This is a genomic window from Azospirillum palustre (genome assembly GCF_002573965.1).
Classification (GTDB): Bacteria; Pseudomonadota; Alphaproteobacteria; order Azospirillales; family Azospirillaceae; genus Azospirillum; species Azospirillum palustre.
The window spans coordinates 56,634-111,656 of record NZ_PDKW01000037.1 but is presented as its reverse complement, the minus strand read 5'-3'; the positions used below and the strand labels follow the sequence as shown (position 1 = coordinate 111,656).

55 protein-coding genes and 1 pseudogene (2 of these 56 running past the window's edge) are annotated in these 55,023 nt (G+C 68.1%); 38 read left to right on the top strand and 18 right to left on the bottom strand.

What is annotated here, in order from left to right; all coding sequences use genetic code 11:
- From CRT60_RS02415 to CRT60_RS02405, 3 genes are all read left to right on the top strand, one after another.
- Positions 1–237, top strand: the 3' end of a protein-coding gene (locus CRT60_RS02415; RefSeq protein WP_098734866.1) for a 2-hydroxyacid dehydrogenase. It extends 690 nt beyond the left edge of the window; 237 of the gene's 927 nt are visible here — the last part of the coding sequence; its start codon lies beyond the left edge, outside the window; the stop codon is at positions 235–237.
- The gene (locus CRT60_RS02410; protein WP_098734865.1) at positions 237–1,499 is read left to right on the top strand and encodes an MFS transporter; all 1,263 of its coding nucleotides are present in this window, start codon (positions 237–239) and stop codon (positions 1,497–1,499) included. Before CRT60_RS02415 ends, CRT60_RS02410 begins: the two co-directional genes overlap by 1 nt.
- 80 nt (positions 1,500–1,579) lie before the next feature.
- Entirely contained in the window at positions 1,580–3,388 is a 1,809-nt protein-coding gene (locus tag CRT60_RS02405) for a helix-turn-helix domain-containing protein (protein ID WP_098734864.1), read from the top strand.
- Positions 3,389–3,419: 31 nt separating this feature from the next.
- On the opposite strand, the gene CRT60_RS02400 is transcribed toward CRT60_RS02405, so the two are convergent.
- The 3 genes from CRT60_RS02400 to CRT60_RS02390 form a co-directional block, all read right to left on the bottom strand.
- Positions 3,420–3,743: a c-type cytochrome gene (locus CRT60_RS02400; protein ID WP_098734863.1), complete on the bottom strand. Its 324-nt coding sequence runs from the start codon at positions 3,741–3,743 to the stop codon at positions 3,420–3,422.
- A 30-nt stretch (positions 3,744–3,773) separates the two neighbouring features.
- Complete coding sequence (locus tag CRT60_RS02395; RefSeq protein WP_098734862.1) at positions 3,774–5,042, bottom strand: PQQ-dependent sugar dehydrogenase; 1,269 nt, start codon at positions 5,040–5,042, stop codon at positions 3,774–3,776.
- Between the two features lie 269 nt (positions 5,043–5,311).
- The gene (locus CRT60_RS02390; protein WP_098734861.1) at positions 5,312–6,115 is read right to left on the bottom strand and encodes an NAD(P)H-dependent oxidoreductase; all 804 of its coding nucleotides are present in this window, start codon (positions 6,113–6,115) and stop codon (positions 5,312–5,314) included.
- A gap of 103 nt (positions 6,116–6,218) precedes the next feature.
- On the opposite strand from CRT60_RS02390, the gene CRT60_RS02385 reads away from it, so the two are divergent.
- The 15 genes and pseudogenes from CRT60_RS02385 to CRT60_RS02315 all read left to right on the top strand — a co-directional run.
- Positions 6,219–7,160, top strand: coding sequence for a LysR family transcriptional regulator (locus tag CRT60_RS02385; RefSeq protein ID WP_425290390.1), 942 nt, complete (start codon positions 6,219–6,221; stop codon positions 7,158–7,160).
- 200 nt (positions 7,161–7,360) lie between these two features.
- Positions 7,361–8,401: a TRAP transporter substrate-binding protein gene (locus CRT60_RS02380; RefSeq protein WP_167421615.1), complete on the top strand. Its 1,041-nt coding sequence runs from the start codon at positions 7,361–7,363 to the stop codon at positions 8,399–8,401.
- 61 nt (positions 8,402–8,462) lie between these two features.
- Positions 8,463–9,233, top strand: coding sequence for a class II aldolase/adducin family protein (locus tag CRT60_RS02375; RefSeq protein WP_098734858.1), 771 nt, complete (start codon positions 8,463–8,465; stop codon positions 9,231–9,233).
- Positions 9,234–9,328: 95 nt separating this feature from the next.
- A complete protein-coding gene (locus CRT60_RS02370) occupies positions 9,329–10,393 on the top strand; it encodes a helix-turn-helix transcriptional regulator (RefSeq protein WP_098734857.1) in 1,065 nt (354 codons plus the stop codon).
- A 26-nt stretch (positions 10,394–10,419) separates the two neighbouring features.
- Positions 10,420–11,412 carry a 2-dehydropantoate 2-reductase gene (locus CRT60_RS02365; protein WP_204561611.1) on the top strand — a complete coding sequence of 331 codons (993 nt, stop codon included), beginning with the start codon at positions 10,420–10,422 and terminating at the stop codon, positions 11,410–11,412.
- Between the two features lie 171 nt (positions 11,413–11,583).
- On the top strand, positions 11,584–12,618 hold the full coding sequence (locus CRT60_RS02360; protein ID WP_098734856.1) for a TRAP transporter substrate-binding protein: 1,035 nt from the start codon (positions 11,584–11,586) through the stop codon (positions 12,616–12,618).
- A 24-nt stretch (positions 12,619–12,642) separates the two neighbouring features.
- Positions 12,643–13,194, top strand: a complete 552-nt coding sequence (locus CRT60_RS02355) for a TRAP transporter small permease (protein ID WP_098734855.1) — start codon at positions 12,643–12,645, stop codon at positions 13,192–13,194.
- A complete protein-coding gene (locus CRT60_RS02350; RefSeq protein ID WP_098734854.1) occupies positions 13,191–14,522 on the top strand; it encodes a TRAP transporter large permease in 1,332 nt (443 codons plus the stop codon). Before CRT60_RS02355 ends, CRT60_RS02350 begins: the two co-directional genes overlap by 4 nt.
- Before the next feature lie 4 nt (positions 14,523–14,526).
- Complete coding sequence (locus CRT60_RS02345; RefSeq protein WP_098734853.1) at positions 14,527–15,189, top strand: fumarylacetoacetate hydrolase family protein; 663 nt, start codon at positions 14,527–14,529, stop codon at positions 15,187–15,189.
- Positions 15,186–15,926 (top strand): fumarylacetoacetate hydrolase family protein, encoded by a 741-nt coding sequence (locus tag CRT60_RS02340; RefSeq protein ID WP_098734852.1) that lies wholly within the window; start codon positions 15,186–15,188, stop codon positions 15,924–15,926. The genes CRT60_RS02345 and CRT60_RS02340 overlap by 4 nt, the downstream gene beginning before the upstream one ends.
- A 59-nt stretch (positions 15,927–15,985) precedes the next feature.
- Positions 15,986–16,834 (top strand): 3,4-dihydroxyphenylacetate 2,3-dioxygenase, encoded by an 849-nt coding sequence (hpaD, locus tag CRT60_RS02335; protein WP_098734851.1) that lies wholly within the window; start codon positions 15,986–15,988, stop codon positions 16,832–16,834.
- Positions 16,835–16,850: 16 nt separating this feature from the next.
- Positions 16,851–17,240, top strand: a complete 390-nt coding sequence (locus CRT60_RS02330) for a 5-carboxymethyl-2-hydroxymuconate Delta-isomerase (protein ID WP_098734850.1) — start codon at positions 16,851–16,853, stop codon at positions 17,238–17,240.
- Between the two features lie 15 nt (positions 17,241–17,255).
- Positions 17,256–18,059 carry a 2-oxo-hept-4-ene-1,7-dioate hydratase gene (gene hpaH / locus CRT60_RS02325; RefSeq protein WP_098734849.1) on the top strand — a complete coding sequence of 268 codons (804 nt, stop codon included), beginning with the start codon at positions 17,256–17,258 and terminating at the stop codon, positions 18,057–18,059.
- A gap of 19 nt (positions 18,060–18,078) precedes the next feature.
- On the top strand, positions 18,079–18,891 hold the full coding sequence (hpaI, locus tag CRT60_RS02320) for a 4-hydroxy-2-oxoheptanedioate aldolase (RefSeq protein ID WP_098734848.1): 813 nt from the start codon (positions 18,079–18,081) through the stop codon (positions 18,889–18,891).
- 45 nt (positions 18,892–18,936) lie between these two features.
- Positions 18,937–19,203: pseudogene (locus CRT60_RS02315) on the top strand (aldehyde dehydrogenase family protein); the annotation flags it as partial.
- Between the two features lie 84 nt (positions 19,204–19,287).
- Here CRT60_RS02315 and hpaR read toward each other — a convergent pair.
- Entirely contained in the window at positions 19,288–19,737 is a 450-nt protein-coding gene (hpaR, locus tag CRT60_RS02310; protein ID WP_098734846.1) for a homoprotocatechuate degradation operon regulator HpaR, read from the bottom strand.
- 307 nt (positions 19,738–20,044) lie between these two features.
- On the opposite strand from hpaR, the gene hpaE reads away from it, so the two are divergent.
- Positions 20,045–21,568, top strand: coding sequence for a 5-carboxymethyl-2-hydroxymuconate semialdehyde dehydrogenase (gene hpaE / locus CRT60_RS02305; RefSeq protein WP_098734845.1), 1,524 nt, complete (start codon positions 20,045–20,047; stop codon positions 21,566–21,568).
- A 75-nt stretch (positions 21,569–21,643) separates the two neighbouring features.
- On the opposite strand, the gene CRT60_RS02300 is transcribed toward hpaE, so the two are convergent.
- Positions 21,644–22,120 carry an Lrp/AsnC family transcriptional regulator gene (locus CRT60_RS02300; RefSeq protein WP_098734844.1) on the bottom strand — a complete coding sequence of 159 codons (477 nt, stop codon included), beginning with the start codon at positions 22,118–22,120 and terminating at the stop codon, positions 21,644–21,646.
- Between the two features lie 239 nt (positions 22,121–22,359).
- Here CRT60_RS02300 and CRT60_RS02295 point away from each other — a divergent pair, with 239 nt between their 5' ends.
- On the top strand, positions 22,360–23,685 hold the full coding sequence (locus CRT60_RS02295; protein WP_098734843.1) for an NAD(P)/FAD-dependent oxidoreductase: 1,326 nt from the start codon (positions 22,360–22,362) through the stop codon (positions 23,683–23,685).
- A gap of 53 nt (positions 23,686–23,738) precedes the next feature.
- Here CRT60_RS02295 and CRT60_RS02290 read toward each other — a convergent pair whose 3' ends face one another.
- From CRT60_RS02290 to CRT60_RS02275, 4 genes are all read right to left on the bottom strand, one after another.
- Positions 23,739–24,635, bottom strand: a complete 897-nt coding sequence (locus CRT60_RS02290; protein ID WP_098734842.1) for a LysR family transcriptional regulator — start codon at positions 24,633–24,635, stop codon at positions 23,739–23,741.
- 40 nt (positions 24,636–24,675) lie between these two features.
- The gene (locus CRT60_RS02285) at positions 24,676–25,662 is read right to left on the bottom strand and encodes a DUF4862 family protein (protein WP_098734841.1); all 987 of its coding nucleotides are present in this window, start codon (positions 25,660–25,662) and stop codon (positions 24,676–24,678) included.
- Between the two features lie 108 nt (positions 25,663–25,770).
- Positions 25,771–27,165 (bottom strand): MFS transporter, encoded by a 1,395-nt coding sequence (locus tag CRT60_RS02280; RefSeq protein WP_098734840.1) that lies wholly within the window; start codon positions 27,163–27,165, stop codon positions 25,771–25,773.
- 196 nt (positions 27,166–27,361) lie between these two features.
- On the bottom strand, positions 27,362–28,402 hold the full coding sequence (locus CRT60_RS02275) for a 2-hydroxyacid dehydrogenase (RefSeq protein WP_204561608.1): 1,041 nt from the start codon (positions 28,400–28,402) through the stop codon (positions 27,362–27,364).
- A gap of 719 nt (positions 28,403–29,121) precedes the next feature.
- Here CRT60_RS02275 and CRT60_RS02270 point away from each other — a divergent pair.
- From CRT60_RS02270 to CRT60_RS02255, 4 genes are all read left to right on the top strand, one after another.
- Entirely contained in the window at positions 29,122–30,159 is a 1,038-nt protein-coding gene (locus tag CRT60_RS02270; RefSeq protein ID WP_098734839.1) for an L-idonate 5-dehydrogenase, read from the top strand.
- 57 nt (positions 30,160–30,216) lie between these two features.
- Positions 30,217–31,416, top strand: a complete 1,200-nt coding sequence (locus tag CRT60_RS02265) for a mandelate racemase/muconate lactonizing enzyme family protein (protein ID WP_098734838.1) — start codon at positions 30,217–30,219, stop codon at positions 31,414–31,416.
- A gap of 17 nt (positions 31,417–31,433) precedes the next feature.
- Complete coding sequence (locus CRT60_RS02260) at positions 31,434–32,198, top strand: SDR family oxidoreductase (RefSeq protein ID WP_098734837.1); 765 nt, start codon at positions 31,434–31,436, stop codon at positions 32,196–32,198.
- Positions 32,199–32,325: 127 nt separating this feature from the next.
- On the top strand, positions 32,326–33,129 hold the full coding sequence (locus CRT60_RS02255; protein WP_098734836.1) for a FadR/GntR family transcriptional regulator: 804 nt from the start codon (positions 32,326–32,328) through the stop codon (positions 33,127–33,129).
- 52 nt (positions 33,130–33,181) lie between these two features.
- On the opposite strand, the gene CRT60_RS02250 is transcribed toward CRT60_RS02255, so the two are convergent.
- From CRT60_RS02250 to CRT60_RS02240, 3 genes are all read right to left on the bottom strand, one after another.
- Entirely contained in the window at positions 33,182–33,412 is a 231-nt protein-coding gene (locus CRT60_RS02250) for a hypothetical protein (protein WP_098735113.1), read from the bottom strand.
- 106 nt (positions 33,413–33,518) lie between these two features.
- Complete coding sequence (locus CRT60_RS02245; protein ID WP_098734835.1) at positions 33,519–34,094, bottom strand: TMEM175 family protein; 576 nt, start codon at positions 34,092–34,094, stop codon at positions 33,519–33,521.
- Between the two features lie 86 nt (positions 34,095–34,180).
- Positions 34,181–34,879, bottom strand: coding sequence for a pirin family protein (locus CRT60_RS02240; protein ID WP_098734834.1), 699 nt, complete (start codon positions 34,877–34,879; stop codon positions 34,181–34,183).
- Between the two features lie 137 nt (positions 34,880–35,016).
- Here CRT60_RS02240 and CRT60_RS02235 point away from each other — a divergent pair, with 137 nt between their 5' ends.
- Entirely contained in the window at positions 35,017–35,946 is a 930-nt protein-coding gene (locus CRT60_RS02235) for a LysR family transcriptional regulator (protein WP_098734833.1), read from the top strand.
- Positions 35,947–36,091: 145 nt separating this feature from the next.
- Here the strand turns inward: CRT60_RS02235 and CRT60_RS02230 are convergent, their stop codons facing one another.
- Positions 36,092–36,796 (bottom strand): YoaK family protein, encoded by a 705-nt coding sequence (locus CRT60_RS02230; RefSeq protein WP_098734832.1) that lies wholly within the window; start codon positions 36,794–36,796, stop codon positions 36,092–36,094.
- Here CRT60_RS02230 and CRT60_RS37705 point away from each other — a divergent pair.
- On the top strand, positions 36,778–37,416 hold the full coding sequence (locus tag CRT60_RS37705; protein WP_425290389.1) for a DUF7079 family protein: 639 nt from the start codon (positions 36,778–36,780) through the stop codon (positions 37,414–37,416). The two genes, CRT60_RS02230 and CRT60_RS37705, sit on opposite strands and share 19 nt — an antisense overlap.
- A gap of 19 nt (positions 37,417–37,435) precedes the next feature.
- Here CRT60_RS37705 and CRT60_RS02220 read toward each other — a convergent pair whose 3' ends face one another.
- On the bottom strand, positions 37,436–38,137 hold the full coding sequence (locus CRT60_RS02220; protein ID WP_098734830.1) for a GntR family transcriptional regulator: 702 nt from the start codon (positions 38,135–38,137) through the stop codon (positions 37,436–37,438).
- Positions 38,138–38,242: 105 nt separating this feature from the next.
- On the opposite strand from CRT60_RS02220, the gene CRT60_RS02215 reads away from it, so the two are divergent.
- Entirely contained in the window at positions 38,243–39,190 is a 948-nt protein-coding gene (locus CRT60_RS02215; protein ID WP_244592222.1) for an urea carboxylase-associated family protein, read from the top strand.
- Between the two features lie 88 nt (positions 39,191–39,278).
- Positions 39,279–39,815 (top strand): peptide deformylase, encoded by a 537-nt coding sequence (gene def / locus CRT60_RS02210; protein WP_161957955.1) that lies wholly within the window; start codon positions 39,279–39,281, stop codon positions 39,813–39,815.
- A 117-nt stretch (positions 39,816–39,932) separates the two neighbouring features.
- Here the strand turns inward: def and CRT60_RS02205 are convergent, their stop codons facing one another.
- Positions 39,933–41,408 (bottom strand): aminotransferase-like domain-containing protein, encoded by a 1,476-nt coding sequence (locus CRT60_RS02205; protein WP_098734827.1) that lies wholly within the window; start codon positions 41,406–41,408, stop codon positions 39,933–39,935.
- Positions 41,409–41,744: 336 nt separating this feature from the next.
- Here CRT60_RS02205 and tauA point away from each other — a divergent pair, with 336 nt between their 5' ends.
- The 6 genes from tauA to CRT60_RS02175 are packed head-to-tail and all read left to right on the top strand — an operon-like array spanning position 41,745 to position 47,505.
- A complete protein-coding gene (tauA, locus tag CRT60_RS02200) occupies positions 41,745–42,752 on the top strand; it encodes a taurine ABC transporter substrate-binding protein (RefSeq protein WP_098734826.1) in 1,008 nt (335 codons plus the stop codon).
- 44 nt (positions 42,753–42,796) lie between these two features.
- The gene (gene tauB / locus CRT60_RS02195; protein ID WP_098734825.1) at positions 42,797–43,600 is read left to right on the top strand and encodes a taurine ABC transporter ATP-binding subunit; all 804 of its coding nucleotides are present in this window, start codon (positions 42,797–42,799) and stop codon (positions 43,598–43,600) included.
- Positions 43,597–44,478, top strand: a complete 882-nt coding sequence (locus CRT60_RS02190) for an ABC transporter permease subunit (RefSeq protein ID WP_098734824.1) — start codon at positions 43,597–43,599, stop codon at positions 44,476–44,478. The genes tauB and CRT60_RS02190 overlap by 4 nt, the downstream gene beginning before the upstream one ends.
- Before the next feature lie 26 nt (positions 44,479–44,504).
- Positions 44,505–45,260 carry a sulfite exporter TauE/SafE family protein gene (locus CRT60_RS02185; protein ID WP_098734823.1) on the top strand — a complete coding sequence of 252 codons (756 nt, stop codon included), beginning with the start codon at positions 44,505–44,507 and terminating at the stop codon, positions 45,258–45,260.
- 14 nt (positions 45,261–45,274) lie between these two features.
- Positions 45,275–46,063, top strand: a complete 789-nt coding sequence (locus tag CRT60_RS02180) for an SDR family NAD(P)-dependent oxidoreductase (protein WP_098734822.1) — start codon at positions 45,275–45,277, stop codon at positions 46,061–46,063.
- 44 nt (positions 46,064–46,107) lie between these two features.
- Positions 46,108–47,505 (top strand): aminotransferase family protein, encoded by a 1,398-nt coding sequence (locus CRT60_RS02175; protein ID WP_098734821.1) that lies wholly within the window; start codon positions 46,108–46,110, stop codon positions 47,503–47,505.
- Positions 47,506–47,604: 99 nt separating this feature from the next.
- Here the strand turns inward: CRT60_RS02175 and CRT60_RS02170 are convergent, their stop codons facing one another.
- Positions 47,605–48,525 carry a LysR family transcriptional regulator gene (locus tag CRT60_RS02170; protein WP_098734820.1) on the bottom strand — a complete coding sequence of 307 codons (921 nt, stop codon included), beginning with the start codon at positions 48,523–48,525 and terminating at the stop codon, positions 47,605–47,607.
- Positions 48,526–48,626: 101 nt separating this feature from the next.
- Between CRT60_RS02170 and speB the strand changes: the two genes are divergently transcribed.
- Genes speB through CRT60_RS02150 form a run of 4 tightly spaced genes read left to right on the top strand, consistent with a single transcriptional unit; the run spans position 48,627 to position 52,263 of the window.
- Complete coding sequence (gene speB / locus CRT60_RS02165) at positions 48,627–49,643, top strand: agmatinase (protein WP_098734819.1); 1,017 nt, start codon at positions 48,627–48,629, stop codon at positions 49,641–49,643.
- A gap of 37 nt (positions 49,644–49,680) precedes the next feature.
- Positions 49,681–50,661: an ABC transporter substrate-binding protein gene (locus CRT60_RS02160; protein ID WP_098734818.1), complete on the top strand. Its 981-nt coding sequence runs from the start codon at positions 49,681–49,683 to the stop codon at positions 50,659–50,661.
- A 17-nt stretch (positions 50,662–50,678) separates the two neighbouring features.
- The gene (locus CRT60_RS02155) at positions 50,679–51,473 is read left to right on the top strand and encodes an ABC transporter permease (RefSeq protein WP_098734817.1); all 795 of its coding nucleotides are present in this window, start codon (positions 50,679–50,681) and stop codon (positions 51,471–51,473) included.
- Positions 51,474–51,483: 10 nt separating this feature from the next.
- Positions 51,484–52,263: an ABC transporter ATP-binding protein gene (locus CRT60_RS02150; RefSeq protein ID WP_098734816.1), complete on the top strand. Its 780-nt coding sequence runs from the start codon at positions 51,484–51,486 to the stop codon at positions 52,261–52,263.
- Positions 52,264–52,319: 56 nt separating this feature from the next.
- Here CRT60_RS02150 and CRT60_RS02145 read toward each other — a convergent pair whose 3' ends face one another.
- Both CRT60_RS02145 and CRT60_RS02140 read right to left on the bottom strand, forming a co-directional pair.
- Positions 52,320–54,194, bottom strand: a complete 1,875-nt coding sequence (locus CRT60_RS02145; RefSeq protein WP_161957954.1) for a methyl-accepting chemotaxis protein — start codon at positions 54,192–54,194, stop codon at positions 52,320–52,322.
- Positions 54,195–54,240: 46 nt separating this feature from the next.
- Positions 54,241–55,023, bottom strand: the 3' portion of a protein-coding gene (locus tag CRT60_RS02140) for a protein-glutamate methylesterase/protein-glutamine glutaminase (RefSeq protein ID WP_098734815.1). The gene runs 342 nt beyond the window's last position; 783 of the gene's 1,125 nt are visible here — the last part of the coding sequence; the start codon falls outside the window, past its right edge; the stop codon is at positions 54,241–54,243.

Here is a 55,023-nt window from a genome sequence, read left to right as displayed (position 1 = left end):
GACCTGCTCGACGCCCTCGATTGCGGCCGGCTGGGCGGCGCCAGCCTGGACGTGTTCAGCGAGGAGCCGCTGCCGGCCGGCCATCCCTTCTGGCGGCATCCGCGCATCCGCGTCTCCCCCCACAGCGCCGCCGCCACCCACCCGGCGCAGGCGGTGGAGCAGGTGGCGGCAACCCTGGCGGCCTTCCGCGACGGGCGGCCGCTGGCCAACCGGGTCGACCGGGGGCGCGGCTATTGATGATGGCGCCGCTTCTGCCGGTGATGGCGGCCGCCGTCCTGATGCAGGCCGGCAACGGGCTGCTCCAGGCCCTGCTGCCGCTGCGCATGCAGGCGCAGGGCCTGTCGGCGGCCGACATCGGCATGGTGGCGTCCGCTTATGGCGTCGGCTTCGCCGCCGGCTGTCTGGCGGCGCCGAGGGTCGTCCGCAAGCTCGGCTTCGTCCGCGCCTATGCCGGGCTGGCGGCGCTGATGGCGATCCTCGCGCTCGCCCTGCCGCTGGCCGGCGGCAGCGTCGGCTGGATCCTGCTGCGCGCGCTGACCGGCGTCGGCTTCGCAGGGCTGTTCACGGTGATCGAGGGGTGGATCGGCTCCGGAGCGCAGGACGGCAACCGCGGGCGGATCCTGGCGGTCTACATGGTCACCACCAAGCTGGCGCTGATGGCGGGCCCCCTCCTGCTCGACCCCGGCGGCGACCAGCCCTTCCGGCTGCTGATCCTGCTGATCCTGCTGTCGGTCCTGCCGGTCGCCGTCACCCGGCCGGTCCGCCCGGCCCTGCCGACCGCCGTCTCGCTCGACCTCAGCGGGCTGTTCAGGCTGGCGCCGTCGGCCCTGGTCGGCTGCTTCGCGGTCGGCGTGGTGACCGGCACGATGATCGCGTTCGCCCCGCTGTATGGCTTGCGCATCGGCCTGTCGGAGCCGGCCGCCGCCGCCCTGCTCGTCGCCCTCCAGGGCGGCAGCCTTCTCGCCCAATGGCCGCTCGGCGCGCTGTCGGACCGGCGGGACCGCCGCGTCGTGATCGCCGCCGTGGCCGCGGCCGGCGCCGTCCTGTCCGCCGGGCTGGCGCTGCTGCCGGCCGGCAGCCCGGCTTGGCTGGTGTGGACGGGGTTCGCGCTGTGGGGCAGCCAGGTCCTGTGCATCTATGCCCTGTGCGTCGCCCACGCCTGCGACGTGGTGCCGCCGGGCCGCATCGTCCCGACGGTCAGCGGCCTGCTGGTGGTCTGGGCCGCCGGAGCGATGGTCGGTCCGGTGCCGGGCGCCCTGCTGATGGACAGGCTCGGCCCGTCGGGACTGTTCGTCTACGCCGCCGCCGGCTGTGCCGCGCTGGCCGCCTTCGTCCTGATCCGCCGCGCCGTGCGGGAGCGGGATCGGGCGCCCGGCCCGCCGGCCTTCCGCCCGCTGCCGCCCGACAGCCTGACCGGTGCGGCGATCTCCGGCCCCCGGACGGACATTGATCCCTCCGGCCCCCCGCCTGTCGATATCGGGCCACCGGACGGGCGCTGACGTTCCGCTTTTTCCGAGTGCCGTCATCGGGTTAGAGTCGGTCGAAACCGGGCCCGCGCCCATCCGTTCGCCGGAGGAACATGGTCGAGACGTCGCGCATCCAGTCGCTGCGCGTGGTGGCGAGCCTGATCAATTCGGGCGGCGATCTGGCGACGGTGCTTCAGCGCCTGGTCCTGGCCTCCTGCCGCCATGCCAACTGGTCGATGGGGTCGATCATGGCGGTCGACGTCGAGCATGGCTATGCCCTGGTCGTCGTCCGCCACGACCCGACGCTGATCCAGCGCCCGCTGCCCGACCGCTGGGAGCTGGCGACCAGCCCGTCCCTGGTCGCCCTGCGGCGGAACGAGCCGATCTTCATCCCCGACGCCCGGGTGTCGGAGGAGTTCCCCGGCTATCGCCGGGAGGCCTTCGAGCGCGACTATCACAGCGTGCTGGTCATGCCGATGAACTGCACCGACGACAGCGGCCGGCCGCTGGTGCTGAGCGTCGTGTCCCGCGGCATCGTCGAGGTGAGCGATGAGGATCTGGCCTTCATCGGCATGATCGTCCAGCTCGGCGAGATCGCGGTGGAGCGCCAGCACCGGCTGCGTGCCGAGACCCTGGCCGCCGAACGCCTGCAACGGGCGCTGGAAGTGAACACCTCGCTGCTGCGGCAGGCGCTGGAGGACGGGGCGATGGCCACCCTGCTGCCCCGCATCCGCGACCTGCTGCCCTACTCCATCGTCATCGTCGACTTCACCGCCAACCTCGTCACCGCCGACCGCGCGCCCTGCGGCAGCGACATCGGCGACGCCGACTGGCAGGCGGCGGTCGCGGCCGACCTCGGCCCCTCGATCATGAAGGCGGCGCGCGATGCCATCGACCATCCCGTTGCCACCGGGCCCGCCGCCACCGGGGCGACCCTGTTCTGGGAGGTCAACGGCAAGCGCATCCGCACGGCGCCGCGCATCGACCCGCTGACCGCCGACGGCGAGGTGGTCGGGGTGCTGATGATCTTTCCGGGACCGCAGCCTTACGGCCAGGCCGATCAGCTCCTGCTCGACGGCATCAAGCATGCGCTTGGCATCCAGATGCTGCGCAACGTCATCCGCTTCCGCTACGAGAACCGGACAGTGACAGAGCTGTTCCTGGAGCTGGTGGAGCGGCGATGGCGGGATCCGCTGGACATCGGGCAGCGCGCGCTGCGGCTCGGCCTCAACCTCGATCTGCCGGCCCAGATGATCCTGGTCGGACTGCCCGGCCGCAGTCCGCGGGCGGTGAGTGCTGCGGCCGACCTCCAGCTCCCGGTCCAGCGGCTGCTGTCGCTGCACGGAATCGCCGGCACGCTCGTCACCGTTCCGGCCGGGCTGGTCTGCCTCATTCCCGCCGTCGACGAGCGGAGCCACGGACCGGTCAAGCGGCTGATGGCGCAGATCGCACGGTCCGTCGCCGACATCCTGCATGCCGAGCCGTTCGTCGTGCTGACGAGCCGCTGCATGGCCCCGCCGGACTATGCGGAGGCGTGGGACCGGTCCTGGCGGATGATCCGGATCGCCGAAGAGTTCGGCCGCCCCGGCGTCCTCGATGCCCGGCAGTTCGGCCCGCTGCCCATGCTGTTGGCCGCCGCCAACACCCACGAGGTGCGCGGCTATGTCGCCGACAGCATCGGCGCCCTCATCGAGTACGACCGCCAGCACGGGACGCCCTATCTGGAGACGCTGTCCGCCTATCTGAAGACGGGGTGCCGCACCAAGGCCTGCTCCGACCAGCTCGGCGTGCACGTCACCACCCTGCGCTATCGGCTGACACGCATCGAAGAGCTGTTCGGCATCGATGTCGAAAGCCCGGATCGCCGCTTCTCGGTCGAACTCGCCATTCACCTGAGCGGGGTCATCGACCGCTCCACCTGATCTCGACAGGGCTCCGCCGGCACCTGCGGCGTTACGGCGGCGTCACCTCGATCCGAATGGAGCTGAAATAGGATGCGAGATCGTCGATGTCCGCCTCGCTCAGCGACGGGGCGACCACCGACATCATCTCGTTCCTGCGGGCCCCCGTCTTGTAATCGGTGAGCGCCTTCCGGAGGTAGATTTCCGGTTGCCCGGCCAGATTGGGCGCTTCCGGAATCCTGGAGAGCCCTTCCAGCCCGTGGCAGGTCTGGCACTGGATGGCCTTCTTTCTTCCCGCCCCGGGATCTCCGGCATGGGCGCCGGCCGCATAGACGGCCAGTCCCAGCAGGATCGGCACGCTCCACCGGTATCGCATCCTTATCCTCCCGGCCGACCGCATCACCCCTCATTGCCCATAGGAGATCCGGTAGACGGCTCCTGCGAAATCGTCCGACACCAGCAGCGAGCCGTCGGCCAGCACCGCCACATCGACCGGCCGCCCCAGATATTCGCCGTCCGAAGTGAGCCAGCCTTCGGCGAAGACCTCGGTCTTGTCCGCGGTGCCGTCCGGCTTGAGGGAGGTGAACATGATCCGCGCCCCGATGGGCTTGGTGCGGTTCCACGACCCGTGTTCGGCGGCGAAGATGCCGCCGCGGTACTTCGCCGGGAACTGGCTGCCGCTGTAGAAGGTCATGCCGAGATCGGCCGCATGCGCGTCGTATTCGACCTGCGGCGACACCGCGTCTGCCGGTGCCTGCTGATCCTTGTATTCGACGGTGCGGATCTTGCCGCCCCCATAATAAGGGAAGCCGAAGTTCAGGCCCGGCTTTTCCGCCCGGTTCAACTCGCCCGGCGGGACGTCGTCGCCCATGCCGTCCACCTGGTTGTCCGTGAACCAGAGCGCCTTGTCCTTGGGGTTGAAGTCCATGCCGACGGAATTGCGCACCCCCCAGGCATAGACTTCGCGGTTCTTCCCGTCGCGGTCCATGCGGACGATGCCGCCGATCCCCCATTTCCTGTAGAGGTCGAGCTTGTCGGATGCCGGCACGTTGAAGGGCTGCCCGAGCGCGATGTAGAGCTTGTCGTCCGGGCCCACCCGGCACACGCGGGCGGTGTGGTTGTAGCTTTCCTCCTCCTTCGGAATGAGTTCGCCGCCCTTGGCCACTTGGAAGGCGGCGACGTCGGCGCCCTCATAGAAGAACTCGGCGGCGGGAAAGGTGAGCACCCGGTTCTGCTCCACGACGAACAGGAATCCGTCCTTCGAGAAGCAGACCCCGTTCGGCACCGAGAAATTGATCGTCGGCGCGAAGACCTTCACTTCGTCGGCGACGCGGTCCTTGTCCCGGTCGGTGACCGCATAGACCTTGGTCTTGCGCGTTCCGACGAAGACAGCCACGCCCTGCGGCCCGACGGCCATGTGACGGGCGTCGGGCACGATGGCATAGAGCGCGATCTTGAAGCCCTGCGGCAGCTTGATCCGCGACAGGGTCTTGGTGATCGCCGCCGCCTTCGGACCGGATTGCGGGACGACCGGGATTTCGGTCACGTCGCCGGTGGTCTTGAATTGCTGCAACTTCTCGAGGTTGCCGGGCGGCTGCGGGTAGTCCTGGGCTCCGGCGGGCATCGTCAGGCATGCAACCGCCAGAAAAAGCGCGGTGTTCAGACCGGTCTTCATGATTCCTCCCATTGCATCGCTCTTTTGGTCGTCGCACGGGTTCTGTGCCCGTGTTCTTGGGGCGTCGACTGGAACAAGGCGCCATCGGCCGGATGGACAAGGAACGGGTTCGGATCCGGGGCAATCCGGCCGCAGGTGGGCGCCGGCGTCGGTGCTTCTCCAGCGTAGTTGCGGGCGTGCCGGACAAACCACACCCTCGTGGAGGTAGGCCCGAGAAATTCGGGGTATCGCGAAACCCGCGCCGCCCGTGGCAGCCTTGCGCCCTTGCCTCAATCGATCTTGCCCGGATCGCCGTGCGTAAGATGGAGCGCGAAGCCGGCAGTGCCCGGAGCCTCAAGGCCCGGCCGGAGCTGCATGGCCGGGATCAGATAATCGCCGCCGTTCTGACGCCGGAAGGGGAGTGGCGGCGTCGTCGCGAGCGTCCGCATCCGCCCGCGCAGCCGCTCCGCGACCAGCTCGAAGCCGGCCTCGTCCAGGCGGTCGGCACGGTAGACCACGAAAGGCGGAAGCACCTCGTAGCCCGGATAGTGGAGGATGCCGTGGTTGATCGGGAACAGCAGATCGTCCATCGGCCCGTTGATCCCGCGCGGCGCATAATGCTCCTCCCAACCGCCTGCGGTTACGATCAGCATGGCGCGCTTGCCGGCCAGGGCCCCTTCGCCATAACGGTCGCCCCAGCGCCGGTCGCTGTGTTCGCCGACGCCATAGGCGAAGCCGTTGGCATAGACCCGGTCGACCCAGCCCTTGAGGATCGCCGGCATCGAGAACCACCAGAGCGGAAACTGAAGGATCAGCGTGTCCGCCCAGCGCAGCTTCCCGATCTCGGCCCCGACATCGGCGGTCAGCGCCGCGGCATCGAAGGCGCCGCGGGACGAGCCGGGCACCTTCAGCCGGTCCCCGGCCGGAAGCGTCGGGAAGTCGTCCCGGTCGATCTCCGATTTCCAGCCCTTGTCGTACAGGTTGGACAGCTGCACCTCATGGCCCTGTGCTTCCAGGTCGTGGATGGCGACGTCGCGCAGCGACGCACTGAGCGAACGCGGTTCGGGGTGGGCGAAGACAATGAGGATTTTCATGGCCGGCTCCGGTTGGGTGATGCAACCGGTGAGCAGGTATCATGGGGAGCGGCGATCCGGTATATGATGGGAATGGATATGATCATGCCGGAAAACGGATAAATTGGACGTCACGCTCGAACGTATGCGCACCTTCGTCCGCGTGGCCGAACGGGGAAGCCTGTCGGCGGTCGCCCGCGAACTGGGCGTCGGGCAATCGACGGTGACGCGCCATCTGCGGGAACTGGAGACGGCCTTGGGCGTGCCGTTGCTGAGCCGGACGACGCGGCGGGTGACGGTGACGGACGAGGGCAGCCGGTTCCACGCACAGTGCGTGCAGATCCTGCGGCTGGTGGATCTGGCGAGCGAGGAAGCGCGCAGCACCCGCGGCGCGCCGGCCGGCACGATCCGCATCTCCTGTACGGCGGCACTCGGTGTCCTGCATGTCAGCCGTCTGATCTTCGCGTTCCAGGATCTGTACCCGGACATCGCAATCGATCTCAGCCTCAGCGACGAGCGCATCGATCTCGTCCGCGACGGCATCGACATTGCGCTTCGTCTCGGACCGCTCACCGACAGCTCCTTGAAGCTGAAGCCGTTGGGCCAATCGAGGCGCCTGCTCGTGGCAGCGCCACAGTATCTCGAAGGGAACGGGGTCCCGGCGCATCCGCGGGATCTGGGCACGCACGAAGGCATCCGGATGTCGAACATCGCCGGAAGCGACCTTCTCATTCTCGAAGGGCGGGGAGAGCGCCACGCACTGCCCTTCGGCGGACGGCTGCAGATGGATCACGGGCTCGCCGTGCGCGAGGCGCTCGCGGCCGGACGCGGCATCGCTCCCGCCCATCTCTGGCTGGTCGAGGATCTTCTCGCGGCCGGACGGCTTGCGCGGGTGCTGCCGGATTATGCGCCGCCCCCGGTGCCGCTCAACATGCTGATCGTGCCGGAACGTGCGGGCATCGCGCGCGTCCGGCTGCTGGTCGATTTCCTTGCCGAGCGGATCGCGCAGATCCCCGGGATCGAAACGGGCGCCGCCCGCGGCGGGAACCGCCTGGAAGCGCAATAGAGCGCCTTGCGCCGTCCAAGGCGGAAATGGCGCCGCAGCATGGGCCAGCCCCGCAAGGTTCCATCGCAGAATTTCCGCCCGTTCCGGACAGCGCCTGCCCGGCGCGGATAGAGCAGGAGGCCAGCCCCGCCTACCCTTGGCGAACACCGCCGCGAACACCGCCGGCGGACAGAAGAGCCAAGTCAACGGGAGGTCTAGGGATGAGCACTCTGCGCACGCTCACGTCGGCAATCGTACTTGCAACAGGACTGATGGCGTCGGCCACCGCCCATGCGGCCGAAACCGTGACGCTGAAGATCGCGCATTTCCTGCCCGGCGTGGCGCAGGTGCAAAGGCAGGTCCTGGAGCCATGGTGCGAGGATCTTGGCCGGGAGTCCGGCGGCCGCATCCGCTGCCAGTTCTATCCCGCGCTGCAACTGGGCGGCACCGCGGCCCAGCTGGTCGATCTGGCGCGCAACGGCGTGGCCGACATCGTGTGGACGGCCCCCGGCTATTCCACCGGCCGCTTCCCCAAGACCGAGGTTCTGGAGCTTCCGGGCATGCTGCCGGTCGGCGGCCTCGCGGGCGGGCGGGCGATCTGGACCTTCTACCAGGCGCATCTCCAGGACGAATACGCCGCCTACAAGCTGCTCGCCCTGCATGGCGACGGCGGCATGACCATCCACACTGCGAACAGGCAGGTCGCCAAGGCGGCCGATTTCGCCGGGTTGAAGCTGCGCGCGCCGAACCGCACCATCGCCCGCACCCTGACGGAGCTTGGCGCTACCCCCGTCGCCATGCCGCCCGCCCAGATGACCGAGGCGATCTCCAAGGGCGTGGTCGACGGTGCGTCCGCGGTCTGGGAGGTCATCGGCCCGACCAAGCTGGACGAGGTCACCCGCTTCCATCTGGAAACCTCACCCGACGAGCCCGTCCTGGGCGCCACCGTGCTGGCCCTGATGATGAACAGGAAGAGCTTCGACGCCATGCCCGCCGACCTCAAGGCGATCCTTGAGAAGAACAGCGGCATGGTCCTCGTCGAGCGTTTCGGACGGGCCTGGGACGCCACCATCACCGCGACGCGCGACAAGGTGAAGGCACAGGGGCAGGCGGTCACCGTGCTGTCGGGCAGCGCCTATGACGAGGTGCTGAAGAAGCTGGAGCCGGTCACCGCCGAATGGATCGCCCAGGCGTCGGCCAAGGGCATCGACGCCGCCCCCCTCGCCGCCGCGGCCCGTCAACTGGCCCCGCGGCCAAACTGACATCCCACCGACGGCCCTGCCGATTTCAGCGCACCACCCATCAGGAACAGCGAGACCGGACATGAGCACAGCCCCCCGCTATTTCGAACAGCCCGCCCGCTTCAGCCCGGCCGAATGGCAGACCCGCGTCAAGCTGGCCGCGGCCTACCGCATCTTCGACCATCTCGGCTGGTCGGAACTGATCTACAACCACATCTCGCTCCGGGCTCCGGACGAGCCCGGCCATTTCCTCATCAACCCGTTCGGCCTGCATTATTCGGAGGTCCGCGCCTCCAACCTCGTGAAGGTCGATGTGGAGGGAAACATCGTCGGCCATTCGGACTGGCCGATCAATCCGGCCGGCTTCACCTTCCATGGCGCCATCCATGCGACCCTGCCGGACGCCCATTGCGTGATGCATGTCCACACCACCCAGACGCAGGCGGTCTGCTGCCTGGAGGACGGGCTGGCCTTCACCAACTTCTACGCCGCCCAGCTCTACGGCAAGATCGCCTACCATGATTTCGAGGGGATCACCGTCCATCTCGACGAAGGTCGGCGCATCCTGGCCAGCGCCGGCGACAAGCCGGTCCTGCTGCTGCGCAACCATGGCCCGGTGGTGGTGGGAGCCACGCTGGCCCAGGCTTTCTCGCTGATGTGGCTGGTCAACCGCGCCTGCGAGATCCAACTGGCCACCCATTCGATGGGCCGGGCGCGGCAGATCCCGGCGGCGGTGCTGGAGAAATGCGTCGCCGACAGCCTGAATTTCAATCCTAAATACGGGGCCGGCGAAGACGCCTTCGCAGCGCTCACCCGCATCATCGACCGCATCGACCCGACCTATCGGTCGTGACGGGAGGACGTCCAAGGCCCCATTCCAAGATCCTTGACTAATTAACATGTTAACCGCTTTATTGTTCGCATACTCCACAAAGGGGCTCGCGAACAATGAACGGATGCGGTCTGGACGAAACGAGCCGGTCGGCCACCGAAGCCCGGCTGCTGGGGCTGGAGGCGGAACGGGCCCTGGCCTCCCAGGCCGGCGACCAGACGGGGGACTGGGTCACCAGCGATCCCGACTGCGCCTCGGAGCGTCTGTTCCGCAACTACACCCCGCACCGGATGCGGGTGATCGGGCCGCCGCGCGATTTCCGCATGCGGCTGCGGGTCGGCTGGTCGGGGAGCATGGCCCTGCTGCGCTTCAACACCGGGGTGGAACTGTCGCAGGTGCCGACCGGCCGCTTCATCCTGGTGACGACGCAGGTCAGCGGCTGGTCCGAGATCGACACGCAAGCGCAGAGCTTCAGCGGCGGACCGGGATTGATGGTCGTCGATTCCGCAAGATCGCCGGTGAGGAAGCGCTTCAGCGCCGACAGCGAGCGGCTGCATCTCCGCCTCGGGATCGCGGCGCTGGACGGGCTGTACGAGCGGCTGACCGGCAAGGCCCCCGCCCGGCCGCTGGAGTTCGCACCCTGCATCCGGCCGGAAACCGCCATGCACGCCCGCTGGCAGTCGGTGGTGCGGATGGTGCTGTCCTGCACCGCACCGTCTGCCGGCCCCGATGCTGCCGGCCAACCGGCCGTGCCCGACCTTCTGCGGAGACAGTTGGAGGAGACCGCGATGCTGATGCTGCTGACCGGGCATGAGCATAGCGGGGCGGAGCAGATGGCGGGCACACCCGCCGCCCCGGCCCCGCGCCATGTCCGGGCGGCCGAGGAGTTCATGCGCGCCAATGCCGGGGAGCCACTGACCCTGGCGGAGATCGCGGAGGCGGCCGGCGTCAGCATCCGGACCCTGACCGCCGGCTTCCGCAATTTCCGCGACCAGTCCCCCATGCAGCAGTTGCGGGACATCCGCATGGCCGCCGCGCGGGACGATCTGCTGCAAGGAACGGAAACCGGAGGCGTGGCCGACATCGCCCTGCGCTGGGGCTTCGGCAATCTCGGACGCTTTGCCGGCGACTACCGCCGCCGCTATGGCGAAACGCCGTCGGAAACGCTGCGGCGGCGCTGATCATCCCTATAGACTGTGGAGACAGGATGTCGATGAAGACCTGCATCATCGGGGCCGGCGCCATCGGCGGCCTCATCGGCATCCGTCTGGCCCAGGCCGGCTGCGACGTGTCGGTCCTGGCGCGCGGAGCCACCGCCGACGCGCTCCGTGCCGGTCCGTGGAGGCTCGCCACCGCGGACGGGGAGATCGCGGGGTCCGTCCGGGTTGCCGGCGACCTGACGGCGCTGGGGCCGCAGGATCTCGTCGTCATCGCCGTGAAGGGGCAGTCGCTGCCCGGCCTCGCCCCGTCGCTGACGCCGCTGATCGGGCCGCAGACCATCGTTCTACCGGCGATGAACGGCGTGCCCTGGTGGTTCTTCCACCGCTTCGGCGGACCGCTCGCCGGGATGCAGCTGGACAGCGTCGATCCCGGCCGGCGGATCGCCGCCGCCATCCCGGATAAGGCCGTCGTCGGCTGCGTCGTCCATGCCACCTGCTCGGTTGCCGAACCGGGTCTGGTGCGCCACGGCTTCGGCAACCGGCTGATCGTCGGCAAACCGGACGGCAGCCCGTCGGCCCGCCTCGGCAGGCTGGCGGATCTCCTGACCGCGGCGGGGTTCGAGATCCTGTCCTCCCCGCGGATCCAGACCGAGATCTGGTACAAGCTGTGGGGCAACATGACGATGAATCCGGTGTCGGCGCTGACCGGCGCCACCTGCGACCGGATTCTCGACGATCCTCTCGTCAGCGGCTTCTGCCTGTCGGTGATGGCGGAGGCCGCCGAGCTGGGGCGCCTGATCGGTTGCCCGATCGAGCAGAGCGGCGAGGACCGCAATGCGGTGACCCGCCGGCTCGGCGCCTTCAAGACGTCGATGCTCCAGGATGCCGAAGCCGGCAAGCCGCTGGAGACCGACGCGCTGCTGGGGGCGGTGAAGGAGATCGCCGGGCGGCTGGGACAGGCGACCCCCAACCTCGACGCCCTTCTCGGCCTGACGCGGCTGATGGCGGACACCCGCGGTCTTTACCCGGCAATGGACTGACCATCCGCGACGGCAGCGCGCCCAAGCCACGCACAACGCGCTTGACTGTTTAACATGTTAATGTTTAACTCGTTAACAGCATCACACACCATCAATGAACAACGCGCCGACAAGAGGACGGGCTGACCCTTCGGTCCGCCCAGTCCCCCGCGCATCGGTGGAGGAAACCCCATGCTGAAAACGATCCGGCCGGCGGCGCTCGCCCTGGCCACGCTGCTGCCGCTTGCCGTCTCCAACCCTGCCGCCGCCGCGGACGGCGTTTCGCTGAAGATCACGCATTTCCTGCCGCCGGGCGCGCCGGCGCAAAAGCAGGTGATGGAGCCCTGGTGCAAGGCCCTGGGCGAACAGTCGGGCGGACGCATCGCCTGCCAGTTCTATCCGGCGATGCAGCTCGGCGGCACGCCGGCGCAGCTGGTCGATCTGGCGAAGAACGGCGTCGCCGACATCGTCTGGACCGCCCCCGGCTATTCGGCCGGCCGCTTCCCGGTCATCGAGACGATGGAGCTGCCCTTCGTCGTGCGCGACGGGCTGTCGGGCAGCCGGGCGGCCTGGGACTTCTACCAGCGCCACGCGGTGGAGGAGTTCGCCGCCTACAAGGTGCTGGCGGTCCATGTCGATGGCGGCGTCGCCTTCCACACCGCCGGCAAGCCCATCGCCGCGGTGGACAGCCTGAAAGGGCAGAAGCTGCGGGCCTCCACCCGCATGGTCTCCAAGCTGTTGACCGCGCTGGGCGCCACCCCCGTCAACATGCCGCCCGCCCAGGTGACCGAAGCGATCTCCAAGGGGATCGTCGACGGCGCCATGGGTGCCTGGGAGGTGGTGACGCCGACCAAGCTGCAGGAAGTGACGAAGTTCCACACCCAGCCGCCGGCCGGCCAGCCCTACTACTCCACCACGGTCCTGACGCTGCTGATGAACAAGGAGCGCTACCAGTCGCTGCCGGCCGACCTGAAGGCGGTGATCGACCGCAACAGCGGCCCGGCGCTGGTCGAGAGCTTCGGGCAGGTCTGGGACCGTGTGACCGCCGACACCCGCACCCTGGTCGCCAGGGACGGCGGCACCATCCAGAACCAGGATCCCGCGGATTACGAGGCGATGCGCGCCGCCGCGGCGCCGGTCGAAGCCGAATGGCGCCAGGACATCGCCAAGCGCGGCATCGACGGCGCCGCCCTGGTGACCGACGCCCGCGCGCTCGCCGCCCGCTGATCCCCCTCGCGGAGACCCTTCATCATGCATGAACCCATCGGAAGCCCGGACTTCCGGCCAAGGAGCGCGGGCGAGCGTGCCCTGCTGCTTGCGGCGAAAGGCTTCGCCCTGGCCGGCGGTGGCATCTTCATCGCACTGATCGGCATGTCGCTGCTGTCCATCTTCGGACGCAAGCTGGCCAACCTGCCGATCACCGGCGACGTGGAGCTGATGCAGGTCGGCACCGCCGTGGCGGCCTGCGCCTTCCTGCCGCTCTGCACCATCCTGGGCGAGAATCTGCGCGTCGATTTCTTCACCGAAACCGCCCCGGCCTGGATGCGCCGGCTGCTCGACGCGGTGGCCGACCTGCTGCTCGGCGCGCTGGCTTTGCTGCTGGTCTGGCGCACCGGTCTCCAGGTGATCGACATCCGCGAGGCGGGAGAGGTGACGCCGCTCCTGGGCCTGCCGGTCTGGATGCCGATGCTCGCCATGCTGCCCAGCCTCGCCCTGACGGCGCTGTGCGCGCTGACCCGCGGCTGGCGCGACCTGACATCCAACGAACGACAGACGGCCGGCACGGCGGAGGTGGCACGATGAGCGGGACCGCGATCGGACTTGCCGGCTTCGCCGGGCTGATGGGCATGCTGGCGCTGCGCGTCCATATCGGCGTGGCGATGTTCATCGCCGGCGGCGCCATCTACCTGACCATCGACGACGGCCAGACCGCCGCCCTGCTGTTCACCCTCAACAACCTCGCCTTCGCCCGGCTGTCGAACTACGACCTGTCGGTCATCCCGCTGTTCCTGCTGATGGGCCAGTTCGCCACCCATGGCGGGCTGTCGAAGGCGCTGTTCCGCGCCGCCGGCGCCTTGATCGGCCATTGGCGCGGCGGTCTGGCGATGGCCTCCACCGCCGCCTGCGCCGCCTTCGGTGCCATCTGCGGATCGTCGCTGGCGACCGCGGCCACCATGGGCCAGGTGGCGCTGCCGGAATTGCAGGCGCGCGGCTATTCCGGACGGCTGGCGACCGGAACGCTGGCGGCCAGCGGGACGCTGGGCATCCTGATCCCACCCTCGGTGCCGCTGGTCGTCTATGCGGTGCTGACGCAGGAATCCATCGGCAAACTGTTCGTCGCCGCGGTGATCCCCGGCGTCATCGCAGCACTCGGCTACGTCGCGGTGATCGCGCTGATCGTGCGGCGCAACCCGGCCGCCGGCCCGGCCAGCGCCCCGCTGCCCTGGTCGGAGCGGCTGCGTGCCCAGCTCGGCGTGCTGCCGGTGCTGCTGGTCTTCCTGGTGGTGATCGTCGGCATCTATGACGGCTGGGCAAACCCGACGGAGGCCGCCTCCATCGGCGCCGCCGCCTGCGGCCTGATCGCCTTCGCCTCCGGCGGCATGCGCTGGCCGCAGCTGGTCGCCAGCATCCACGGCACCGCCCAGGCGACCGCGATGATCTTCGTCGTGCTGATCGGCGCCGACCTGCTGAACTCGGCGCTGGCGGTGTCGCAGATGCCGGTGGAGCTGGCCGCCTGGGTGCGCGACAGCGGCATGCCGCCGATGCTGGTCCTGTTCAGCATCATCGGCATCTACATCCTGCTGGGATGCGTGATGGACTCGCTGGCGATGATCCTGCTGACCATCCCGATCTTCTACCCGGTGGTGATGGGCCTCGACTTCTTCGGCATGGACGCCACCGACAAGTCGGTCTGGTTCGGCATCCTGGCCCTGATGGTGGTGGAGATCGGCCTCGTCCATCCGCCGGTCGGCATGAACCTCTACGTCATCAACCGGCTGGCGCGCGGCGTGCCGATGCGCGAAACCGCCTGGGGCGTCATGCCCTTCCTGGCATCCGACCTGCTGCGCATCCTGCTGATCGTCTTCGTGCCGGGCATCTGCCTGTGGCTCGTCCACGCCTTCGGAGGCTGACACCATGCAAACCTCGTCCCCGCAGGGGATGGTCTACGGCGTGATCCTGAACGACCGCCCCACCCTGGACCGCCTCGGCCCGGCCCTGTCGCAGCCGCCCTATAACGCGCCGCCGAAGGCGCCGATCCTCTACATCAAACCCTACAATACCCATGCCGGCGCCGCGGTGCGGCTGCCGCGCGGGGCGGAGCGGGTGGAGGTGGCGGCGACGCTGGGCCTCGTCATCGGCCGCGACGCCACCGCCCTGGACGAGGCCACGGCGATGGACGCGGTCGCCGGGCTGCGCCCGATCCTGGACGTCAGCCTGCCCAACCCGTCGGTCTACCGGCCGCCGGTGCGCGAACGCTGCTTCGACGGCTCCTGCCCGATGGGCGGGACGCTGCCCTACGCGGCGGTGGCGGGGCTGGAGGCGCTGACCCTGCGCACGCTGGTCAACGGCACCGTGGTGGCGGAGCGCAGCCTGTCCGATCTGGTCCGCCCGCCGGCCCGGCTGCTGGCCGAGGTGACCGGCTTCATGACCCTTCGGGCCGGCGATATCCTGCATCTGGGCATCGCGCTGAACGGGCCGCAGGCCGGGGCCGGCGACCGCGTCCGGCTGGAGATCGACGGCTTCGCCCCCCTGGACATCGCCATCGAAGACGCCGCGGCGGAAGGAGAAACGCCATGAAGCGCGCCCGCATCCTGCTGGACGGCACCGTCCATGCGGCCGTCGAGGAAGAGGGGCTGCTGCGGCTGTCCGACGGTCGCTTGATTGCCCCCGAAGCGGTCGATTGGCTGCCGCCGGTGGAGCCGCGCACCGTCTTCGCGCTCGGCCTCAACTATGCCGACCACGCGAAGGAACTGGCCTTCAAGGCGCCGGAAACGCCGCTGGTCTTCCTGAAGGGGCCGAACACCATCGCCGGACATCGCGCCAGCACCCGGCGCCCGGCCGACGCCACCTTCATGCACTACGAATGCGAGTTGGCGGTGGTGATCGGCCGAACCGCCCGCGACGTGCCGCGCGACCGCGCCTATGAGGTGGTCGCCGGCTACAGCGTGGCCAACGACTATGCCATCCGCGACTATCTGGAAAACTACTACCGCCCGAACCTGCGGGTGAAGAACCGCGACGGCTGCACGCCGCTCGGCCCCTGGCTGGTGGACGCGGCGGACGTGCCCGATCCGATGAACCTCTCGCTGCGCACGCTGGTCAACGGCCGGGTGACGCAGGAGGGCAGCACGCGCGACATGATCTTCGATGTGCCGCACCTGATCGCGTACCTGTCGTCGATCATGACCCTGTCGCCGGGCGACGTCATCCTGACCGGAACCCCGGAAGGGCTGGCGGACGTCGTGCCGGGCGACACCGTCACGACCGAGATCGAGGGCATCGGCAGCCTCGTCAACCACATCGTCGCCGGTTGACGGTTTTTCAGACTTCCATCGCCAAGCCGGGCCGAACCGGCCGCATTCCGGAGGAAAGCATGGGCAAACTCGCACTCGCAGCCAAGATCACCCACGTCCCGTCCATGTACCTGTCGGAGCTGGACGGCCCGCACAAGGGATGCCGCGACGCCGCCATCGCCGGACACCGGGAGATCGGCCGGCGTTGCCGCGACCTCGGCGTCGACACCATCGTGGTGTTCGACACTCACTGGCTGGTCAATTCCGGCTATCACGTCAACTGCGCCGCCCATTTCGAGGGCGTCTACACCAGCAACGAGCTGCCGCACTTCATCAAGAACCTGCCCTACGCCTATGACGGCAATCCGGCGCTCGGCCACCTGCTCGCCAACAAGGCGACGGCGGCCGGGGTGAACACCCGGGCGCATTCGGAAACCTCGCTGACGCTGGAATACGGCACGCTGGTGCCAATGCGCTACATGAACGAGGACCGCCGCTTCAAGGTGGTGTCGGTCTCCTCGCTCTGCACCGTCCACGACCTGAAGGACAGCGCCACGCTGGGCCGTGCCGTCCGCCGCGCCATCGAGGAGGAGTATGACGGCACCGTCGCCATCCTCGCCAGCGGCTCGCTGTCCCACCGCTTCGCCCAGAACGGCGTGTCGGAGCAGTACCTGCACAAGATGTGGGACCCCTTCCTGGAGCAGGTCGATTTGCGCGTCGTCGATCTGTGGCAGCGCGGCGAGTGGGCGACCTTCACCGCCATGCTGCCGATGTATGCCGAGAAATGCTGGGGCGAGGGCTACATGCACGACACCGCCATGCTGTTCGGCGCGCTGGGCTGGGACCGCTACGAGGGCAGCGTCGACATCGTCACGCCCTATTTCGCGTCCTCCGGCACCGGCCAGATCAACGCCGTCTTCTCGGTCTGAGGCGGGAGAATCGACCATGCCGCATCTGACCGTCGAATATACCGGCAACCTCGGCGAACAAGCCGACATCCCGGCGCTGCTGCGCAAGGCCAACGCTGTGCTGATCGCCCAGGGCGGCGTCTTTCCCACCGGCGGCATCCGCTCCCGCGCCATCCGGCTGGACGATTTCTGCGTGGCGGACGGCACGGCCGACGACGCCTTCGTCCACCTGACGCTGAAGATCGGCGCCGGCCGCAGTGCGGAGCAAAAGACGAAGACCGGCGACGATCTGTTCGCCATGGTCCGGGAGCATTTCACCGCGCTCTTCGCCAGCCGCTTCCTCGCCCTGTCGCTGGACATCCAGGAATTCAGCGAGGCCGGCACCTGGAAGCAGAACAACATCCACGGCCGCTACAAGGCCGCTTGAGACGAGGCATTTCCCATGCTCAGTTCCGATTCCGTCCGGGCCGCCGCCGCGCGCCTGCACGAGGCGGAGAAGACCCGCGTCCAGACCCGCCAGATTTCCCTCGACCACCCCGAGATCACCATCGAGGACGCCTATGCCATCCAGCGCTTCTGGGTGGAGGCGAAGATCGCCGGGGGGCGCAAGGTCATCGGCCACAAGATCGGCCTGACCAGCCGGGCGATGCAGCAATCCTCGCAGATCGACGAGCCGGATTACGGCACCCTGCTCGACGACATGCTGTTCCCCGATGGCGGCGACATCGCCATCGACCGCTTCATCGCCCCGATGGTGGAGGTCGAGCTGGCCTTCATCCTGAAATCGCGGCTGGAGGGTCCGAACGTCACCCTGTTCGACGTGATGTCGGCCACCGACTATGTCGTTCCGGCGCTGGAGATCATCGACGCCCGCTGCCACCGCATCGATCCCGACAGCAAGCGCCCGCGCAAGGTGATGGACACCATCTCCGACAATGCGGCGAATGCCGGCATCGTCATGGGCGGCCGACCGATGCGGCCGCTGGACACCGACCTGCGCTGGGCCGCCGCCCTGCTCTACCGCAACGGCGTGATCGAGGAGACCGGCGTCGCGGCCGGCGTGCTGAACCACCCGGCCAACGGCATCTGCTGGCTCGCCCGCCGCTTCGCACCGCATGGCGTGGCGCTGGAGCCGGGGCAGGTCGTGCTCGCCGGGTCCTTCACCCGCCCGGTGCCGGTCAAGGCCGGCGACACGGTCCATGCCGATTACGGCCCCTTCGGCTCCATCGCGCTGCGCTTCGTGTAGAGATTCAAGGAGGGCTTCGATGAAGAACCCGGAAAACACGTTCAAGCGGGCGCTGGCGGCGGGCCGGCCGCAGTTCGGCCTGTGGCTCGGGCTGGCCGACGCCTACTGCGCGGAGATCGCGGCCGGGGCCGGTTTCGACTGGCTGCTGATCGACGGCGAGCATGCCCCGAACGACCTGCGCGGCATCCTGGCCCAGCTCCAGGCCATCGCCGCCTATCCCAGCCATCCCATCGTCCGCCCGGTGGTCGGCGACGCGGCGATCATCAAGCAGATGCTCGACCTCGGCGCCCAGACCCTGCTGGTGCCGATGGTGGAGACGGCGGAGCAGGCGGCGGCGCTGGTCGCCGCCACCCGCTATCCGCCCGGCGGCATCCGCGGGGTGGGCAGCGCGCTGGCCCGCGCCTCGCGCTGGAACCGCATCGGCGGCTATCTGGACGAGGCCGACGGCGAGATCTGCCTGCTGGTGCAGGTGGAGTCCGCCCGCGGCCTGGACAATCTCGACGCCATCGCCGCGGTGGACGGGGTGGACGGCGTCTTCTTCGGCCCGGCCGACCTGTCGGCGTCGCTCGGCCTGCGCGGCCAGCCGGGACATCCGACCGTGCGCGCGGCCATCGAGGACGGCATCGCTCGCACCCGCAAGGCGGGCAAGGCCGCCGGCGTGCTGGCGACCGACGAGACGCTGGCCCGCGCCTATCTGGCGGCCGGCGCCCTGTTCGTCGGGGTCGGGGTGGACACCACCCTGTTCGCCCGCGCCGCCGCCGACCTGGCCGCCCGCTTCCGGCAGCCGCTCTCCGAACCGACGACCACCGCTTCGGCACCCGGCGGCTACTGACCGCCCCCGCCCCGCAGGATATCCATCGATGATCGACTTGACCGACGCTTCACCCGCGAAGCCGAGGCCGTGCGTCTCGCCAACGACAGCGACTACGGCCTCGCCGCCTATCTGTTCATCCGCGACCACGCCCGCGTCTGGCGCGTCGGCGAAGCGCTGGAATACGGGATGGTCGGCATCAACACCGGCCTGATCTCCACCGCGGTGACGCCGTTCGGCGGGGTGAAGCAATCCGGCTTCGGCCGCGAAGGCTCCCGCTACGGCATCGAGGATTACGTGGAGATCAAATATCTGTGCATGGGGGGACCGTAAGGACGTGCGCGATGTAAAGCCCTCTCTCCCCAGGGGGGAGAGGGCTCATAGGCGCCCTTCTTAACCTGACTTCGGAGCCCTGACCTACTCCTCCTCGTCGCCGCCGTCCGAACCGCCCAGGCAATCGGCGAGCTCGTCGAGCAGCCCGTACAGCGTCGCCAGCCGGTCGGCACCGAAGGCCGCGGTGATCTCGGCATAGCGCCGTTCGCTGTGGGGAGCGATCAGCGCGATCATGTCGCGGCCGGACGGCGTGATCGAGATCTGGGCCGCCCGCAAATCCTTGTCCTCGATCCCGCGCTGGATCAGCCCGCGCTTTTCCAGCGTGCGCAGGATGCGCGACAGGCTGGGCATGCTGATGCTGCTGACCCGCGCCAGCTCGCCGGCACGGAACTCGTCCGCCGTGGTCAGGGCGCGCAGCACCCGCCACTGCTGTTCGGTCAGGTCATGTTCGTGCAGCAGCGGACGGAAGCGCGCCATCACCGCCTCGCGCGCCTTCAGCAGCGCCATCGGCAGGGACCGGCGGAAGGCCCGCATCTCGCCAGCGGACTGCCCGGTTACCCCTGTGGGTTCTGCCGCCACGGCTTTTCTGGAAGGTCTGCCCAAGGCTCCGGCCTCATCTGGAAAGAGTAGACGCATGTCTGGAGGTTTCCCGCACCATAACGCGGCGGCCCTGCGCAGGGAAAGCGCTTGACAGCACCGCAGCGCGATTTATATAACATGTTAAATATTAACAAATCAAGTTCTCCGCCGGGCGCGCTGCCCGCGGCACCCCGGCCCGCCATATCCCGGCCCCGCATAGCACCACCCAACAAGCGCCAACCAAAACCTGGAGTGAAACGCCATGGCATCCGCTTTCGAAACGAATCTCGCAACCGCGGAACGGCTCCTGACCCGGTTCCGGGATCGTCCGCTCGGCCATTTCATCGACGGGCGGGAGGTGCCCGGCCAGTCGGAGCGGCTGTTCGACAATCTGTCCCCCATCGACGGCGGGATCATCAACCGGGTCCATGCCGGCAACGCCGCCGACGTCGATGCCGCCGCGACCGCGGCGCAGCGCGCCTTCCCCGCCTGGGCCGCCCTGCCGGGCACCGAGCGCAAGCGCATCCTGCACCGGGTAGCCGACGGCATCCTGGCGCGGGCGGAGGAGATCGCCGTGCTGGAAAGCCTGGACAGCGGCCAGCCGATCCGTTTCATGAGCAAGGCCGCCGAACGCGCGGCGGAGAATTTCCGCTTCTTCGCCGACCGGGCGCCGGATGCCGCCAACGGCCTGTCGCTGCCGGCCAAGGACCATCTGAACTTCACCATCCGCCAAGCGCTGGGACCGGTGGCGGTCATCACGCCCTGGAACACGCCCTTCATGCTGTCGACCTGGAAGATCGCCCCGGCGCTGGCCGCCGGCTGCACGGTGGTCCACAAGCCGGCGGAGTGGAGCCCGCTGACCGCCATGCTGCTGGCCGAGATCATGGCCGAAGCCGGCGTGCCGGCCGGCGTCGCCAATCTGGTCAACGGCCTGGGCGAGGAGGCCGGCAAGCTGCTGACCGAGCATCCGGCGATCAAGGCGGTGGCCTTCGTCGGTGAATCGACCACCGGCAGCCACATCATGGCCCAGGGCGCCCCGACGCTGAAGCGCGTGCATTTCGAGCTGGGCGGCAAGAATCCGGTCGTCGTGTTCGACGACGCCGATCTGGACCGGGCGCTGGACGCCGTTGTGTTCATGATCTACAGCCTGAACGGCCAGCGCTGCACCTCGTCCTCGCGCCTGCTGGTGCAGAGCGGCATCCATGACGCCTTCGTCGAGCGGCTGGCGGAGCGCGTCGCCCGCATCCGCGTCGGCCACCCGCTGGATCCCGCCACCGAGGTCGGCCCGCTGGTGCACGAGCGCCATCTGAACAAGGTTCTGGGCTATTGCGCCATCGCGCAGGCAGACGGCGCGACGGTCAAGGTCGGCGGCGTCCGCGCCGGAGAGGCGGGCAGCGGCGGCAACTACGTCCGTCCGACGCTGTTCACCGGCGCGAACAACCGCATGCGCATCGCCCAGGAGGAAATCTTCGGGCCTGTCCTGACCGCGATTCCCTTCAAGGACGAGGCGGAGGCGGTCGCGGTGGCCAACGACGTCGCTTATGGGCTGGCCGGCTATGTCTGGACCCGCGACGTCAGCCGGGCCAACCGCGTGGCGCTGAAGCTCGATGCCGGCATGGTGTGGATCAATTCGGAGAACAACCGCCACCTCCCCACCCCCTTCGGCGGCATGAAGGCCAGCGGCATCGGCCGTGACGGCGGCGACTACAGCTTCGATTTCTACATGGAGACGAAGAACATCTGCGTGGCGCTCGACACGCACACGGTGCCGAAGCTCGGCGCCTGAGTCATCGCGTTCGCGCGTTGAAAGCCGGGGCGATGCGGCGGACGATCCCTCCGTCGCACCGCCCTCCGCGCGCTATCACATCTGGAACAGCGTCGTCAGCGGCATGTGGGCGCGCACGATCGGCGACTTCAGCACGACATAGCTGAAATATTTGTCGATGCCGATGTCCATGTCGGTCAGCTTTTCCATGATCTCCTGATATTCACCGATGCCGGAGGTGACGAACTTCAGCATGTAGTCGTAGCCGCCGGACACCAGATGGCATTCCAGCAGCTGTTCGATCTTCTTGACCGCGGCCAGGAAGCGGGCGAAATCGACCTGCCGGTGGTTCTTCAGCGTCACCTCGGTGAAGACGGTCAGGGTCTGGCCCAGTTTGCTGACATTGATCTGCGCCGTGTAGCCTTCGATGTAGCCTTCCGCCTGGAGCTTCTTGACCCGCATCAGGCAGGGGCTGGGCGACAGATTCACCAGTTCGGCCAACTCGACGTTGGTGATCCGGCCGTTCTTCTGGAGCTGATGCAGAATCTTGATGTCGATGCGGTCCAGCTTCATGGGGAACCCATCCGGTTCGAGGGCGGAATAACGGCAGCAGATAATTCTGCCGGCTATACCGGGGAAGCTTAGCACGCACAGCCCGCCTGTCGACGGCCGAGTGGCTTTCTTCCGGCAGAACAAAGCATCGGGCATTCCGTCATCGACAGAAGATAATGCCGTTCAGTCGCCCAAAGCAGCGCCCGCCGATCCGCGCGCCATGGCTAGATGGTGTCACGCCGAAATCGGAGACCCGCGCCATGCCCGCCCCGCTGCAAACCATCCCGTCCTCCCCGAACCTGCCCGAACAAGCGGATGCCGTCGTGATCGGCGGCGGCATCGTCGGTGTCTGGGCGGCCTATTTCCTGGCCCGGCGCGGGCTGTCGGTGGCGCTGGTGGAAAAGGGACAGGTTGGGGCGGAACAGTCCAGCCGCAACTGGGGCTGGTGCCGGCAGCAGAACCGCGACGCCCGCGAACTGCCGATGGCAACCAAGAGCCTGGATTTGTGGGAGCGCTTCGCCGTGGAGAGCGGAGAAGATACCGGCTTTTCCCGCTGCGGCCTGCTCTATCTCAGCAATGACGACGGGGAATTGGCAGGCTGGGCGCGCTGGCGCGATTTCGCCCGGACGGTCGGCGTCACCACCCACATGCTGTCCGCCGCCGAGGCCGCCGAGCGCGGCCGGGCGACCGGAAAGCCCTGGAAGGGCGGCGTCTTCTCGCCGTCGGACGGCATCGCCGACCCGGCCCGCGCGGCACCGGCGGTGGCAAAGGCGATCATGAAACTGGGCGGCACGGTGCATCAGGGCTGCGCCGCGCGCGGGTTGGAAACCGCCGGCGGACGGGTCTGCGGCGTCGTGACCGAGAAGGGAACCATCCGCACGACGCTGGCGGTTCTGGCGGGCGGAGCCTGGGCGTCCTCCTTCTGCCATCAGATGGGCGTGCGGTTCCCGCTGGCCTCTATCCGCTCGTCGATCCTGTCGGTCGGTCCCAGCCCGTCCGGCCTGCCGGACGCCCTGCACACCGCCGCCGTGTCGATCACCCGGCGCGGCGACGGCGGGCACACGCTGGCCATCAGCGGACGCGGGCGCGTCGACCCGACGCTCCAGCAGATCCGCTTCGCGCCGCAATTCATGCCGATGTTCGCCCGGCGGTGGCGAAGCCTGATGCCCGGCGGGACGGAGGGGATGCGCTCCGGCCACGAGACGCTGCGGCGCTGGCGGCTCGACCGCCCGACGCCGATGGAGCGGGTGCGGGTGCTGGACCCCAGTCCGGACCGCAGCACCATCCGCCTCACCCACGAGCGGGCAACGGCGCTGCTGCCCGGCCTGAAGGGCGCGCCGATCACCGCCGCCTGGGCCGGCTACATCGACAGCACGCCCGACGGCGTTCCGGCCATCGGCGAGGTCGGCAGCCTGCCCGGCCTGATCATGGCCGCCGGCTTCAGCGGCCATGGCTTCGGCATCGGCCCCGGCGCCGGGCACCTGATCGCCGACCTCATCACCGATCAGCCGCCGATTGTCGATCCCAAGCCCTATCACCCCGACCGCTTCGCCGGCTTTTCCGCCGGCAAGGTCGCCGATTTCTGACCGGCAGCAGGGCCGCCCGGCCAAAAGCCCGAGGAGCCGTCAGGCCGGAAAATTCAGGAGCGGCCCGGCTCAAGGGCGCGGGCGGCCTGGCGAATGCAGTCGCGCATCAGGGCATGGCTGCCGGACAGCGGGCGCTCCTTGCTGGTCAGGATGGCGATGGGCACCTGGATGCTCGGGCGGAAGGGCCGCTGCACGATGCCGGAAAACTGGCTCCATGGCAGAAGCCCGTCCACCACCGCCACGCCGATGCCCTCGCGCACGAAGGGCAGTGCTGTGATCGACAGGTCGATTTCCACCGCCGGGGCATAGACGCCGCCCTCGGCCTCCAGCGCTCCGGCCAGCAGCCGGCCGGGCAGCGTGTCGACGCGGTAGGAGATCAGCGTCTCCTCCGCCAGATCGGCGAAACCCAGTTCGGCCCGTCCGGCCAGCCGGTGCCCCTCGGGCATCAGGCAGACCAGTTCGGCGTGACCGACCGTTTCGACATCGAGGTCGGGATGGGGCATGGCGTTCATCGCCACCCCCAGCAGAACATCGCCGCTGCGCAGCATGTCGCGGATGTTGCCGATCGGCGCGACCAGGGACCGCACGACGATGTCGGGGTGCGCCTCGCGGAAGGCCGTCAACGCCTTGGGAACGATGGACATGGAGGGCGGAGCGGAGGCGGCGAGACGGACCAGACCGGTGCGGCCGTGACGCATGTCGACCGTTCGCCGGCGCAACGCCCCCAGTTCCGAGAAGATCCGCTCGGCCTCCGGATAAAGCTCGTTGGCCTCCTGGGTCGGCACCAGACGCCCGCGCACCCGGTCGAACAGCTTGAACCCCAGCTGATCTTCGGCATGCAGCAGGATCTGGCTCAAGGCCGGCTGGGAAATGTTCAGCATCCCCGCCGCCCCGGTCACCGTTCCACAGCGCATCAGCATGCAGAAGACTTCCAACTGGCGGGCTTGCATTCACGATCCTTGGGCTCTGTTGATCGGCCGACTATAGCGATCAACGAGCCCGAGGGTCGAGCGGTAAGGGCGACGTGCCATCGAGGGCGGCGAGCGTGCCGCGGATTGCGGCGATGCGGTCCTTCACGGTGGTTTGCGGCGGCCGCACCGCGACCTTGACGCCGTCATAGAGCAGGCCGCTGCCGGCGGCTTCGAGCGTCGCCGCCACCTTGAAGCGGTCCATGACAGAATCGGGCATCTGCTCGCGGAGCGGCGGATGCACGTCGCTCCAGGCCATGCCGTAAGCGCCATCGCGATCCGTCGCGCCGGAGACCATCACGCCGCGCAGCAAGCCGGCGGAGCGCAGGCGCTGCACATGCCGTTCGGGCGCCGTCGCGTCCCGCTCCTCGATGGCCGAGCGGCCCCAGTTCACCGCCATTCCCGTGGGTGTCGGCGACTTTGCAGCAGCAGCCGCAACGGCCTGGATCTCGATGTCGAGGGAAAGCAGGCCCTTCTGCCACGGCAAGGTCGCGGAGCGGGCGTCGCAATGTTCGAGGATGACGGCGATGCCGCCCCAGTCCCACGCCAGAATCTCGCACAGCGACCGCTCCAGCGCCTCGCCGCCCGGCCCGGCATCGGCCGGCGCCAGCGTCGGAAACGACTGAAGCTCGACGGCGACGATGCGCTGCCCGCGCGCCAGACAGTCCAGGGCGGCCTCGCGGGCCGATGCGACCAGTCGGACCGCCCGCTCGCGTCCATCGGGGTCGGGAGAGGCCAAGCCGACGGACGGAGCCTTGGCCGCCATCGTCGCCGCAGCCCCGATCAGGGTCAGCACATGCCCTCCCCGACCTCCCCAATTGCCGAGCAGCTCGGCCAGAAGCGGGGCATCCTGCTCCCAGCCGGGCGCGCCCCAGGAAATCTCCAGGCCGTCGACACCGGGAAGAGAGAGGACCTCCTCCAGAAACGCCCTGCGCTCATGGGCCTCATCCGGCTGGGCGGCATAGGCGCCGACGACGCGGAGGGGCTTGGAACGATGCTCGGTGGTCATGGCTGTCGCCTCTTCTCTCTTGCGGGCAGTTTTTCACGGGTGCGGGGGGCGAAATCCCGGATTGCGCCCCCCATACCGGCCGTCGCAGGGCTCAGGCGCGGCTGGCGGTCAGGCGCGGCCGGCGGAAGACCGGGCTTCGCCCCATTCGGCATCCGTCGGCGTGTTAAGGTCACGGTCGAGGGTTTCAGGCAGCGAATAGGTGGCCAGGAACGACACCAGCATGGTGACGGCCATGTAGATCGCGACCGGAACCCAGGAATTGCCGCACCAGGCCAGCAGCGAGGCGCACAGCAGCGGGGCGATGCCGCCGCCGATGATCGACGAGAACTCCCGGCCCAAAGTCACGCCGGCATAGCGGTAGCGGCTGCCGAAGATCTCGGGGAAGAAGCTCATGTGCACCCCGGTCACGCCCTGGGCGGCGACCATGTAACCGAACACGATGATGGCGGTGATCAGGACCGGCGAGCCGGTGTTGAGGCCGGGGAAGACCAGGAACGGCGTGACGACGAGGATTCCGGTCAGCACCAGCGTCATCCGCCGGCGTCCGAAACGGTCGGACAGGCTGCCGGTCAGGAAGGCGGCGAAGGAGGCGGCGATGGCGGCGGCAAGCTGGACCGGCGGAACAAAGTGCGTATCGACCCCCACCACATTGATCAGGTAGGAGATCATGAAGACCTGATAGGTGTAGGACTGGGTGGATACGCCCCAGTTCATCAGGATGACCTTGATGACGTTCTTCTTGCCATGCTTCGCGACGACGCGGAGCGGAGCCTGGTTCTTGACGTCCACCTTCTTCTTGAGTTCGAGGAACACCGGGCTTTCGGACAGCTTCAGCCGGATGACGAAGGCGGCGATGGTGACGACGATGCTGCTCCAGAAGATCGCGCGCCAGCCCCAGCTCATCAGCGCTTCATTGGGAAGCTGCTGCGCGCCGATCCAGGCGATGGCTCCCAATGCGGTGCCGAAGGCGGCACCCACCATGATCAGCGACGACAGCCGGCCGCGCTGGCCCAGCGGGGCCGTTTCGGTCAGCAGAGTGGCGCCGCCCGACTGCTCGGCGCCCGCGCCGAAGCCCTGGAAGAAGCGGCAGAGCACCAGCAGCAGCGGCGCCCAGACGCCCGCCGTCTCGTAGGTCGGCAGGCAGCCGATGGCGAAGGTCGCCCCGCCCATCAGGAACAGGGTGGTGACCAGCACCCATTTGCGGCCGAACTTCTCGCCGTAATGCGAGAAGAAGAGGCCGCCGAGCGGCCGGGCGAGGAAACCGATGGCATAGGCGCCGAAGGCGGCGATGATGCCGGCCGCCGGGGAGATCGTCGGGAAGAACAGCTTGCTGAAGATCAAGGCCGACGCGGTGCCGTAGATCACGAAATCGTAATTCTCGAGCATCGTGCCGATGAGCCCCGCCAGCGCAGCGCGGCGCACATTCTTGGCGTCAGCAGGGGCAGCGGCCTCTGCCTGGGCGATCCGTTCGGTTTCCGCGATGGAGCTGGATATCTGAGACATGTCCTGCTTCCTTCATCAACCACCGCAGCGGTGGAGCAATAGGCGTGCGCGGCCAGAACCGCGCGACGAGGGGTCGCGCGATGAGGGGCGCGATCGTGAGGGTGCCGGCGATGGCCAAGCCGGCCGGTATGGCGCCAGCGAGTAGACGCGTCGCGGGCTTGCCGACGGGCAAGCCCGCGACGGTGTCAGCCGGCGTTCAGCGGGGGCTGACCGGATTGCGCAGCGGCTCTCCCGCCGTCAGCCGGGCGATGTTCGCGGCGACGTCGCGCACGCGGCCCTGGAAGGTCTGGGTGGTGACGCCGGAGATGTGCGGCGTCATCAGAATGTTGTCGAGCGTGTCGAAGGGCAGCGCCGCCGGCTGGGCATGGGCGCCGCCGTTCGGGTACTGGTACCACACGTCGATGACGGCACCGCCGATGCGGCGCTCCTTCAGCGCGTCGTAAAGCGCCTCAGGCTCGACCAGCGGGCCGCGGCTGACATTGACCAGCAGGGCATCGGGTTTCATCGCCGCAAGCTGCGCTGTGCCGATGAGGTGGCGCGTCTCCGGCAGCAGCGGCAGGCACAGCACGACGATGTCGCTCTCGGCGAGCAGGCGGTCGAGACCGTCGGTGCCGGCGACCCAGCTCAACCCCTCCCCTTCGGCCCTGGCGGGCCGTGAGGTGACGGCGACGCCGGAGGCGCCGAACGCCCGCATCAGCTTCCAGACATGCGATCCGATGTGGCCGTACCCGACGATGCCGACGGTGGCACCGGCCAGCGACCCCAATTGAGAGCGCTGCGATTCGTAGACGGAGGAATCCCAGTGCCCCCGGCGCAGTTCGCGGTCCTGCTGCAAAAGCTGGCGGCGCATGACGACGCTGGTCGCCGCCACATATTCGGCAATCGAGGATTCGTGGCAGAAGGTGTTGGCGCACAGCACGCCGTCGGGCAGCGCCTTGCCGTCGATGCCGTCATAGCCGGCACCGCCGACATGGACCAGCCGCAGGCTGTCGGCGGCGGCCCCCATCGCGGCGGTGAAGCGCGGACCGACGAAGACGTCGGCGCCCGGCAGGTCGGCCGCAACCGCCGCCTCGTCGAAGGCGGGATGCCAGGACACGACGGTACCCGCGGGAAGCTGCGCCTCCATCAAGGCGCGGTGGGGCAGGAAGTTGGCGTCGGCAATGACCACGCGGAGGGGGGACACGGGCGGAGCGGCGCCCCCGCCGGCCTGCGATTTCCCCTTGGGCATAGCACTCATGGTTCCCCCTCGATGGTTTTCCCGCCGGATTCCGCAGCGACGGAGCGCTGCGGCCAGCGGAATGGATTGATTGCCCGACCGGATCCGATGCCCTGCTCCGGTTCGCTCACGCTCCGGCCGGATGCTTCGTGCTTCTTATCGTGGGCAGCGGCGCAACGCACCCCATGCCGCCCCGAATCCTGAAGGCACCTGCCGGATCGGCCGCCGATAATTGGGCAATTGGTACACTGGTCTTCTATTCCAGTGGATAGTGCACCGGGTGAGGACCTGTCAACTGCATAACGCTGGATGCACAAAATGTTTCGTCACCGTGCGACTGACGGTCGCAGGGCGGCGCCTTGACTTCCCGGTCCTTCGTGGGTTGAGCGCCACGGACCGACAGGACCCTCCACTTGGACGTTCATGCTCATCCCTTTGATAGAACGCCATATTTTTCCTGACGCCCCCGGCACGTCGGCAATCGCCGCTGCCCTATGCCGACAACGCCGGCCGCAAGACCGAACACGCCGTGTTGACAAGTCCGTGCGACCGGCATAATCATCGAACCAGAAGACCAATTTGCATATTGGTCCATTTTACCGGATACGCGCCACTGCCGCCACCGGGCGCCCCGGCAAAGCACGGGACGCCGACAAGCGGGACAATCGGACCGCATCCCACACGGACACCACACGGACACGAGGCGCGACGGCGCGCCGTTACCTTTCAGGAGAGACCAGATGCGCGGCTGTGTTCTGCACGGACAAAAGGACCTTCGCCTTGAAACGCTCGACGAACCGGCGCTGAAGCCGGGAGAGGTCCGCGTCAGGATCGCCGCCGGCGGCATCTGCGGCTCGGACCTCCATTATTTCTTCGAAGGCCGCGTCGGCGATTTCAACGTCCGGGAGCCGATGGTCCTGGGCCACGAGATCAGCGGCGATGTCGTCGAGGTCGGCCCCGACGTCACCCGGACCAAAATCGGCGACCGTGTCGCCGTCAACCCCGGCAAGCCGTGCCGGACCTGCCCGCACTGCCTGGGCGGCCGGGAAAATCTCTGCGCCAACATGATCTTCTTCGGCAGCGCCTCGCGCTTCCCCCATGTCCAGGGCGCCTTCCGCGAAACGCTGGTGGTGCGCGACTTCCAGTGCTTCCCGGTGCCGGCCGACACGAAGCACACCAATCTGGTCTTCGCCGAACCCTTCGCCGTCGCCCTCCATGCGGTGGCGCAGGCCGGCAGCCTGCTCGGCCGGCGGGTGCTGATCACCGGCGCCGGGCCGATCGGCTGCCTGATCGCCGTCGCCGCGCGCCGGGCGGGGGCGGAGCACATCACCATCACCGACCTGTCCGACAAGCCGCTGGAAATCGCCGCCCAGATCGGCGCCGATGAAACCGTCAACGTGCTGGCCGACAGCGAAACCCCCAACCGCTGGCAGGCCGACCGCGGCTGCTTCGACGTCTGCTTCGAAGCGTCGGGCAGCGCCAGGGCAGTGGAGACCTGCGTGCTCAGCACCCGCCCCGGCGGCGCCATCGTCCAGGTCGGCATGCTGGCGCCCGGCCTCACCCCGATCCCGCTGAACCGGCTGCTCGCGAAGGAAGTGACGTTCAAGACCTCCTTCCGCTTCCACGAGGAATTCGCCTGGGCGGTGTCCGCCCTGACCACCGGCGGCGTCGACCTGTCGCCGCTGGCCACGGCGCAGTTCCCGTTCGAGGCGGCGGCCGACGCGTTCGCCGCGGCGCATGACCGCAACAGCAACATGAAGGTTCAGATCGTCTTCTGATCCGGCAGCGCCGTGCCGCGGCACGGCGCAAGCCCACCCCTCCCTTGCGAGCGCTCCATGAAAATCACGCAGCTGGAAACACTGAGGACGGACGAGTTCTCCAACGTCGTCTGGGTCCGCGTTCACACCGATGCCGGCATCGTCGGCCTCGGCGAGACCTTCTACGGCGCCGGCGCGGTCGAGGCGCACATCCATGACGTGCTGGCCGCCCGCCTGCTCGGCAAGGACCCGCTGCGCATCGAGGCCCATGCCCGCGAGCTGGTGAACCTGCCGATGGCGCAATCCTCGACCGGCGCCGAATACCGCGCCGCATCGGCCATCGACCTCGCGCTGTGGGACATTTTCGGCAAGGTCTGCGGCCAGCCGGTGCACCAGATGCTGGGCGGCCTCTGCCACGACCGGGTGCCGGTCTACAACACCTGCGCCGGCTACGGCTATGTGCGCTCCAACAAGATCAAGCCGGTCGACACCTGGAATTTGGGATCCAGCGAGGGGCCGTACGAAGATCTGAACGGCTTCATGACCGATGCCGGCCGGCTGGCGGAAAGCCTGCTGGAACAGGGCATCACCGGCATGAAGATCTGGCCGTTCGATCCGGCCGCCATCGCCAATGACGGCCGTTTCATCACCGCCGAGCAGATGAAGCGCGCCGTCGAGCCGTTCGAGAAGATCCGCAAGGCGGTGGGCGACCGCATGCAGATCATGGTCGAATTCCACTGCCTGTGGAATCTGCCGACCGTCAAGAAGATCGCCCGCGTCCTGGAGGATTACGATCCGACCTGGTACGAGGATCCGATCCGCATGAACTCGGTCAATGCGCTGACCGAGCTGGCCGCCTCGACCAGCGTGCCGATCTGCGCCTCGGAAACGCTGGGATCGCGCTTCCCCTACAAGGACATGCTGGAATCCGGCGCCATCGGCGTGGTGATGACCGATCTGGTGTGGACCGGCGGGCTGACCGAAGGCCGCAAGATCGCGGCGCTCGCCGACACCTACCACCGTCCCTACGCCCCGCACGACTGCACCGGCCCGGTCGCCTATGTCGCCGCGGTCCACTCCTCGCTGTCGAACCCGAACACGCTGATCCAGGAATCGGTGCGGGCCTTCTACACCGGCTGGTACGCGGAACTCGTCACCGAGGTTCCCCGCATCGTCGACGGCCACGTCCTGCCGATGGAAGGGCCGGGGCTCGGCACCGAGCTGCTGCCGGCCGTCTTCGAACGTCCCGACCTGCGCGTCCGCCGCACCAGCCTCTAACCGGAAGACTCACCACCATGACGACCATGTTCGATCTGAGCGGGAAGACCGCCCTTGTCACCGGATCGGCCCGCGGGCTGGGCAACGCCATCGCCGAAGGGCTGGCCGAGGCCGGTGCCGCGATCATCCTCAGCGACATCAACCCCGACACCCTTGCCGATGCCGCCGCCAGGGCGCGCGACAAGGGCTATACCGTCCATGAATCCGCCTTCGACGTGACGGACGAGGACGCCGTGGCGAAGGCCTTCGCCCAATTCGACGAGCAGGGCATTTCCGTCGATATCCTGGTCAACAACGCCGGCATCCAGATCCGCAGCCCGCTGGTCGATTTCCCGGCGGCGGACTTCCGCAAGGTCATCGATACCAACCTGACCAGCGCCTTCCTCGTCGGGCGCGAGGCGGGCCGCCGCATGGTCGCGCGGCGGGCGGGCAAGATCATCAACATCGGCTCGCTGACCAGCGAGCAGGCGCGCATCACCGTGGCGCCCTATGCCGCCGCCAAGGGCGGCATCCGCCTGCTCACCAAGTCGATGACCGCGGAATGGGCGGAATTCAACGTCCAGATCAACGCCATCGGCCCGGGCTACATCGTCACCGAGATGAACAAGCCGCTGATCGAGAACGAGGAGTTCGACGGCTGGGTGAAGAAGCGCACGCCCGCCCGCCGCTGGGGCAACCCGGCGGATCTGGTCGGCACCGCGGTGTTCCTCGCCTCGCCGGCGTCCGATTTCGTCAATGGGCAGCTGATCTTCGTCGATGGCGGCATCATGGCCGTCTACTGATCCTCCGATCTACCCCCGCCGGGTGGAGATGCCCGGCGGGGGCACGCGATTGACTCGGCCGTCAAGGATGCCTAAACAACTGGAGTGATCATAAACCAGCGAACCAGTTCGGTGATCGGAGAGCGGCATGGATGATCCTGATTTCGACGTCTCCCGCCACTTTCAGAAGATCAAGATCCGGCGCCCGCCCGACATCATCATCGAGCAGATCAGCGACCTGATCGCCCGCCGGATCATCAAGGCCGGCCAGAAGCTGCCGGCCGAACGGGTGCTGGCGGAGCGCTTCGACGTCAGCCGCGGCACGGTCCGGGAGGCGCTACGCCGCCTGGAGTTCTTCGGGATCGTCCGCACATCGCCGCAGAGCGGGACGGTGGTGGAAAATCTCAGCGAGCATGTGCTGATCGGCCTGATCAGCAACATCCTGAACGCCGGCGACACCAGCCCTGAGATGCTGATCGAGGTTCGCGGCGCGCTGGAGGCATTGTCCGCCCGGCTGGCGACCGAACGCGCCCATGGCGCCCAGATCGCCGAAATCCGCAAGGCGCAGCAGCGCATGCGCGAGCAGGCGGAGGCCAACGCCTACACGCTGGAAGAGGATCTGCTGTTCCATCTGAAGGTTGCCGAAGCGACCAACAACAACCTGCTCCGGTCACTGATCGCCCTGATGGGACCGGATGTGCTCCGCTTCTCGCACCAGCACGCCACCTACAAGGACGGCCGCATGCATGCCGCCGCCAACGAGCACGATGCGATCATCGCGGCCATCGAGAGCGGCAAGCCCGACGAAGCCGAAAAGCTGATGAAGCAGCACATCGACAAGTCCTACGAGCATTACCGCCGCGACGGCAACACCGATGCCACGCTGGACGACGGCGAGGCGGAGTCCGGGAAGCCGGTCCGCAAGCGGCGCCCCAAGGCCGCCGCCGTGTGAACAGGCTTGTGAAGGCAGGCGGCCTGACCGTACGCGCGCAGCCTCGTCGCCGTCAGAACAGCGGGAGCTGGACGCGGCCGCCGTCGTCCGCATGGGCTTTCGCGGCACGCAATGCGGCATCCTGGGCGCCGGCCATGGTGCGCGCGGTTCCGGAGCGGACCTGCTCGCCGGCGACGGTGACGACCCACGCCCACATCTCCGGCCCCCGCCAGATCACGGCAAGGTCGCACCCGTGAACCCGCGTCACCGCGTGCCGAATCGTCCAGTCCGTCAGTGTTGGCATGCCGGCGTCCCCATCAGTTTCGGCATGCTGTAGCACAGGGCCGGGGGAGCCAGCCAGCACCGGTCGCCCCCCATCGCTGCCGGCCGGCATCGGTGCCGGTTTTCCGTCACTCCTCCACGATGCGTTCGATCCGCCGGTCCGGCACCAGCCACAGCAGGATCACCAGGATATAGAGGGCGACGGACAGCCATTGCAGGACGAAGGCCAGCGGGATGGCCAGGGCATACAGCCCCAGGCTGATCTTGCCCTTCAGATCGGACCCGACCGCCCGCGCCACCACCGACTCGCGTCCGCCGCATGCGATGATCGCGCGTTCGGTCAGGCTGTAGCCGATGGCCGCCATGCCGAGCACGACGCCGTAGGATGCCGTCGCCACCGGCGAGAAGTCGCTGGCATCGAGCCAGCGGATGACGAAGGGGACCAGCGACAGCCAGAACAGCAGGAACAGGTTGGCCCACAGCACCCGCCCGTCGATGCGCGTGGTGGCTTGCAGCAGATGGTGATGGTTGTTCCAGTAGAGCCCGACATTGATGAAGGACAGCACATAGGCCAGCAGGATGGGGACACGCTCCGCCAGGGCGGCGAGGCTGCCATCCTCCGGCACCTTCAACTCCAGCACCATGATGGTGATGGCGATCGCCACCACGCCATCGGTGAACGCTTCCAGCCGGCCGGCCTTCATGGTCCGAACTCCTGTCTTTGCGGAGGACGCCGTGCCGGGGCGGCAAAGCCCCGGCACGAAATCGCCCTGGTACGAAATCGGGGGCGTCAGGCCGCATCCACCATGACGATCTCGCTGTCCTCCAGCGCCGTCACCGTCAGGGTGTCGAGGTCGGCGATGGCCGCACCGTCGCGGGCATTCACCCGCACCCCGTCGATCTCGACGGCACCGCTGGCCGGGACCAGATAGGCGCGGCGGTCCTTGCCGAGCGGGTAGGTCGCCGTCTCGCCGGCCTTCAGCGTCGCCCCCAGCACGCGGGCGTCGGTGCGGATCGGCAAGGCGTCGCCGTCATCGGAATAGCCCGACGCCAGGGTGATGAAATGGCCGCTGCGGTCGCCCTTGGGGAAGGGCTTGCTGCCCCAGCCCGGCTTTTCGCCGCTGCGCGTCGGCATGATCCAGATCTGGAAGATACGGGTGGTGACGTCCTCCAGATTGTATTCGGAATGCGCGATGCCGGTGCCGGCGGACATCACCTGGACGTCGCCCGCCTCGGTACGGCCCTTGTTGCCCAGATTGTCCTGGTGGGTGATGGCACCCTCGCGGACATAGGTGACGATCTCCATGTCGCGGTGCGGGTGCGTCGGGAAACCGGTGTGGGGGGCGATGGTGTCGTCGTTCCAGACGCGCAGGTTGCCCCAGTTCATCCGCTTGCGGTCATGGTAGTTGGCGAAGGAGAAATGGTGCTTGGCATCCAGCCAGCCGTGGTTTTCGCCACCCAGGCTCTCGAAGGGACGCAGGTCGATCATGGTCCGTCTCCTGATTTGCGCGGCCGATGGGTCCTTGCCGCGTCGGCCGCCGTGTTTCGCTTGAGAGGACAATAGCCCTGGTCTCCTTTCAGGTTTACCCCTATAAATCGCCGCAAGATGTTCAAGAAAGTTGAACGATGAGCAGCGTCGGCACCCCCAGCTTCGACCAACTCAGCATCTTCCTCGCCGTGGTGGATGCCGGCAGCTTCGCCGGGGCGGGACGGCGGCTGAACCGGGCGGTCTCCGTCGTCAGCTACGGCATCGCCAACCTCGAAGCCCAGCTCGGTCTGACGCTGTTCGACCGCGAAGGGTCGCGCAAGCCGACGCTGACCGCCGCCGGGCAGGCGCTGCTCGCCGAAGCCCGGACGATTGCGCAAGCGATGGACGGCCTGCGCGCAAAGGTCCGGGGCCTGCACGAGGGGCTGGAGGCGGAGGTCGATCTCGCCGTCGACGTGATGCTGCCGGCCGACCGTCTGGGCCGGGTGCTGCGGGACTTCGCGCGCAGCCATCCGACGGTTTCGCTGCGCCTGCATGTCGAAACCCTGGGCGCGGTCGCCGCCCTGGTGCTCGACCGCCGGGCGGTGCTCGGCATTTCCGGCCCGGTGGCGGCCGGCATGGACGGGCTGGACCGGACGACCGCCGGATCGGTGCCGATGGTGCCGGTCGCCGCCCCCGACCACCCGCTGGGCCGCATGGCGCAGATCGCCCCCGGCGCCGGACGCGACCATGTGCAGCTGGTCCTCACCGACCGGTCGCGCGCCACCGAGGGGCAGGATTTCTCGGTGATGAGTCCGCGCACATGGCGGCTCGCCGACCTGGGCGCCAAGCACGCGCTGCTGCGCGAAGGGATCGGCTGGGGCAACATGCCGCTGCCGATGGTCGCGCCCGATCTGGTCGCCGGCACCCTGGTGCGGCTCGCCATGCCCGACCATCCGGGCGGCACCTATCGCTTCTCCGGCGTCTGGCGGCGGGACACGCCGCCAGGACCGGCCGCCTCCTGGCTGCTCGCCCAGTTCGTGCAGTCGGGAGCCGGCGACCGGGAGGAGGACGGCTTCACCGACCTCTGACGGACGGTTCACACTTGCCCTCAATCGGCGGGCGCGACCATCCGGTCGCTTGCCTTCGCAGGCATGTGCCTGCGGGGCCGCAGTCGCGGCCCTTACTGTCGAGCATAAGTCGGGACTTATGCTCGACAGCATCGCCGCACCGGCATCAGGCCGCAACCGGTGCGGTCGAGGCCGGGTGAAGTGCGCAGAACGCGGTGCCGGCCAGCACCAGCGCGCCGACGACGACCAGGGGCAGCACCAGCCCGCTCTGCATGACCATGACGGCGCCGAGTGCCGCACCGAGGAAGATCGCCGCCACGCTGGCCATCCGGCGTCGCGCATTGGGGTTCGCCCCGCCGGCAAGGCCGGAATCGGCGGCCAGTCCGGTCAGGGTCAGGGTGAGGACTGTCGTCGTCAGGTCGGGAACCTTCATCTGCCGGACCGTGGCGTTGCGGAATCCCATGGCGAAACCGGTCAGGACGATGATCGCATAGAGGGCGGCCGCCGGAGCCTGCGTCCCGACATCGAAGCCCGCGGCGACGGCAGCGGCGATCCAGAACAGGGCCGTTTCGAACAAAGCGGCGGTCAGCAGCCAATGGCGCATCGGCCGGCCGGCGAATGTCCTGCCGAGCCGGCCGGCGATCAGGGCGCCGGTCAGGAAGGACAGCAGCGCCGCCACCGCCGGCAGAACCCGGAAGCCCGGCGTGCCGACGACGGCGAAGCCGAGAAAGACGATGTTGCCGGTCATGTTGGCGGTGAAGACCTTGCCCAGGCCGAGCACGCTGACGGCATCGACGAGCCCCGTCGTCACCGACAGCAGCAACAGGAGGATGGGCAGTGGGGAGGTGCCGGATGCGGCCGGTGCGGACATGGCTGTCGTTTCCTGCGGATTTTTCGGGTGAAGGGGTCAGTATCGGCGGCGGCAGCCGGCATGGTCTTGTCGCATCGGCACGACCTTGGACCATTCTGGACCTCCCGGCAGGCTTGGCGGCATCAGATCTGGCCGCATGCCGAACAGCCTCGACAGGATGGACGGATGGGTTAGGCTGCCGGACCTCCCGGTCGTCACCAGCCGTCATCGCGATGAACAGCAGCGCCACCCGCTTTTCGAACTCACAGCTGGAAGAGCGCCGCCCGGTCTGGGAAGCGTTGTCGACGATGTATCTGGACACGGACGTTTCGCTGTCCCGCGCATGGCGGGTGCAGGTTCTTTCGGCCTCGCCCTACAGCGTGGCGGAGATGGACGCCATCCTTCGCGAGGAGATCCACCCCGTCTGCTTTTCGAACCTGCTCCAGCCCGCCGGTGAATGGGCAGGCTTCGATCCCAGCAGGCTGGAGCAGGCGATTCGACGCCGCGGGACGCGCTGGCGCTCCAGGCTTCTGGCAAGGCTCAGCCTGGTCCTGCCGGGGTGCTTCCCGACGGAGGAATGGACGGTCACGCGCCGGGAGATCGCCAGTCTGCGCAGCCATCATGGGGCATCGCAGACGTGAGCGGCGCCCCTTGCCGTCATCATGCGGGCGTCGATGGAGACTTGACCGGCTCGGCCGCTTTTCGATGCTGCAAAGCCCCGAGCACGCCACGCTCCGATTGCCGCAGATACGCGTCGAGGGCCGTCACCGATGCCGGCCGGTCGCCCGTCTCCAGCGCACGAAGGAGGGTGTGGTTGAGGTCGATGTAGGGCTCGTGAAGATGGGCCGTGTCCTTGAGCTGCCCGAAGGCGAGCCGGAGTTCGGCGAGCACGAGGTCGAAGCTGGCGCTCAGCCGGGGGCTGTCGCACAGGCCGACCATGGCGCGGTGGAACTCCATGTTGTTCGTCCCGACCTTTTGCCAGTCCCGCCTGGCGCCAAGCTCCCTGCCCTCTTCGACCAGGGCCCGCATGCGGGCGAAGGCCGGATGGCCCCGGCTCGCCGCCTCGACCGCACCTCGCTGGATCACCGCGCGGACACGGTAGATGTCGATGATCGCGGCCTCGTCCGGCACCGTGACGAAGACGCCGCGGTTGGGGATGTAGGAAAGCAGCCGCTGGCTGGTCAGGAAGCGGAACGCTTCGCGCAGCGTGTTCCGGGAGACCGCGAAATCCGCCGCCACCCGGTGTTCGGAAAGCTTCTGGCCGGGCTCGAACTCACCGGCGATCAGCATGTCGCGGATGCGGATCGCCACCGCGCCGGCAAGGGATGCCTCGTCGGCTTCCATCGTCGTCCTGATCGTCATCGGCACCTCCCAAGCTCCCGGCGCTGCCGGATAGAATCAACATTGTTGAACAATATTTTTTATGGTACTCAACAATCCATACTCAGTCGTTGAGCAGATTACCGCATGGCCGTCATCGATCTCAATGATGATCGGGACGGCGATCGGGGCGGTATAGCGGCGGCGATCCTGATGAACCGAACGGAAAAGCCAATGAAGCCCACCCCCATCACCGCACCCCCCGCAGATGCCGCTGCACGCAAGGCGGTCCGGCCGGTCGTCTGCTATCCGACGCAGAGCCTGCCGCGTGCCGATCTGTCGGCGTACCGCGCGGTGCGGGACGGGATGGAGCTGGTCGGGACGGTGGTGGTCCCGCCGCGCGATGCGGCCTGCTGGACCGTGCCCGCCGGCCATTTCTTCCGCATCGTCTCGACCGAGGGCGCACAGGTTGGCGACCTCAACCTCTTCAACGCGAACGATCTGAAGGAGCGGCTCTACACCGGCAAGACCCGCGCGCTGAACGGCACCCATGTCGGGCTTGGCGATCAGCTGTTTTCCAACCTCCCCTATCTCCGCCCCATCGCCACCATCACGCACGACACGCTCGACTGGTACGGTTTCGACGAATTCGGCGGATCGGTGCATGACGTCATCGGCACCCGCTGCGACCCCTACACGCACAATTTGCTCAGCGCCGGGGACCACTACCACCACTGCTGCCATTCGAATCTCACCCGCGCCCTGGCGAAAGCCACCGGCATGACCCTGCCCGAGGCCGAACCCCACATCCACGATGTGCTGAATGTTTTCATGTGCACGGGCTTCAGCCGGGACACCGGGCAGTATTTCATGAAGGCCAGCCCCGTGCGGCCGGGCGACTACCTCGAATTTTTCGCCGAAATCGACCTGCTCGGCTGCATGTCCGCCTGCCCCGGCGGCGATTGCTCGTCGGAACATTCCTCGGACGCGGCCAGTTGCCATCCGCTTCTCGTCGAGATCTACAAGCCCGCCCGACTGCCCGAGGGATGGCGCGCACCGGCCATCAATGGCTATGACCGAAGCCACGGCTGCTGAACGGCTCCGGACATCGCAGATCGCACTTGCGCCGAGGCCGATCCCGATGACTCATTGACCGGCTATCGAGCGGAATGACGGAGACATCATGCGCGAAATCCTGAAGATGGGCGATCCCCGCTTGCAGCGGGTGGCGAGGCCGGTCGAGGATATCCACGACCCGGCGGTGGCGTCGCTGATCGCCGAGATGTTCGAAACCATGCACGCCACCAACGGCGCGGGGCTTGCCGCACCGCAGATCGGCGTCGACCTGCGGGTGATCGTCTTCGGCTTCGACTCCAATCCGCGCTACCCGGACGTGCCTCCCGTCCCCGTCACCACGCTGATCAATCCCTGGTTCGAAAAGCTCACGGAAGAGGTGGAAGAGTCCTGGGAGGGCTGCCTGTCGGTTCCGGGTCTGCGCGGGATGGTTCCGCGCTGCACGCACATCCGCTATGGCGGCACCCTGGAGGACGGCACAACGCTCGTCCGCGAAGCGACGGGCTTCCACGCGCGGGTCTTCCAGCACGAGTTCGACCACCTCGACGGCTTCCTCTATCCCCAGCGGATCGTGGACATGTCCAAGTTCGGCTTCATCGACGTCCTGTTCCCGGAGTCCGGACTGGCCGATCTGGAGGCGCACTGACACCATCCAGGCGGGAGATGTCCTCGGCCGCCCCCCCCCACTCCTCCAGCACGCTCCGCATGTGAAGGATGCCATCGCCACAGCGACGGCAATCGGTGCCCTCAAATTCACGCGAGTTCACGCCGCCAGCAAAGCCCCGAGACGGCGTAACCCCGGTTCGATCCGGTGGGCGGCGATGGAGGTGAAGCCCAGCCGGAAATATCGGCGGCCCTCGGCGGGGTCGAGAAAGAAGATATCGCCGGCTTCGATCAGGACGCCCTGATCGCGCGCCCTGCGAACCAGATCGCGGCTGTCCAGCTCGGGCGGTCCTTCGATCCAGAAACTCTTCGCGCCGAAGTCGCGGCGGGGCCGGCAGCCGGGCAGAAGCTTCGGCAGCAGCCCGGCGATCAGCTCGGCCCGCTCCTCCAGCACGGCGGCGGTCCGGCGCAGATGCTGGCGGTAATGGCCGAGCTGGATGAAGGTGGCGAGGCTGCGCTGGTTGTTGGTCGGCGGGTGCCGCAGCATCAGCCGGCGCAGGACGCGCAACTCGTCGATCACCGGCTTCGGCGCCACGACGTAGCCGATGCGCAGGCCCGGTGCCAGGATCTTGGAGAAGCTGCCGGTGTAGATCACCCGGTCCGCCCGGTCGAGGCTCTTCAGGCAGGGCAGATCGGCATCCCCCTCCACCGACAGGTCGGATTCGTAATCGTCCTCGATCAGGACGACGTCGTGGCGGGCAGCAGCGTCCAGCAGGGCGCGCCGCCGCCCCATCGGCATCACGGCGGTGGTCGGACACTGGTGCCCCACCGTCACGAAGGCGACCCGGCGGCTGGCGAACACCGCATCGGGCAGGACGCCGAAGCCGTCGCAGGTCAGCGGCCTTATGTCCGCCGTCGCCATGCCGACCATGTGGCGCACGTCGGGATAGCCCGGATTCTCGATCCCCACCGGCGTGTCGCGGCCGACCAGCAGCTGGACCAGCATCGACAGCGCATGCTGGGAACCGATGGTCACGATGATCTCGCCCGGACCGGCGAAGATGCCGCGGCGGGGCAGCACCTTGTGGCGCAGTTGGTCCAGCAGGTCGGGGTCGTCGTCGTCGATCATGTCGCGGGCCCAGCGGGTGATCTCCTGTACGCTGGACGCCGCCTTCACGCTCTCCCGCCACGGGTTGGTTGGGAACAGGCTGGGATCGAACTGCCCGAACAGAAAGGGATAGGGATAGTCCGTCCAGTTGCGCGGCTTGGTGATCTGCGGCAGACGCGATGGCCGGATGGCGAAGCGCGCCGCCCAGCCACCAGCCTTGTCGGCCTCGACGCCGGTGTGCGGGGGCTCCGACGCACGCCGGTCGTCCGACGGGGCAACGAAAAAGCCGCTGCGCTCCCGCGCGACCAGCAGACCGTCGTCGATCAGATGCTGATAGGCGGCGTTGACGGTGTTGCGCGAGATGCCCAGCGCCTCGGCAAGGCTGCGGCTGGAGGGAACCCGCATGTCGGGTGCCAGCAGGCCGGCCTCGATGGCGTCGGCGACGATGCCGCGGACGCGCGCGCTCAACCCCTGCGGGTCGCGCTCCATCCCGCCGAAAAGAAGCCGCCAGGCGGTGTCGATCTGCATGGTGCAACCGTCCTTCTTTCCCCGAGATCATCACATCGGCCATAGCGTCGGCCATCGCGCCGGGCTGCCTGCCCCGGTATGCGCAAAAGCAAGAAGGGTGCCGTCCGGTGACGGGCGGAAATGTGTCGATTGCGGCGGCCGGGATGGTCACTGGACGGGCGTCTGCCCAAACGGGCGCCACATGGCGCGGGATGGGGCAGCGGATCGGGCGCCGGACCAGTCACTGCCGCAAAGCGGGAGGATCTGGACCTTTCGGCGGGGGCGGCGGCTGGGTCCTAATGGCCGCATCGGCCCAATGGGCGCATCGGATTGACCGGCCTCGACGGAGACCCCGCCATGACCTTCAGCAAGACCCTGCTCGCCACCGCCTTCGTCGCAATCGGCGCGCTGTTCGGGGCCTCCGCCCCGGCCGTGGCCGCGGAGAAGACCGTCACCTTCGCCTATCAGGACATGATGACCCCCATCCGCGTCCTGATGGAAAGCGGCGATCTGGAGAAGAAGACCGGCTATGCCGTGAAATGGGTGAAGTTCGGCGGCGGCGGCGACGTGATCCGCGCCATGGCGTCGGGCAATGTCGACGTCGGCGAAGCCGGCTCCTCTCCCATCGCCGCGGCGGCTTCCCAGGGTCTTCCCATCACGCTGTTCTGGATCCTGGACGACATCGCCAACGCCGAACAGCTGGTCGCCCGCAACGGCAGCGGCATCAAGTCCATCGCCGACCTGAAGGGCAAGACGGTGGCCGTGCCCTTCGTGTCGACCTCCCACTACCAGCTGATGTACGCGCTGCAGGAGGCCGGGCTGTCGGGCAAGGACGTGAAGCTGCTGAACATGCGTCCGCCGGAAATCGCGGCGGCGTGGGAACGCGGCGACATCGACGCCACCTTCATCTGGGCGCCGGTCCTGACCGCCGCGAAGAAGAACGGCACCGTCATCGCCAGCGCCGGCGATTTCGCCAAGAAGGGCAAGGCGACCTTCGACGGCATCATCGCCACCAAGGCCTTCATGGCCGCCAACCCCGATTTCATGACGACCTTCGTCAAGCTGCTGGCCGCCGCCGACGCCGATTACGCGAAGACCGGGGACGGCTGGACCGCGACCTCGCCGCAGGCCGCCGCCATCGCCAAATGGACGGGCGCCGCCCCGGCCGACGTGCCGGACGGGCTCGCCGCCTACCGCTTCCCGACCCTGGAGGAGCAGGCGTCCAAGGAGTGGCTGGGCGGCGGCGCCGCCGAGGCGCTGAAATCGACCGCCGAGTTCCTGAAGAGCCAGGGCCGCGTCACCGAACTGGCCCCCGACTACGGCCCCTTCGTGACCGCCGACGTGGTCAAGGCGGCGGCCAAGTAACGGTCCGGTCCGCAGTTCCATTCCCCCGCCTCAGGAGGCCCAGCATGCTCGAAGTCCGCAATGTCAGCGTCCAGTATGGCGGCGGGGAAAGCGCCACCGTCGCCTTGTCCTGGGTCGATCTGACCATCGAGCCGGGGGAATTCGTGGTGGCGCTCGGTGCGTCGGGCTGTGGCAAGACGACCCTGCTGTCCTGCATCGCCGGCTTCCTGCCGCCGACGGACGGGGAGATCCTGCTGGACGGCAAGCCGGTCACCGGGCCAGGGGCCGACCGCGGCGTGGTGTTCCAGCGCCACGCCCTGATGCCCTGGCTGAGCGTGGCCGACAATGTCGCCTTCGGCCTGAAGATGCAGGGCATGGGCAAGGCGGAACGCGGCCGGCGCGCCCGCAGCATGCTGGAGCTGGTCGGGCTGGCGTCCTTCGCCGACAAGCGGATCTACGAGCTGTCGGGCGGCATGCAGCAGCGCGTCGGCATCGCCCGCGCGCTGGCCGCCGACCCGCGCATGCTGCTGATGGACGAGCCGCTGGGCGCGCTCGACGCCTTCACCCGCGAACAGATCCAGGAGCTGATCCTGCGGGTGTGGGCGGAGACGCGGAAGATGGCCTTCTTCATCACCCACGAGGTGGAGGAGGCGATCTTCCTGGCCACCAAGCTGATCATCATGACCCCGCGCCCCGGCCGGATCGCCGAAACGATCCCGCTGGAGTTCAGCCGGCGCTTCCTGGCCGGGCAGGATGCGCGGTCGGTCAAATCCTCCCCCGATTTCATCGCGATGCGCGAGCGGGTGCTGGGCTTCATCCACGAGCGCAGCGACCACGGCAGCCACGCCGCCACAGGAGAGGCCGCATGAAACCCACCGCCACGGAGCAGGTGCGATCCGCCAAAAGCCCAGGCGCCGGGCTGGCCGGCATTCCATCCGGGATGGTGCCGTTGAACCGGCTGCGCCGCCGGATGCAGGGATTCCGGTCGCAGCCGGTGCTGATCAGCATGGCGGCCATCCTGGCGGCGCTGGCGCTGTGGGCGGCGCTGACCGGCCAGGGCGTGGTCAAGCCGCTGTTCCTGCCGAAGATCGGGACGGTCTTCCAGGCCTTCCTCGATGCGGTGGACGGACGGATCGACGGCGCGCCGCTGACCGAACACATCGCCATGAGCCTGGTGCGCGTGGTCAGCGCCTTTGTGCTGGCGGCATTGATCGGCATCCCGGTGGGGCTGGCGACGGGCCTCAGCACCACCTTGCGCGCCGCGCTCGACCCCTTCATCGAATTCTACCGGCCGCTGCCGCCGCTGGCCTATCTGCCGCTGGTCATCATCTGGTTCGGCATCGGCGAGACCTCGAAGATCCTGCTGATCTTCTTCGCCTGCTTCGCCCCGGTGGCGCTGGCCGCCCGGGCCGGCGTGTCGGCCGCCGCCGCCGATCAGGTCAACGCCGCCCGCGCGCTGGGCGCCAGCCGCTGGCAGGTGGTGGTGCATGTGGTGCTGCCGGCGGCCCTGCCGGACATCCTGGTCGGCCTGCGGATCGGCATGGGGGTGGGCTGGACGACGCTGGTCGCAGCGGAGATGGTCGCCGCCTCCACCGGGATCGGCCAGATGGTGCTGAACGCTTCCAACTTCCTGCGCACCGACATCGTGCTGATGGGCATCTTCGTCATCGGCGCCTTCGCCACCCTGTTCGAGTTCGGCATGCGCTGGCTGGAACGCCGTCTGGTGCCCTGGAAGGGCAAGGTCTGAATCACTGAGGGAAGGTTGCGAAACCGATGTCCATGCTCCTCTTCGGAGGCGTGACCTTCCTCGCCGCCGCGTTTCGCGGGGTGACGGGGTTCGGATACGCCCTGATCGCGGCGCTGGGGCTGCTGTTCCTGCCCTCGCCCGCCGCCGGCATCCCCTTCATCCTGGTCAGCGACCTGCTGTTGACCTGTTTCCTGCTGCTGGACCGCGAACAGGGGGCGGTGGATTGGGCGGTGGCGCGGCTGATGCTGGCGATGGGCTTCGCCGGCGCGCTGTGTGGCAGCCTGATCGCCGCCGGCCTCGACGACGCCACCTCGCGGCTGCTGGTCGCGGTGACGGTCTTCGCGGCGGCCTGCGTCGCCCTGGTGCGGGAGCCGCCGCACTGGCTGCGGCACCGGACGGTCGGGGCCGGCATCGCCTTCGTCGTCGGCGTGCTGCTGGCCGCCTTCGCCGTCGGCGGACCGCTGATCGCGGCGTGGCTGCTGGCCGGCGGGCGGGACCGGCGGACCATCAAGGGAACGCTGGCGGTGTTCTTCGGCGCGGTCGATGCGCTCAGCCTTGCCGGGCGCGCCATGGTCGGGGCCATCGACCCCGGCGTGGTCGGGCTGCTGGCGACCTTCATCGGTCCCACGCTCGCCGGGTTCGCCGCCGGCCGGTTGCTGTCCGCCCGCCTCAGCCTCGACGGCTGGCGGCGGCTGGCCTCCGGAGGCCTGTTCACCGTGGCGGTGGCCGGCCTGATCCAGACCGCCGTCACCCTGGGCCTGAACTTCACCACTCCGTCATGAGGAAAGATCCAACGATGTCGCACACCGCCGCGAAGAGTGCCGGCCCGAAGATAGCAATCGTCACCGGCGCCACCTCCGGATTCGGCGACGCCATCGCCCGGCGGCTGGTGGCGGAAGGCTGGCGGATCGTCGCCACCGGCCGGCGCCGGGACCGGCTGGACGCCCTGGTCGAGGCGCTGGGCGGGCCGGATGTCGTCCATCCGCTGTGCTTCGACATCCGCGACGAGGAAGCGACCAGCACCGCGCTGGCCACCCTGCCCGACGCCTTCGCCAACATCTCGGTGCTGGTCAACAATGCCGGGCTGGCGCTCGGCACCGGGGCGGCGCAGGACTGCGACCTGGAGCACTGGCGCACGATGATCGACACCAACGTCACCGGTCTGGTGACGATCACCCGGCTGCTGCTCGACCGGCTGATCGCCCAGCGCGGGCTGATCGTCAACCTCGCCTCCATCGCCTCCAACTGGCCCTATCCGGGCGGCAACGTCTATGGCGGCACCAAGGCCTTCGTGAAGCAGTTCTCGCTCGGCCTGCGCAGCGACCTGTCGGCGCAGGGGGTGCGCGTGACCTCCATCGAGCCGGGCCTGTCGGAAAGCGAGTTCACCCTGGTGCGCACCGGCGGCGACAACGCGGCCTATGACGCGCTCTATGGCGGCGCCGACCCGCTCCAGCCCGAGGACATCGCCGAGACGGTGCGCTGGGTGGTCTCGCTGCCGAGCCACGTCAACATCAACAGCGTGGAGATCATGCCGGTCAGCCAGTCCTGGGCGCCGTTCAAGATCCACCGCGACACGCTTTCCTGATCCCGCCGTAACCGGCACCGCATCCCACCCCTAGGAGATGACCGATGGATGACGTCCTTCGGAACGACGCGTCACGCGTCAACGACATCCGACATGTGATCGAGGCCGACCGCGCCCATGTCTGGCACCATCTGACCCAGCACAAGGGGTTCGAGACGACCGACCCGCGCATCTTCGTCGAAGGCAAGGGGATGCGGGTGTGGGACGCCGCCGGGCGCGAGTATCTCGACGCCGTGTCGGGCGGCGTGTGGACGGTCAATGTCGGCTATGGCCGGGCCAGCATCGCCGACGCGGTGCGCGACCAGCTGGTCAAGCTGAACTACTTCGCCAATTCCGCCGGGTCGATTGCCGGCGCCCGCTTCGCCGAAAAGCTGATCGGCAAGATGCCGGGAATGAGCCGGGTCTATTATTCGAACTCCGGTTCGGAAGCGAACGAGAAGGTGTTCAAGATGGTGCGCCAGATCGCGCACCGGCACCATGGCGGCGCCAAGTCCAAGATCCTCTACCGGGAGCGCGACTATCACGGCACCACGCTCGGCACGCTGGCGGCGGCGGGGCAGGCGCAGCGCCGCGCCCAGTTCGGCCCCTTCCCCGAGGGCTTCGTCGAGGTGCCGCATTGCCTGGAATACCGCAGCCAGTACGGCGCGGTGGAGAATTACGGCGAGCTGGCCGCCGACGCCATCGAGGCGGTGATCCTGCGCGAGGGGCCCGACACGGTCGGCGCGCTGTGCCTGGAGCCGATCACCGCCGGCGGCGGCGTCATCACCCCGCCGAAGGGCTATTGGGAGAAGGTGCAGGACATCTGCCGCCGCCACGAGGTCCTTCTGCACATCGACGAGGTGGTCTGCGGTCTCGGGCGCACCGGCACATGGTTCGGCTACCAGCACTACGGCGTTCAGCCGGATTTCGTCACCATGGCGAAGGGCGTTGCGTCGGGCTATGCCGCCATCTCCTGCACCGTGACGACCGAGCGGATCTTCGAGCTGTTCAAGGACGATCCCGCCGACCCGATGTCCTTCTTCCGCGACATCTCGACCTTCGGCGGCTGCGTCGCCGGGCCGGCGGCGGCGCTGGAGAACATGCGGATCATCGAGGACGAAAATCTCCTCGCCAACACCCAGGCGATGGGGGAGCGGCTGATGGCCGGCCTGTGGGAGCTGTCGGAGCGCCACCGCGCCGTCGGCGACGTGCGCGGCAAGGGACTGTTCTGCGGCGTCGAGCTGGTGCAGGACCGGGCGACGAAGGAACCGGCGGAGGAGAGGCTGGTGCAGGCGGTGGTCGCCGACTGCATGGCGAACGGCGTGATCATCGGCGCCACCAACCGCTCGCTGCCCGGCCTGAACAACACGCTGTGCCTGAGCCCGGCGCTGATCGCCACCGCCGACGACATCGACCGCATCGTCGCGGCCATCGACGGCGCCTTGTCGCGCGTCTTCGGCTGAAGGACGGCAAGTTCCCAAGCCCGAGTTGCCGCCGAGTTGCCTGTGCCCCGCCGGATGCGGGGCACAGGCTCATGCCCGATCCGGAGCATTGCGCCGGCCCTACCGCGTTTTGCGTGCGTGGACCTCCAGCAGGCACTCACGAAAGGCCCTCGCCACCCGCGACAGCACGCTTTGCGGAAGATGGGCGAGGCAAAGCGGGATTTTGAAGCTCAGCAAATCGGGCCGCAATGCCCGCATTTCGCCGCGTTCGACATAGCGCTGCGCGAAATGGCGCGGCAGGAAGCTGACGAACCGGCCGCTCAGGATCAGATGCGCCTGACCTTCCATGTTGTAGGCCGTCGCACTGGGCGCATGTTTGAAAAGCGTGTTGTAAGCGGTCGCCACGGCATAGCCGCGGCGCGCATAAGCCTGCTCGGCGATCAGTTCCAGCGACAGCCGCGCCGTGTCCGTCTCGAACAGCGGATGACGCGCGCCGCAGAACAGGTTCTGTTCCTCATGGAACAGCTGCTGCAATTGGACCGCACCGTTCATCGGCTGGTTCGGGACGATGGCGATCTCCATCTGCCGGCTGAGAAGTTCGGTTTCGATCTGGTTGGGCGAGATGACCGTCAAGGTCAGATGAACGTTCGGCACACGTTCGTTGAAAATGGCAATCGCCCGGTCGAACGCGCAATTCGGGTTCTCGACGACCGCGTCGACAATCCCGATCCGCAGTTCCCCGACCAGGCTGCCGCGCATGGCCCCGACTTCGGTGCGGAAATTGTCCATGGCCGCGAAGAACTTGATGGTCTCCGTGTAGATCTTCTGCCCATGTTCGGTCAGCGCGAATCCAGACCGGCCGCGCCGGCAAAGCGTAAGCCCGAGCCGCGTTTCGAGCGCCGCCATCTGCGCGCTGATCGTCGAGCGCGAAATGCCGAGTTCACCCTGTGCCTGGGTGAACCCCCTGCTCTCCACGACAGTTCGGAAAATGCGGAGCTGACGCAGATCCACGTCGCTGAGCGGCGGCAGAGTGGGCTGCATGATAGGTTGGCATCGTCGGACGTTTAGATTTGAAATCTGATATTATTGGACGTTTCATCCTATGGCAACGTTGCGGTCATCGATCCCCTGCGGAGACCGCGATGCCCTTGAAATCCGACGGTGAAAAGCCCCTGCCGGGCGCCTCGCCGACATTCTTCCAGCCGGTGTCGGCGTTCGACCTGCCGCGCTATGCCGGGCTGCCCAGCTTCATGCGGCTGCCCTATCTCGGGCTCGACGATCCCGCCACCGCGGACGTGGACATCGCCATCGTCGGCGTGCCCTGGGATGGCGGCACCACCAACCGTCCCGGCACCCGCCACGGCCCCCGCCAGCTGCGCGACCTCTCGACCATGATCCGGCCGGTCCATCCCGTCACCGGCATGAACCCGTTCAGCCTGCGCAACGTCGCCGATCTCGGCGATTCACCGGTCAATCCGGCCGATGTCGCCGACGCGCTCGACCGCATCGCCGGCTTCTACGGCACGCTCAAGAGCCGCGGGATCGCACCGCTCAGCGCCGGCGGCGACCATCTGGTCTCCTACCCCATCCTGAAGGCGCTGGCGGCGGACGGCCCGCTCGGGATGATCCATTTCGACGCGCACACCGACCTGTTCGACAATTACTTCGGCGGCTTCAAATACACCCACGGCACGCCGTTCCGCCGCGCCATCGAGGACGGCTATCTCGATCCCCGCCGCGTCGTGCAGATCGGCATCCGCGGGACGATGTATGACGGCGCCGACGTCGTCTGGGGCCTGGAGCAGGGGGTGCGGATCATCCGCATCGAAGAGGTCGAGGATCGCGGCATCGCCGCGGTGATGGAGGAGGCGCGCGCCATCGTCGGCGACGGTCCCACCTATGCCAGCTTCGATATCGACTGCATCGACCCGGCCTTCGCGCCCGGCACCGGCACGCCGGAGATCGGCGGCCTGACCACGCGCGAGGCGCAGCGCATGGTGCGCCTGCTGTCCGGCCTCAACCTCGTCGGCGCCGATCTGGTGGAGGTCTCGCCGCCCTTCGACCCGTCGGGCGGCACCGCCTGGGTCGGCATCTCGATGATGTACGAGCTGCTCTGCGTGCTCGCCGCCTCCCCGGCCACGCTCCGCAACAAGTCCTGATCCGGCCGAACGCCTTCAAAGAAAGAGAGACCGAAGCATGAAGCAGTTTCTTTCGCGACTTCGCGGCCCGGCGCTCGCCCTTCTCGCCGCGTTCGGCGGCCTCGCATCCAATGCGTCGGCGGCCGAGCTGACCGTCGCCCATTCGACCTGGGTCGGCTACGGCCCGCTCTACATCGCCAAGGAGAAGGGGTTCTTCAAGGACGAGGGCCTCGACGTCAAGCTGGTGCTGATGGAGGACGTCAAGACCCGCATGCCGGCGCTGACCGCCGGCCGCATCGACGTGGCGGTGACGACGGTCGACGCGGTGCTCGGCTTCACCTCGGCGGACCGTCCGCTCACCTACCTGTTCGCCGTCGACGACAGCCGTGGCGGCGACGGCATCGTCGCCAACAAGGCGATCAAGGACGTCGCCGGGCTGAAGGGCAGGAAGGTCGCCTTCACCGAAGGCTCGGTCTCGCAGTTCTTCCTCAGCGTGCTGCTGAAGGACGCCGGGCTGAGCGTCAAGGACGTCGAGGCGCTGAACATGACGGCCGGCGATGCCGGTGCCGCCTTCGTCGCCGGCAAGGTCGATGCCGCCGTGACCTGGGAGCCCTGGCTCAGCCGCGGCAAGGCCACGTCGCATGGCGCGCTGCTGGTCGACAGCTCGGCCAAGCCCGGCCTGATCACCGACGTGATGGTGACGACCAAGGCCAAGCTGGAAGCCCGCCGGCCGGAGATGGTGGCACTCTACCGCGCCTGGAGCAAGGCGGTCGACTGGCAGAAGGCCCATGCCAAGGAGGCCGACGCCATCATGGCGAAGGGAGTGGGCGGCTGGCTGGAGGATCCGGCGGTCTTCGCCGAAACCCGCGCCGGCATCGCCTTCTACGATTCCGCCATGAACGCCGCCTTCATGGATCCGGCCAAGCCCGACGGCATCGCCGCCACCATCGCCAACGCCAGGACGCTCGGCGAGGCGGCCGGTCTGTTCAAGCTCGACACCGATCCGGCCGCCATGATCGCCACCGGCATCGTCAAGTAACCCACGGAGCAGGCACCATGTCGACCCGTTCCCTGTTCGCACCGAAAGTCGATATCCCGCGCGGCGCCAGCCTGGCGCTCGGCACCGGCTCTGTCGCCGTCCTGATCGGCTTCTGGTGCCTGCTCACCTATGGCGGCTTCACGCCTCCCGACTTCCTGGCCGCGCCCGACAGGGTGCTGGCCGCCGGGATCAAGCGGATCGGCGACCTGTCGCTGTTCCGCCACATCGGGTCGAGCCTGACCGTCATCCTGTCGGGCTTCCTGCTGGCCTCCATCCCGGCGGTGCCGCTCGGCATCCTGATGGGCAGCTTCCGGGCCGTGCAGGCGGCCATTGAGCCGATCACCGGCTTCATGCGCTACATCCCGGTGTCGGCGCTGATCCCGCTCCTGATCCTGTGGATCGGCATCGGCATCGAACAGAAGATCATGGTGATCTTCCTCGGCACCTTCTTCCAGCAGTTGATCCTGATTTCCGACGTGTCGGCCCGCGTGTCGAAGGATCTGATCGACTGCGCCTATACGCTGGGCGCCAGCCGCCGGCAGGTGGTGCAGCGCATCCTGTTCCCGGCCTGCATGCCCGGCGTGCTGGACAATCTGCGCGTCACCATGGGCTGGGCCTGGACCTATCTGGTGGTGGCGGAGCTGGTCGCCGCCGACAGCGGGCTGGGCTACATGATCCTCAACGCCATGCGCGGCCTGTTCACCGACGTGATCCTGCTGGGCGTCTTCACCATCGGCGTCCTCGGGCTGATCACCGATTTCCTTTTCAAACTGCTGCGCCAGCGCCTGCTGTCCTGGTCCGCCGACCTGTAAGGAGCATCCCATGAGCCTGCTCGCGCTCGATCACATCACCGTCCGCTTCCAGCCCAAGGGCAAGCCGGAGGTGACGGCCCTCGACGATGTTTCGCTGCGGGTCGCCCACGACACCTTCGCGGTGATCGTCGGCCCGTCCGGATGCGGCAAGTCCACCCTGCTCCGTCTCGTCGCCGGACTGGAAACGCCGACCTCCGGCAGCATGACGCTGGACGGCCAGCCGATTGCCGGCCCGTCGGCCGACCGCGGCATGGTGTTCCAGAGCTACACCCTCTTCCCCTGGCTGAGCGTGCGCGAGAACGTGATGTTCGGCCCGAAGCTGAAGGGACTGGCGAAGGCGGAGTGCGAAGACATCGCCGACGACCTGATCCGCGCGGTCGGGCTTTCGGGGTTCGAGCGGTCCTTTCCAAAGGAGCTGTCGGGCGGCATGCGCCAGCGCGTGGCCCTGGCACGGGCGCTCGCCAACGATCCGCGCATCCTGCTGATGGACGAGCCGTTCGGGGCGCTCGACAGCCAGACCCGGCAGCTGATGCAGGAATTGCTTCTCGAGGTCTGGCAGGCGCGGCGCAAGACGGTCCTGTTCATCACCCACGACATCGACGAGGCGATCATCCTCGGCGATAGCGTGCATGTGATGACCGCTCGGCCGGGGCGCATCAAACGATCCATGTCCATCGATATTCCGCGTCCCCGCAACCTCGATGCCCTGACCTCCACGGAATTCATGCAGTTCAAGAGGGAGATTCTGCACCTGATGCACGACGAGGCGGTGCTCGCCGCCCGAACCTGACGCGGTGGAAGGTGGCCTTGCGGGTCGGCTAAGAGCAATTTCTCAAAGGCAATTTCTCAGAGAAAGAACTCGTCGATCTCGCCGCCCTGCTCCTGGCCGCTTTGCTCCTGGGCGAGCTGCTTTTGGCCGAGTTGCAGGCCGCCGAAAAGGTCGGAATGGATGCTTCTCTCCCGTTCCGCGGTATACAGCGCCCCGAAGAGCCGGTTCAGGTCGTCGGAGATTCCGGGGGCATGGATGTTCCCCCGTCCGGCATAGGGCTGCATCCGGTCGACGAAGCGCTGGGTGAAGCCTCCGAGCCGAAGCTCCATGCCCAATCGGCCGACCGTGCCGGTCAGCACCTTGGAGGCCTCCGCGCAATCGCCGGTCATGGTCGACAGCGAGCGCATCTGATCGGCATGCAGCCGCTTCAGGCAGTCCATGGAGCCCGTCATGGCATCCACCAGCTCCATCGCCACCCGATGGTTGGTGCCCGACCGCCGGTCGAGGCCGTTCGCGCGGTCGGTGGCCGCATGGATCGCCTCGGTGATCGCCTTCGACATGTCCTCGGTCCTGCGGCTGCACGCGCGCAGCTCCTGCGCGACCACGCCCAGCGCCCGCCCCGCATCGCCAAGCCGCGCGCATTTCAGCGTCGTGTTCAGCCCCATCAGCCGCATGTCGGTGTCGATGGAGCGGATGGCGAGAACGTCCCGTCCCATGGCGACGAACCCGCCAGAGACTTCGCCCACATGCCTGCGGATGATGTCGTCGGACTGGCAATAGCGATTCAGCAGTTCCAGCGCCCGGTCGACGTCGCCCGCGACATCGTGCAGAACGGACCGCCCTGCCGGCCCGCCGGCGGCCGGGATGTCGCCGCCCGACCCGAACAGCTCCCGGGCTTCCTGCGCGATGCTGTCCGCATCGCGGGCAAGCGCTTCCAGATTGTCCTTCAGCGACGCCACCTGACTGGCGAAATCGGCGCATGCCTCGACGCACTGGCGGATTTCGAGGGTGCAGATCGCCGCCGACAGATCCTGCCGGCGTCCCAGCTCCAGCCCGGCGAGCCATCGCAGGTCGCGTGCCAGGGCAGACGCCGGGGGCGGGTCCGCCAGCAGGGCCAGCACATCCATGGCCACGCCGATATGGGCCAGCCGCTGGCAGGTGAAGTCGCCGATCTGAAGATCGCTGATGCAGCGGGCGATGCGCCGGCCGATCTCCTCGACACGGCCGACGAAGCGCTGCGACGCAGCCTGCGCGGTGTGGCGGTATGCCGTCAAGCGGTCCAGGCTCGCCTGCAGACGGCTGCCGACATCGTCCAGGCGGGTGCGGTTGTCGCGCTGGAACGCACTGGCGCCGTCCTTTGCCGCGGACATGGTCGTGCGCAGATCGGCGAGACGCCCGATCGCCTGCGTCGTCGCCGCCTCGGCCAGACGGTGGAGCCGGTCGATTTCCCGGTTGAACACGCTGAAATCATCGCTGCCGGTGCGGATCTGGACCGACTGGACCTTCGCGTTGATCGCCAGGGCGGTGATCTCGCCGATGATCTTCGCCAGTGTGGCGAGCAGGGCGGCCATATCGGCCCCAGTCCCATCGAGATCGGTCAGGTCGGCCAGCGTCTGCCGGAGATTGCCCGCCAGACCGTCGGTCACGCTGCGGACGGTGCCCAGCCGCCTGCAAGCCTCGGCGCCATCCTCGCTGTCGATCAGCATGGACAAGGCGCTGAAGCGGCCGCCGATTGCCTTCATCCGCTCCAGCGTTTGCGACAGCGTTTCGCCGACCGTCAGGAAGGTCGTCTCGATGGGCGCCGATGCGGCGCGCAGTTCGGCGCTCAGCGAGCGGATGAATCCCATGTCCGGGCCCTGGGGGGAACCGGACCGATCCGGGCCGGGCTGGGGAGCCGCCGGGAAGGCGCCGCCCGGACCGCCGAAGGCTGCTGCGTCAACGGTGCTGTACATGCCGGAAGCCTTTTCCAAACGGATGCGTCAGGGGAAGCGGATGACGTCACGAGCGGTCATGGCGCAGGATCTCGCGCGGGATCGACGAAAGTCCCACCACCTTGTCCACCCCGCCCCGCGCGATGGCCTCCTTCGGCATGCCGAAGACGACGCAGCTCTCCTCGTCCTGGGCGACGGTGAAGGCGCCGGCCTGCTGCATCTCGCGCATCCCGGTGGCGCCGTCGTCCCCCATTCCCGTCATGATCACGCCGACGGCATTGCCGCCGGCGCAATGGGCGGCCGACCGGAACAGCACATCGACCGACGGCCGGTGCCGCGACACCAGCGGCCCCTCCTTCACCGCCACCAGATACCGGGCGCCGCTGCGTTGCAGCAGCATATGGCGGTTGCCCGGCGCGATCAGAACCTGCCCGCGCAGCACCGTGTCGCCGTCGCGCGCCTCGCGCACCGTCATCTCGCACAGGCTGTCGAGCCGGCGGGCGAAGGCGGCGGTGAAGCTTTCCGGCATATGCTGGACGATGACGATGCCAGGACTGTCGGCGGGCAGCGCCTCCAGCACCTCGCGCAGGGCCTCGGTGCCGCCGGTGGAGGCCCCGATGCAGATGACGCGCTCGGTGGTGCGGGCCATCGCCCCGCCGCTGGGGGCCGGCATCATCACGTCGGCGCTCAGCTTCGGTTCCGGGGCGCGGGTGCGGCCCAGGGGTGTGGCGTGGGAAGTGCCATGGGGAGTGGCGGCGGCGGATGCCCTGCGGGCGGAAGCGCGCGGACGGGCGCGGGCCGCCGCCTTCACCGTGTCGCAGATGCGGACCTGGGCGTCGAGCAGGCTCTG

Excerpts from the sequence above, each read along its gene's own strand:
- CRT60_RS02410 (WP_098734865.1), top strand. The coding sequence starts at position 237 with ATGATGGCGCCGCTTCTGCCGGTGATGGCGGCCGCCGTCCTGATGCAG.
- CRT60_RS02405 (WP_098734864.1), top strand. The coding sequence starts at position 1,580 with ATGGTCGAGACGTCGCGCATCCAGTCGCTGCGCGTGGTGGCGAGCCTG.
- CRT60_RS02400 (WP_098734863.1), bottom strand. The coding sequence starts at position 3,743 with ATGCGATACCGGTGGAGCGTGCCGATCCTGCTGGGACTGGCCGTCTAT.
- CRT60_RS02395 (WP_098734862.1), bottom strand. The coding sequence starts at position 5,042 with ATGAAGACCGGTCTGAACACCGCGCTTTTTCTGGCGGTTGCATGCCTG.
- CRT60_RS02390 (WP_098734861.1), bottom strand. The coding sequence starts at position 6,115 with ATGAAAATCCTCATTGTCTTCGCCCACCCCGAACCGCGTTCGCTCAGT.
- CRT60_RS02380 (WP_167421615.1), top strand. The coding sequence starts at position 7,361 with ATGAGCACTCTGCGCACGCTCACGTCGGCAATCGTACTTGCAACAGGA.
- CRT60_RS02375 (WP_098734858.1), top strand. The coding sequence starts at position 8,463 with ATGAGCACAGCCCCCCGCTATTTCGAACAGCCCGCCCGCTTCAGCCCG.
- CRT60_RS02370 (WP_098734857.1), top strand. The coding sequence starts at position 9,329 with ATGAACGGATGCGGTCTGGACGAAACGAGCCGGTCGGCCACCGAAGCC.
- CRT60_RS02365 (WP_204561611.1), top strand. The coding sequence starts at position 10,420 with ATGTCGATGAAGACCTGCATCATCGGGGCCGGCGCCATCGGCGGCCTC.
- CRT60_RS02360 (WP_098734856.1), top strand. The coding sequence starts at position 11,584 with ATGCTGAAAACGATCCGGCCGGCGGCGCTCGCCCTGGCCACGCTGCTG.
- CRT60_RS02355 (WP_098734855.1), top strand. The coding sequence starts at position 12,643 with ATGCATGAACCCATCGGAAGCCCGGACTTCCGGCCAAGGAGCGCGGGC.
- CRT60_RS02350 (WP_098734854.1), top strand. The coding sequence starts at position 13,191 with ATGAGCGGGACCGCGATCGGACTTGCCGGCTTCGCCGGGCTGATGGGC.
- CRT60_RS02345 (WP_098734853.1), top strand. The coding sequence starts at position 14,527 with ATGCAAACCTCGTCCCCGCAGGGGATGGTCTACGGCGTGATCCTGAAC.
- CRT60_RS02340 (WP_098734852.1), top strand. The coding sequence starts at position 15,186 with ATGAAGCGCGCCCGCATCCTGCTGGACGGCACCGTCCATGCGGCCGTC.
- hpaD (WP_098734851.1), top strand. The coding sequence starts at position 15,986 with ATGGGCAAACTCGCACTCGCAGCCAAGATCACCCACGTCCCGTCCATG.
- CRT60_RS02330 (WP_098734850.1), top strand. The coding sequence starts at position 16,851 with ATGCCGCATCTGACCGTCGAATATACCGGCAACCTCGGCGAACAAGCC.
- hpaH (WP_098734849.1), top strand. The coding sequence starts at position 17,256 with ATGCTCAGTTCCGATTCCGTCCGGGCCGCCGCCGCGCGCCTGCACGAG.
- hpaI (WP_098734848.1), top strand. The coding sequence starts at position 18,079 with ATGAAGAACCCGGAAAACACGTTCAAGCGGGCGCTGGCGGCGGGCCGG.
- hpaR (WP_098734846.1), bottom strand. The coding sequence starts at position 19,737 with ATGCGGGCCTTCCGCCGGTCCCTGCCGATGGCGCTGCTGAAGGCGCGC.
- hpaE (WP_098734845.1), top strand. The coding sequence starts at position 20,045 with ATGGCATCCGCTTTCGAAACGAATCTCGCAACCGCGGAACGGCTCCTG.
- CRT60_RS02300 (WP_098734844.1), bottom strand. The coding sequence starts at position 22,120 with ATGAAGCTGGACCGCATCGACATCAAGATTCTGCATCAGCTCCAGAAG.
- CRT60_RS02295 (WP_098734843.1), top strand. The coding sequence starts at position 22,360 with ATGCCCGCCCCGCTGCAAACCATCCCGTCCTCCCCGAACCTGCCCGAA.
- CRT60_RS02290 (WP_098734842.1), bottom strand. The coding sequence starts at position 24,635 with ATGCAAGCCCGCCAGTTGGAAGTCTTCTGCATGCTGATGCGCTGTGGA.
- CRT60_RS02285 (WP_098734841.1), bottom strand. The coding sequence starts at position 25,662 with ATGACCACCGAGCATCGTTCCAAGCCCCTCCGCGTCGTCGGCGCCTAT.
- CRT60_RS02280 (WP_098734840.1), bottom strand. The coding sequence starts at position 27,165 with ATGTCTCAGATATCCAGCTCCATCGCGGAAACCGAACGGATCGCCCAG.
- CRT60_RS02275 (WP_204561608.1), bottom strand. The coding sequence starts at position 28,402 with ATGAGTGCTATGCCCAAGGGGAAATCGCAGGCCGGCGGGGGCGCCGCT.
- CRT60_RS02270 (WP_098734839.1), top strand. The coding sequence starts at position 29,122 with ATGCGCGGCTGTGTTCTGCACGGACAAAAGGACCTTCGCCTTGAAACG.
- CRT60_RS02265 (WP_098734838.1), top strand. The coding sequence starts at position 30,217 with ATGAAAATCACGCAGCTGGAAACACTGAGGACGGACGAGTTCTCCAAC.
- CRT60_RS02260 (WP_098734837.1), top strand. The coding sequence starts at position 31,434 with ATGACGACCATGTTCGATCTGAGCGGGAAGACCGCCCTTGTCACCGGA.
- CRT60_RS02255 (WP_098734836.1), top strand. The coding sequence starts at position 32,326 with ATGGATGATCCTGATTTCGACGTCTCCCGCCACTTTCAGAAGATCAAG.
- CRT60_RS02250 (WP_098735113.1), bottom strand. The coding sequence starts at position 33,412 with ATGCCAACACTGACGGACTGGACGATTCGGCACGCGGTGACGCGGGTT.
- CRT60_RS02245 (WP_098734835.1), bottom strand. The coding sequence starts at position 34,094 with ATGAAGGCCGGCCGGCTGGAAGCGTTCACCGATGGCGTGGTGGCGATC.
- CRT60_RS02240 (WP_098734834.1), bottom strand. The coding sequence starts at position 34,879 with ATGATCGACCTGCGTCCCTTCGAGAGCCTGGGTGGCGAAAACCACGGC.
- CRT60_RS02235 (WP_098734833.1), top strand. The coding sequence starts at position 35,017 with ATGAGCAGCGTCGGCACCCCCAGCTTCGACCAACTCAGCATCTTCCTC.
- CRT60_RS37705 (WP_425290389.1), top strand. The coding sequence starts at position 36,778 with ATGCGGCCGGTGCGGACATGGCTGTCGTTTCCTGCGGATTTTTCGGGT.
- CRT60_RS02230 (WP_098734832.1), bottom strand. The coding sequence starts at position 36,796 with ATGTCCGCACCGGCCGCATCCGGCACCTCCCCACTGCCCATCCTCCTG.
- CRT60_RS02220 (WP_098734830.1), bottom strand. The coding sequence starts at position 38,137 with ATGACGATCAGGACGACGATGGAAGCCGACGAGGCATCCCTTGCCGGC.
- CRT60_RS02215 (WP_244592222.1), top strand. The coding sequence starts at position 38,243 with ATGGCCGTCATCGATCTCAATGATGATCGGGACGGCGATCGGGGCGGT.
- def (WP_161957955.1), top strand. The coding sequence starts at position 39,279 with ATGCGCGAAATCCTGAAGATGGGCGATCCCCGCTTGCAGCGGGTGGCG.
- CRT60_RS02205 (WP_098734827.1), bottom strand. The coding sequence starts at position 41,408 with ATGCAGATCGACACCGCCTGGCGGCTTCTTTTCGGCGGGATGGAGCGC.
- tauA (WP_098734826.1), top strand. The coding sequence starts at position 41,745 with ATGACCTTCAGCAAGACCCTGCTCGCCACCGCCTTCGTCGCAATCGGC.
- tauB (WP_098734825.1), top strand. The coding sequence starts at position 42,797 with ATGCTCGAAGTCCGCAATGTCAGCGTCCAGTATGGCGGCGGGGAAAGC.
- CRT60_RS02190 (WP_098734824.1), top strand. The coding sequence starts at position 43,597 with ATGAAACCCACCGCCACGGAGCAGGTGCGATCCGCCAAAAGCCCAGGC.
- CRT60_RS02185 (WP_098734823.1), top strand. The coding sequence starts at position 44,505 with ATGTCCATGCTCCTCTTCGGAGGCGTGACCTTCCTCGCCGCCGCGTTT.
- CRT60_RS02180 (WP_098734822.1), top strand. The coding sequence starts at position 45,275 with ATGTCGCACACCGCCGCGAAGAGTGCCGGCCCGAAGATAGCAATCGTC.
- CRT60_RS02175 (WP_098734821.1), top strand. The coding sequence starts at position 46,108 with ATGGATGACGTCCTTCGGAACGACGCGTCACGCGTCAACGACATCCGA.
- CRT60_RS02170 (WP_098734820.1), bottom strand. The coding sequence starts at position 48,525 with ATGCAGCCCACTCTGCCGCCGCTCAGCGACGTGGATCTGCGTCAGCTC.
- speB (WP_098734819.1), top strand. The coding sequence starts at position 48,627 with ATGCCCTTGAAATCCGACGGTGAAAAGCCCCTGCCGGGCGCCTCGCCG.
- CRT60_RS02160 (WP_098734818.1), top strand. The coding sequence starts at position 49,681 with ATGAAGCAGTTTCTTTCGCGACTTCGCGGCCCGGCGCTCGCCCTTCTC.
- CRT60_RS02155 (WP_098734817.1), top strand. The coding sequence starts at position 50,679 with ATGTCGACCCGTTCCCTGTTCGCACCGAAAGTCGATATCCCGCGCGGC.
- CRT60_RS02150 (WP_098734816.1), top strand. The coding sequence starts at position 51,484 with ATGAGCCTGCTCGCGCTCGATCACATCACCGTCCGCTTCCAGCCCAAG.
- CRT60_RS02145 (WP_161957954.1), bottom strand. The coding sequence starts at position 54,194 with ATGTACAGCACCGTTGACGCAGCAGCCTTCGGCGGTCCGGGCGGCGCC.